General features: G+C 31.9%; 48 protein-coding genes and 1 pseudogene (2 of these 49 running past the window's edge). 22 read left to right on the forward strand and 27 right to left on the reverse strand.

Annotated features, from left to right (window positions below):
* The 3 genes in view from Q0945_RS09995 to mutY are tightly spaced (at most 25 nt apart) and all read right to left on the reverse strand, a layout consistent with a single transcriptional unit that may run on beyond the window.
* Nucleotides 1–777 carry the 5' portion of a gliding motility-associated protein GldE gene (locus Q0945_RS09995; protein ID WP_299434112.1) on the reverse strand. 552 nt of this gene lie to the left of the window's left edge, so the window shows 777 of its 1,329 coding nt (coding positions 1–777); it begins with the start codon at nt 775–777; the stop codon falls past the left edge of the window.
* Nucleotides 778–794: 17 nt separating this feature from the next.
* On the reverse strand, nt 795–1,253 hold the full coding sequence (gene ssb, locus Q0945_RS10000) for a single-stranded DNA-binding protein (RefSeq protein ID WP_299434113.1): 459 nt from the start codon (nt 1,251–1,253) through the stop codon (nt 795–797).
* A 25-nt stretch (nt 1,254–1,278) separates the two neighbouring features.
* Nucleotides 1,279–2,310: an A/G-specific adenine glycosylase gene (mutY, locus tag Q0945_RS10005; RefSeq protein WP_299434115.1), complete on the reverse strand. Its 1,032-nt coding sequence runs from the start codon at nt 2,308–2,310 to the stop codon at nt 1,279–1,281.
* A 126-nt stretch (nt 2,311–2,436) separates the two neighbouring features.
* Here mutY and Q0945_RS10010 point away from each other — a divergent pair, with 126 nt between their 5' ends.
* The 8 genes from Q0945_RS10010 to Q0945_RS10045 all read left to right on the forward strand — a co-directional run bounded on the left by Q0945_RS10010 (nt 2,437) and on the right by Q0945_RS10045 (nt 8,190).
* The gene (locus tag Q0945_RS10010) at nt 2,437–2,727 is read left to right on the forward strand and encodes an HU family DNA-binding protein (RefSeq protein ID WP_013306152.1); all 291 of its coding nucleotides are present in this window, start codon (nt 2,437–2,439) and stop codon (nt 2,725–2,727) included.
* A 253-nt stretch (nt 2,728–2,980) separates the two neighbouring features.
* Nucleotides 2,981–4,528 (forward strand): Rne/Rng family ribonuclease, encoded by a 1,548-nt coding sequence (locus Q0945_RS10015; protein WP_299434117.1) that lies wholly within the window; start codon nt 2,981–2,983, stop codon nt 4,526–4,528.
* A gap of 275 nt (nt 4,529–4,803) precedes the next feature.
* The gene (gene tssD / locus Q0945_RS10020) at nt 4,804–5,202 is read left to right on the forward strand and encodes a type VI secretion system tube protein TssD (RefSeq protein ID WP_299434119.1); all 399 of its coding nucleotides are present in this window, start codon (nt 4,804–4,806) and stop codon (nt 5,200–5,202) included.
* Nucleotides 5,203–5,215: 13 nt separating this feature from the next.
* Entirely contained in the window at nt 5,216–6,259 is a 1,044-nt protein-coding gene (locus Q0945_RS10025; RefSeq protein WP_299434121.1) for a hypothetical protein, read from the forward strand.
* Complete coding sequence (locus tag Q0945_RS10030; RefSeq protein WP_299434123.1) at nt 6,246–6,614, forward strand: DUF3592 domain-containing protein; 369 nt, start codon at nt 6,246–6,248, stop codon at nt 6,612–6,614. Before Q0945_RS10025 ends, Q0945_RS10030 begins: the two co-directional genes overlap by 14 nt.
* A 41-nt stretch (nt 6,615–6,655) precedes the next feature.
* Nucleotides 6,656–7,048, forward strand: coding sequence for a hypothetical protein (locus Q0945_RS10035; RefSeq protein WP_299434125.1), 393 nt, complete (start codon nt 6,656–6,658; stop codon nt 7,046–7,048).
* 293 nt (nt 7,049–7,341) lie between these two features.
* A complete protein-coding gene (locus Q0945_RS10040; protein ID WP_299434127.1) occupies nt 7,342–7,638 on the forward strand; it encodes a hypothetical protein in 297 nt (98 codons plus the stop codon).
* Nucleotides 7,639–7,719: 81 nt separating this feature from the next.
* Nucleotides 7,720–8,190 carry a regulatory protein RecX gene (locus Q0945_RS10045; protein WP_299434129.1) on the forward strand — a complete coding sequence of 157 codons (471 nt, stop codon included), beginning with the start codon at nt 7,720–7,722 and terminating at the stop codon, nt 8,188–8,190.
* Between the two features lie 95 nt (nt 8,191–8,285).
* On the opposite strand, the gene bioB is transcribed toward Q0945_RS10045, so the two are convergent.
* From bioB to bioA, 4 genes and pseudogenes are all read right to left on the reverse strand, one after another.
* Complete coding sequence (gene bioB / locus Q0945_RS10050; RefSeq protein WP_299434131.1) at nt 8,286–9,368, reverse strand: biotin synthase BioB; 1,083 nt, start codon at nt 9,366–9,368, stop codon at nt 8,286–8,288.
* 132 nt (nt 9,369–9,500) lie between these two features.
* Nucleotides 9,501–9,725: pseudogene (locus tag Q0945_RS10055) on the reverse strand (flotillin family protein); the annotation flags it as partial.
* Nucleotides 9,726–9,782: 57 nt separating this feature from the next.
* Nucleotides 9,783–10,934 carry a beta-ketoacyl synthase N-terminal-like domain-containing protein gene (locus Q0945_RS10060; RefSeq protein WP_299434133.1) on the reverse strand — a complete coding sequence of 384 codons (1,152 nt, stop codon included), beginning with the start codon at nt 10,932–10,934 and terminating at the stop codon, nt 9,783–9,785.
* 12 nt (nt 10,935–10,946) lie between these two features.
* The gene (bioA, locus tag Q0945_RS10065) at nt 10,947–12,221 is read right to left on the reverse strand and encodes an adenosylmethionine--8-amino-7-oxononanoate transaminase (protein ID WP_299434135.1); all 1,275 of its coding nucleotides are present in this window, start codon (nt 12,219–12,221) and stop codon (nt 10,947–10,949) included.
* Nucleotides 12,222–12,267: 46 nt separating this feature from the next.
* Between bioA and Q0945_RS10070 the strand changes: the two genes are divergently transcribed.
* The gene (locus tag Q0945_RS10070; protein ID WP_299434137.1) at nt 12,268–13,752 is read left to right on the forward strand and encodes a glycosyltransferase family 39 protein; all 1,485 of its coding nucleotides are present in this window, start codon (nt 12,268–12,270) and stop codon (nt 13,750–13,752) included.
* Here Q0945_RS10070 and bioD read toward each other — a convergent pair.
* From bioD to Q0945_RS10095, 5 genes are all read right to left on the reverse strand, one after another.
* On the reverse strand, nt 13,738–14,358 hold the full coding sequence (gene bioD, locus Q0945_RS10075) for a dethiobiotin synthase (protein ID WP_299434139.1): 621 nt from the start codon (nt 14,356–14,358) through the stop codon (nt 13,738–13,740). The two genes, Q0945_RS10070 and bioD, sit on opposite strands and share 15 nt — an antisense overlap.
* Nucleotide 14,359: 1 nt before the next feature.
* Entirely contained in the window at nt 14,360–14,743 is a 384-nt protein-coding gene (locus tag Q0945_RS10080) for a DUF2007 domain-containing protein (protein WP_299434141.1), read from the reverse strand.
* Nucleotide 14,744: 1 nt separating this feature from the next.
* The gene (locus Q0945_RS10085) at nt 14,745–15,902 is read right to left on the reverse strand and encodes a pyridoxal phosphate-dependent aminotransferase family protein (RefSeq protein WP_299434143.1); all 1,158 of its coding nucleotides are present in this window, start codon (nt 15,900–15,902) and stop codon (nt 14,745–14,747) included.
* 63 nt (nt 15,903–15,965) lie between these two features.
* Entirely contained in the window at nt 15,966–16,535 is a 570-nt protein-coding gene (locus Q0945_RS10090) for a hypothetical protein (RefSeq protein WP_299434145.1), read from the reverse strand.
* Between the two features lie 14 nt (nt 16,536–16,549).
* On the reverse strand, nt 16,550–17,146 hold the full coding sequence (locus Q0945_RS10095; RefSeq protein WP_299434147.1) for a hypothetical protein: 597 nt from the start codon (nt 17,144–17,146) through the stop codon (nt 16,550–16,552).
* 117 nt (nt 17,147–17,263) lie between these two features.
* Here Q0945_RS10095 and Q0945_RS10100 point away from each other — a divergent pair, with 117 nt between their 5' ends.
* Entirely contained in the window at nt 17,264–17,806 is a 543-nt protein-coding gene (locus Q0945_RS10100; protein ID WP_299434149.1) for a GNAT family N-acetyltransferase, read from the forward strand.
* A 67-nt stretch (nt 17,807–17,873) separates the two neighbouring features.
* On the opposite strand, the gene Q0945_RS10105 is transcribed toward Q0945_RS10100, so the two are convergent.
* The 7 genes from Q0945_RS10105 to Q0945_RS10135 form a co-directional block, all read right to left on the reverse strand.
* Nucleotides 17,874–18,167 (reverse strand): F0F1 ATP synthase subunit epsilon, encoded by a 294-nt coding sequence (locus Q0945_RS10105; RefSeq protein ID WP_299434151.1) that lies wholly within the window; start codon nt 18,165–18,167, stop codon nt 17,874–17,876.
* 72 nt (nt 18,168–18,239) lie between these two features.
* Nucleotides 18,240–19,748, reverse strand: coding sequence for a F0F1 ATP synthase subunit beta (gene atpD, locus Q0945_RS10110; RefSeq protein ID WP_299434153.1), 1,509 nt, complete (start codon nt 19,746–19,748; stop codon nt 18,240–18,242).
* A 156-nt stretch (nt 19,749–19,904) separates the two neighbouring features.
* Nucleotides 19,905–21,551, reverse strand: a complete 1,647-nt coding sequence (locus tag Q0945_RS10115; RefSeq protein ID WP_299434155.1) for a G-D-S-L family lipolytic protein — start codon at nt 21,549–21,551, stop codon at nt 19,905–19,907.
* A gap of 19 nt (nt 21,552–21,570) precedes the next feature.
* Complete coding sequence (locus Q0945_RS10120) at nt 21,571–24,330, reverse strand: TonB-dependent receptor (protein WP_299434157.1); 2,760 nt, start codon at nt 24,328–24,330, stop codon at nt 21,571–21,573.
* A 200-nt stretch (nt 24,331–24,530) separates the two neighbouring features.
* Nucleotides 24,531–26,375: a glutamine--fructose-6-phosphate transaminase (isomerizing) gene (glmS, locus tag Q0945_RS10125; RefSeq protein WP_299434159.1), complete on the reverse strand. Its 1,845-nt coding sequence runs from the start codon at nt 26,373–26,375 to the stop codon at nt 24,531–24,533.
* 173 nt (nt 26,376–26,548) lie between these two features.
* On the reverse strand, nt 26,549–28,390 hold the full coding sequence (locus tag Q0945_RS10130; RefSeq protein ID WP_299434161.1) for a DUF4270 domain-containing protein: 1,842 nt from the start codon (nt 28,388–28,390) through the stop codon (nt 26,549–26,551).
* Between the two features lie 5 nt (nt 28,391–28,395).
* A complete protein-coding gene (locus Q0945_RS10135; RefSeq protein WP_299434163.1) occupies nt 28,396–29,205 on the reverse strand; it encodes a glycogen/starch synthase in 810 nt (269 codons plus the stop codon).
* Between the two features lie 106 nt (nt 29,206–29,311).
* Here Q0945_RS10135 and panC point away from each other — a divergent pair, with 106 nt between their 5' ends.
* The 5 genes from panC (at nt 29,312) to radA (ending at nt 34,145) form a co-directional block, all read left to right on the forward strand.
* Complete coding sequence (gene panC / locus Q0945_RS10140; protein WP_299434165.1) at nt 29,312–30,157, forward strand: pantoate--beta-alanine ligase; 846 nt, start codon at nt 29,312–29,314, stop codon at nt 30,155–30,157.
* Nucleotides 30,158–30,170: 13 nt separating this feature from the next.
* Nucleotides 30,171–30,521 (forward strand): aspartate 1-decarboxylase, encoded by a 351-nt coding sequence (panD, locus tag Q0945_RS10145; protein WP_121064764.1) that lies wholly within the window; start codon nt 30,171–30,173, stop codon nt 30,519–30,521.
* A gap of 3 nt (nt 30,522–30,524) precedes the next feature.
* Nucleotides 30,525–31,487 carry a lysylphosphatidylglycerol synthase transmembrane domain-containing protein gene (locus tag Q0945_RS10150; RefSeq protein ID WP_299434168.1) on the forward strand — a complete coding sequence of 321 codons (963 nt, stop codon included), beginning with the start codon at nt 30,525–30,527 and terminating at the stop codon, nt 31,485–31,487.
* Between the two features lie 31 nt (nt 31,488–31,518).
* Nucleotides 31,519–32,661 (forward strand): alpha/beta hydrolase-fold protein, encoded by a 1,143-nt coding sequence (locus Q0945_RS10155; protein WP_299434170.1) that lies wholly within the window; start codon nt 31,519–31,521, stop codon nt 32,659–32,661.
* Between the two features lie 122 nt (nt 32,662–32,783).
* Nucleotides 32,784–34,145, forward strand: coding sequence for a DNA repair protein RadA (radA, locus tag Q0945_RS10160; RefSeq protein WP_299434172.1), 1,362 nt, complete (start codon nt 32,784–32,786; stop codon nt 34,143–34,145).
* A gap of 107 nt (nt 34,146–34,252) precedes the next feature.
* Here radA and Q0945_RS10165 read toward each other — a convergent pair whose 3' ends face one another.
* The gene (locus Q0945_RS10165) at nt 34,253–35,296 is read right to left on the reverse strand and encodes an aldo/keto reductase (RefSeq protein ID WP_299434174.1); all 1,044 of its coding nucleotides are present in this window, start codon (nt 35,294–35,296) and stop codon (nt 34,253–34,255) included.
* Nucleotides 35,297–35,533: 237 nt separating this feature from the next.
* Here Q0945_RS10165 and Q0945_RS10170 point away from each other — a divergent pair, with 237 nt between their 5' ends.
* Nucleotides 35,534–43,984: a T9SS type B sorting domain-containing protein gene (locus tag Q0945_RS10170; RefSeq protein WP_299434176.1), complete on the forward strand. Its 8,451-nt coding sequence runs from the start codon at nt 35,534–35,536 to the stop codon at nt 43,982–43,984.
* Between the two features lie 58 nt (nt 43,985–44,042).
* Here the strand turns inward: Q0945_RS10170 and Q0945_RS10175 are convergent, their stop codons facing one another.
* Nucleotides 44,043–44,807: an exodeoxyribonuclease III gene (locus Q0945_RS10175; RefSeq protein ID WP_299434178.1), complete on the reverse strand. Its 765-nt coding sequence runs from the start codon at nt 44,805–44,807 to the stop codon at nt 44,043–44,045.
* 103 nt (nt 44,808–44,910) lie between these two features.
* Between Q0945_RS10175 and Q0945_RS10180 the strand changes: the two genes are divergently transcribed.
* The gene (locus Q0945_RS10180; protein WP_299434180.1) at nt 44,911–45,438 is read left to right on the forward strand and encodes a hypothetical protein; all 528 of its coding nucleotides are present in this window, start codon (nt 44,911–44,913) and stop codon (nt 45,436–45,438) included.
* 3 nt (nt 45,439–45,441) lie between these two features.
* Nucleotides 45,442–46,314, forward strand: a complete 873-nt coding sequence (locus tag Q0945_RS10185) for an RluA family pseudouridine synthase (protein ID WP_299434182.1) — start codon at nt 45,442–45,444, stop codon at nt 46,312–46,314.
* 115 nt (nt 46,315–46,429) lie between these two features.
* Here Q0945_RS10185 and Q0945_RS10190 read toward each other — a convergent pair whose 3' ends face one another.
* Nucleotides 46,430–47,974: a glycine--tRNA ligase gene (locus Q0945_RS10190; protein WP_299434184.1), complete on the reverse strand. Its 1,545-nt coding sequence runs from the start codon at nt 47,972–47,974 to the stop codon at nt 46,430–46,432.
* Nucleotides 47,975–48,008: 34 nt separating this feature from the next.
* Nucleotides 48,009–48,905: a hypothetical protein gene (locus tag Q0945_RS10195; protein WP_299434186.1), complete on the reverse strand. Its 897-nt coding sequence runs from the start codon at nt 48,903–48,905 to the stop codon at nt 48,009–48,011.
* 147 nt (nt 48,906–49,052) lie between these two features.
* On the opposite strand from Q0945_RS10195, the gene Q0945_RS10200 reads away from it, so the two are divergent.
* Together Q0945_RS10200 and Q0945_RS10205 are read left to right on the forward strand one after the other, a co-directional pair.
* Nucleotides 49,053–49,652, forward strand: a complete 600-nt coding sequence (locus Q0945_RS10200; protein WP_299434188.1) for a phosphoribosyltransferase family protein — start codon at nt 49,053–49,055, stop codon at nt 49,650–49,652.
* A gap of 29 nt (nt 49,653–49,681) precedes the next feature.
* The gene (locus tag Q0945_RS10205) at nt 49,682–51,319 is read left to right on the forward strand and encodes an Ig-like domain-containing protein (RefSeq protein ID WP_366136200.1); all 1,638 of its coding nucleotides are present in this window, start codon (nt 49,682–49,684) and stop codon (nt 51,317–51,319) included.
* On the opposite strand, the gene Q0945_RS10210 is transcribed toward Q0945_RS10205, so the two are convergent.
* From Q0945_RS10210 to katG, 3 genes are all read right to left on the reverse strand, one after another.
* Nucleotides 51,306–52,082 (reverse strand): nitrilase family protein, encoded by a 777-nt coding sequence (locus tag Q0945_RS10210; RefSeq protein ID WP_299434190.1) that lies wholly within the window; start codon nt 52,080–52,082, stop codon nt 51,306–51,308. The genes Q0945_RS10205 and Q0945_RS10210 overlap by 14 nt on opposite strands.
* 11 nt (nt 52,083–52,093) lie before the next feature.
* A complete protein-coding gene (locus tag Q0945_RS10215) occupies nt 52,094–52,564 on the reverse strand; it encodes an ankyrin repeat domain-containing protein (RefSeq protein WP_299434192.1) in 471 nt (156 codons plus the stop codon).
* A gap of 92 nt (nt 52,565–52,656) precedes the next feature.
* Nucleotides 52,657–54,858: a catalase/peroxidase HPI gene (katG, locus tag Q0945_RS10220; protein ID WP_299434194.1), complete on the reverse strand. Its 2,202-nt coding sequence runs from the start codon at nt 54,856–54,858 to the stop codon at nt 52,657–52,659.
* Between the two features lie 162 nt (nt 54,859–55,020).
* Between katG and Q0945_RS10225 the strand changes: the two genes are divergently transcribed.
* Nucleotides 55,021–56,853, forward strand: a complete 1,833-nt coding sequence (locus Q0945_RS10225) for a PAS domain-containing protein (RefSeq protein ID WP_299434196.1) — start codon at nt 55,021–55,023, stop codon at nt 56,851–56,853.
* 7 nt (nt 56,854–56,860) lie between these two features.
* Nucleotides 56,861–57,253, forward strand: a complete 393-nt coding sequence (locus tag Q0945_RS10230) for a response regulator (protein WP_299434198.1) — start codon at nt 56,861–56,863, stop codon at nt 57,251–57,253.
* 3 nt (nt 57,254–57,256) lie between these two features.
* Here the strand turns inward: Q0945_RS10230 and Q0945_RS10235 are convergent, their stop codons facing one another.
* On the reverse strand, nt 57,257–57,671 hold the final stretch of the coding sequence (locus tag Q0945_RS10235; RefSeq protein WP_299434200.1) for a DUF5689 domain-containing protein. It continues 917 nt past the right edge of the window; 415 of the gene's 1,332 nt are visible here — the last part of the coding sequence; its start codon lies off the right edge, out of view — the gene reads right to left on this strand; its stop codon occupies nt 57,257–57,259.

Genomic DNA, 57,671 nt, shown 5'->3' on the forward strand with positions numbered 1-57,671 from the left:
AACTGGAATTCTAGAATACCCATGTGTTTTAATTTCTTCTAAAACCTCTAGAAATTTCATTCTCTCATCTAAAGCAAAAATATCTATCCTTGGGCACATAACTTGTTTAGTATCTGTATTACCAAAAGATACTATCCCTTCTAAAATTTTTTGCTCTTCTTTTGTTGTATCTCCGTCTGATGTAAGCTCTAATGCTTGAGATAGATGATCTACACTTAAACTAGATTTTTCTTTGCCAAGTTTATTGTATAAAAATATAGTGCCATAACGCATTGGTAAACTTAAAGGAGAAAATAACACATCTAAAACCTTTAAAGGATAAACCATGAATTCTGAGAAACTTATTTTATTCCTATTAGCATACACCTTTGGCAAAATTTCTCCGAACATTAGAATTAAAAAAGTAGCTACTACTACTTCTAATAAAAAACGAACAGAAACAATTCCAAAAATTACCGTTGTAATATTTGCAAATAAATTATCCCCAAGAACATTAAATAATAAAACTATTCCGATATTAATAGCATTATTGGCTATTAGTATGGTAGCCAATAATTTTTTTGGCTTACTAAGTAGTTTTACAACCAAATTACCTTTGTTTGTTTTTTCTTCTTCAATGTCTTTTACATCTGTCTGGGAAAGTCCAAAAAAAGCTACTTCTGCTCCAGAAATAAGGGCGGAACAAACTAACAAAAGTATAAGAATAGTTACTTTAATAATAAAAGCACTATCCATTATAACAAAACTTAGTACTAAACTAAGGGGGTCAGGATCCAATAGTTACTATTTAGAGTTTAAAATGGTAAATCATCGTCTTCTTGGGGAGCAGAAGACTGTGCTGGTTGTTGCGGCGTTGGCTTAGAGGGTTGCGTAGCTTGTTGCTGTGGTTGGCTCTTAGCATTTGCCATACTTTCTTTCTTGGTAGACAAAAAAGTAAAATCTTGTACATGAACTTCCGTAGTATATCTAGTATTACCATCTTCTCCTTGCCATTGGCGATTTTTTAAACGGCCTTCTACATATACCTTATCCCCTTTACTTAAATACTTTTCGCATATTTCTGCAGCTTTATTACGAACAACAACATTGTGCCAATCTGTATTTGTAACTTTTTCTCCAGTTTGCTTATTGGTATAGGTTTCATTTGTTGCTATAGGAAAACGTCCTATACTATTTCCACCTTCAAAATAGTGCATTTTTACCTCATCTCCTAAATGCCCAATTAGCATTACTTTATTTAATGTTCCGCTCATAATTTTTATCTAATAATCAAAAGTACTAAAATTTATAGGTTTTAATAAAATCTGCTATTAAAACTGGTACAGGATATTTTTCTAATTCTTCTATTTTAACCATATTATCTACCTCCTGCTTTGTTTCTAGAATCCAAAATTTTGTATACAAATGTTGGTGAGATAGTTTATGCACTATTGCAACATCTTTATAAACAAGTAAAGATGCATTTATATTTAATAAGGCAGTTGCTTCCTTTTCTACTTCATTTAAACTAGCTTCTTTTTCCAGCTCTATTAATGGAAACTGCCATAAGCCCTGCCAAATACCTTTTCCTGTTCTTTGATTAAGTACTGTAAAACTATCTTTAATTATAGGAATAATATAATTAAAGTATCGTTTTTTTATTTTGGTCTTTTTTATTTTAATAGGTAAACCACTTACCAAGTTTTTTTCCAAAGCAATACAGCTATCTTTTAAAGGACAAGAAATACAATCTGGATTTTTAGGAGTACATTGTATAGCTCCAAATTCCATAATTCCTTGATTATAGTCTCTGGTATTTTCTTTATCTAACAATTCTACTGCTAACTTTTTAAAATATTTAATACCCTCTGTACTATTAATAGGAATATCTATACCAAAATATCTGGAAAGAACTCTATACACATTACCATCTACAACTGCTTCTTGCGCATTAAAACTAATGGATGCAATTGCACTTGCGGTATAATCTCCTATTCCTTTTAATTTAATTAATTCTTTATAGCTCTCTGGAAATTTTCCATTCAAATTAGAAACAATGAATTTAGCTGCCTCATGTAAATTTCTTGCCCTAGAATAATAGCCTAAACCTTGCCAAAGTTTTAAAACTTTCTCTTGTGGCGCACTTGCTAAATCCTGTATTGTAGGAAAAGTATCTGTAAATTTTAGATAATATGGTGTTCCTTGTGCTACTTTTGTTTGTTGTAAGATAACTTCAGACAACCAAATATTATATGGATTTCTTGTAGTACGCCATGGTAAAGTCCTTTTATTTTGGGCATACCAGTGTAAAATTTTATGCGAAAACAACATGTTCAATTAGAGTTAAATATAAAAGTAGTAGTTTAAATACTTAAAATTAGTTCTTTAGGATGAAAGATTCAATTTAATTTATATATTTGCATCCCGAAAAAACATACAGAAAATCTAAAATTCAAGATGACGAAAGCGGAAATTGTATCGAAAATCTCAGATAAACTGGGAATTGAAAAAGGAGATGTACAAGCAACTGTTGAATCTTTTATGGAAGAAGTAAAAACTTCTTTAGAAAGTGGAGATAATGTTTACTTAAGAGGTTTTGGAAGTTTTATTATTAAAACTAGAGCTGAAAAAACTGGAAGAAATATATCTAAAAACACAACAATAAAAATACCTGCTCATAATATCCCTGCATTTAAACCTGCAAAGGTTTTTGTAGAAGGAGTTAAGAGTAATGTACAAGTTAAATAGAAAAATAACCTAAAAGTAGAATTTTATGCCGAGCGGTAAGAAAAGAAAAAGACATAAGGTAGCTACCCACAAGCGCAAAAAGCGTAGGAGAGCTAACAGACACAAGAAAAAGTAGTTTTAAAACTACTTTTTCTTTTTAAATACGTTCATTGACATAGAAGTCAGACGATTTCGGCGGGTTATATATAACCTGTTTTTGGTATTATATAAACTATTAATCTGTATATTACAGATTAACCTTAAATAAATTCAGGTGAATAGAGAATTAATCGTAAGATCAAGTTCTGATTCCGTTGACTTTGCTTTACTTAAGGATGGAAAACTTACAGAATTACACAAAGAAGAAGACAATAATGATTTTTCTGTTGGCGATATTTTTATTGCCAAAATTAGAAAACCAGTTACTGGTCTTAATGCTGCATTTGTAAATGTAGGGTATGAAAAAGATGCTTTTTTGCATTATCATGACCTTGGACCGCAGTTAGCTTCAATGCTTAAATTCACAAAACAAGTAAGCACAGGGAAACTTCAAGATTATTCCCTTAAAAATTTTCCAACCGAAAAAGATATTGACAAAAATGGTGTTATAACAGATGTTATTAAAGCCAACCAATCAATATTAGTACAAATTGTAAAGGAACCAATATCCACTAAAGGGCCAAGAATAAGTTCAGAACTATCAATTGCTGGGCGTTATTTAGTAATGGTACCTTTCTCTGATCGTGTATCTGTATCACAGAAAATTGCGAGTTCAGAGGAAAAAGACAGACTTAAAAGGCTAGTACGCAGTATTAAGCCTAAAGGATTTGGAGTAATTATCCGTACAGTTGCCCAAGGCAAAAAAGTAGCAGAATTAGACAAAGATTTAGAAAACTTGCTGAACAAATGGTCGGCAATGTGTAAAAAATTATATAAAGCACCAACACCATCCAAAGTATTAGTAGAACTTACTAGAGCATCTTCTATACTTAGAGACATATTTAACGATTCCTTTACAGGTATTCATGTTGATGATGAGGCGCTTTATGAACAAATTAAAGATTACGTTCAAGAAATTGCACCTGCTAAAGAATCTATTGTAAAACAACACGCATCTAGTGTGCCTATTTTTGAAAAATTTGGTATTGAAAGGCAAATAAAAACGTCTTTTGGCCGAACTGCTTCTATGAGTAAAGGAGCATATTTAATTATAGAACATACAGAGGCACTACACGTCGTAGATGTTAACAGTGGCAATAGATCTAATAAAGCTAAAAATCAAGAAGACACAGCTTTAGAAGTAAATCTTTTAGCAGCTTCAGAAATTGCAAGACAGTTACGCTTGCGAGATATGGGAGGTATTATTGTGGTAGATTTTATTGATATGGTTAAAGCACCACATCGAAAAAAACTTTTTGACCATCTTAGAGACGAAATGAAAGATGATCGTGCAAAACATAAAATTTTGCCGCCAAGTAAATTTGGACTTATTCAAATTACTAGACAAAGAGTACGCCCAGAAATGAACATTAAAACAACAGAGGAAGACCCTAACCGATCTGGAAAGGAAGTAGAAGCTCCAATTGTTTTAATAGACAAAATTAATTTTGCTTTAGAGAAACTCTTAAAAGGTCCTGCAAAAAATAACAGTATAACACTAAATATACATCCTTTTATAGCAGCATACCTTACACAAGGTTTCCCATCTATACGTTCCAAGTGGTTTTTAGAACACAAAAGATGGATTAAAATACAACCTCGAGATGCGTATACGTATTTAGAGTACCGTTTTAAAAATAAAGACGGTAAAACCATATATTAAGCCATAATGGCTATTTATAATTTAAGCGACCTTCAGCAATGTGGGTCGCTTTTTTTTGTTTATATAAGTTTCTTCATAAATTAAGAATACATTAAAAACAATTAAAATATTCCTCTACGAATTACAAGCATTGTAAAACCTTCTTTTCGATAAAATGCACTAATTTTCTTAACTTCTCTCCATTTTTCCTACAATAAATATCCTATATTGTATATATAAAATAAAAATATCTTCCCTCATTGTAATATACAAACAACTTTTAACAAAATACATCTATGTCTTTTGAAGCAAAATTAAAATTAGACAACAAAATAATTACAATACTAGATTATTCTTTAATTGTAGATCAACAAACGGATCCTACTGGTAGACCATCTGCAAGTGTTGTTGCAGGACAAATTTCTTTAAGTTTAGAAATGAGCAATTTTACCAAAGAACTTTCTCGTTGGGCACTATCTGATACCAGTACAAAAGATGGTAAAATTGTTTTTTATAATAATAATCTTAGTGGTATTATGCGTACCATAGATTTTAAAAGTGCATTCTGTGTACGCTATACAGAAAATTTTCATCATATGAGTGCATCTCCCTACCTTATAGATATTATCATTAGTGCTAAAGATATTAGTATTGATGATGAACCTCATAAAAACAACTGGCCAATGGCTAATTAATACCCTTTTATTTATGATGAGAGATCTATTAGAGTTACGGCAATTAAATAATTACTTAAATCGTAAGTTAGAAAGCATAGTTAAACAATGCCTCAATCTAGTGGAGACTAATGATAACCCTGCTCTATTTAAGAAAAATATAATACCTTTAATTACCAGTGCTAGCAAAAGCACTACTACACATATTCTACTTTTATACAAAAGAAAAAATTGGACTAGCACTATAATTTTACCCTATGTTCAACAATACTTTATTAGTAACTGGAAAAAAGTATATGATAAATTAATATATACCTATAGTTCATACTCTTCAGGTGGCTGTATAGACGAAAAAGGAAATGCTATTACTTGCCCTATTGGTTTTGAGTATCTAGAAAATAGTAATAAAACTACTATGTTTTTCAATGATGGAACACATTGCCCCATAGAAGAATTAGATAGTGTAATTATGACGCAAAACGGCCCATATACTTATAGAGATTGGCAAGATGACATGCATACCTATAGAGAGCAAAAGTGGGATATTAAGGTTGCACAACACAAAGCGGAGTATTATGCAGGCTTACACTCTATGAGTTACAAAGTAATTATAGGTACTTTAGCAGTACCTGTTGTAATAATTGGTAGTGCTGAACTTGGTGTTTATTATGGAGCTAGAGGCGTTTTTTCATCTATCAGAAGCATGTTCTCTTTATCAACTAAAGGTGCCAAAGCAAATATAGCACGAGAATTTGGCACAGAATTTTTATCTAACGGAGGAGATATTACCAGAATAAATGGCATCTCTTTATTGGCTTCTTCTTTTTCTTCAAACATAGGAGCAGAGTTAATTGGATCTAAATATAGTTTTACAATTCATGAAGGATTTGAAAGTAACAACTTTAAAAAAACTGTTGTAAATTTTGGAGTAGGAAAAATTAACAATAAAATACAATCTAAATATCTTTCATCAATAAATACATTTCCATTTAATAATGGATTTTCAAAAGCATATTTAGGATCAATATCTGTTGGTACTCAATCGGGATTAAAAAAATTAGCTAATGAAAAAAAATAAAGATACAGACAAATTATGGGCTATATCCGTAGGTATTATCTTAATAATTTTAGCTTTATATACAATTTATAAAGACTATAGTGTTTCTGAAAATAAAAAAACAGTTATTGGCGAAATAATTAATTTTCAACACAGAAATTTAAGTTACTACTATATAGAATATAAATATACCGTTGACAAAAAAATATACACTGGTTCTTGCGGTGTTTCAGGAGATTTTATTTGTAACAATGGCAAAGAAGGATGCGTTGGAGAAAAATTTACTGTTTATTATTCTTCTACAAACCCTTCTTACAGTAAAATAGATCTTGGTCAGTACGAAGAATTTAAAACGACTGTAGAGTTTTTTGATTAAAAAATTAAGTTTCAAAAAAAAATCTATTCACAAACAATAGTATGGAGAAAAAAAATAGAAAGCCATATTTAATATTACTTGCCATTATTATATTTCTTTTATTAATCTACTTCATAGATGAAAAAGAAAAAAAAGAGCTAGAAGTCAATAAAATCTATACCATAGGAATTTTAACAGAATCATACGCTATAGTTGGAGATTTTAATTTTCGATATACATACAAGTATAATAACAAAACTTATAATGGATTAAATAACAGTAATAAAAAATGGAAAAATGAAATTGGAAAAAAATTTCTCTTAAAACTGTCTTATAAAAACCCATCTAGCTCAATACTTATGCTAAACTTCCCTATTTGTGACACTACAGTAGTTGCGCCTAAATTAGGCTGGAAAAAGATTCCTAACCATTTAATTTGTTTGGATAATGATTAATCTTCTTAATTATGTTAAATGAGCTATATAGTATTGAAAATTTTTCTTTATTAATGACTGTACTACCTGTTGCTTTGTGATTCATAGTCTTTAAGTAAGCACAGTAACTTAGAATCTAATGTAACTCAAAATATGGCTAAGTTTATGATTCATAAAAATTATAGCATTACTGCAAAAGGAATAAGTCGTGGTTTACAAAAAAAAATATGGACAATAATAAGAAATCAATTCCTGTTCTTATAATTGGGCTTTTATTATTCATTGGGATATATTTTTATATGCACAATAGAAAAATGAAGTCAGTAGAAAAACCTACTCTTTACTCAATTGGTATTGTAAAAGAATCATATGCTATTATTGGATATTTTGCATATGATTATATATACACTTACAAAAACAAATTATATAAAAAAACAGGTTCTTCTAACAAAAAACAAGATGTAGGTAAGAGATTTATTGTAAAATTTTCAAAAGAAAATCCAGTAAATTCTGAGTTAATTTTAACCCTCCCTATTTGCGACACTACTCTAACTGCACCAGAATTAGGTTGGAAAAAGATTCCTAAATATTTAATTTGTTTGGACTACTAATGAGTATATAGTATAGAAATAAGTATAAATTATAATATGCGACTCTAAAACAGAGTCGCTTTTTTTGTTTTATTTTGTGCCATGAACAACAAAAAATTCTATTCTGTAACCGAAGCTACTAAAAAAATGGAAAGCTATTGTGCTTATCAAGACCGTTGCCATAAAGAAGTAGAAACTAAATTAAGGGATATGGGAATGATTCCAGATGCTATTAATCAAATTACTACCCATCTTATCCAAGAAAATTATTTAAATGAAGAACGTTTTTCTAAAAGTTTTGCTCGTGGAAAATTTCGCATTAAAAAATGGGGCAAAAATAGAATTGTAAATGAGCTTAAACAACGACAGATAACAAAATACAATATAACTATTGCCCTTAAAGAAATTGAACAGCAGGACTATATAGAAACCTTAGATATTTTAGCCAAGAAAAGACTCTCTCAAATTAGAGAAACTAACATTCAACAAAGGAAAAAGAAGCTTGCAGACTACTTACTTTACCGCGGTTGGGAAAGTCATTTAGTTTACGAAAAACTTAAAGAACTTATTTAAAAGAAATGCGAACCTAAATAGAAATATGCTTTCAACAATACATTTTTGTATTTAGAGTAGAGGAAGCCTTGAATAATTAAACTCTCAATGAGAGATTAAGCTTTTGCCTTAGCAGCTTCGTTACGCTCTATTTTATGATCTGGCCTTGTCCATTTTGGTTTTTCTCCTAAAGAATCTAGTTTAGAGTCTTTTGCTTCTACCGTTTTTGGTTGTGCAGATTTTTTAAATGGTTGCTGCGGATTTAATCCTAAGGTTTTAAACATTTCCATATCCTCATTTACATCTGGATTAGGAGTAGTTAATAACTTATCTCCTGCAAAAATAGAATTTGCTCCTGCAAAGAAGCACATTGCTTGCCCTTCTCTACTCATTTGTGTTCTTCCTGCAGAAAGCCTAACTTGAGTTTCTGGTAATACAATTCTTGTAGTAGCTACCATACGTATCATTTCCCAAATTTCAATAGGTTTAATATCTTCCATTGGTGTGCCTTCTACGGCTACTAAAGCATTAATAGGAGTAGATTCTGGTTGCGGATTTAAAGAAGAAAGTGCTACTAACATTCCTGCTCTATCTTCTAACTTTTCGCCCATGCCTATAATACCACCACTACAAACGGTTACATTGGTTTTACGAACGTTCTCGATAGTATCTATTCTATCTTCAAAAGCACGTGTAGAAATTACATCTTTATAATAGTCTTCTGAAGTATCTAAGTTATGGTTGTAAGCGTATAAACCAGCTTCAGATAATCGTTTTGCTTGGTTTTCTGTTACCATACCTAAGGTACAGCAAACTTCCATATCTAATTTATTTATGGTACGAACCATTTCTAACACTTGATCAAATTCTGGCCCGTCTTTAACATTACGCCAAGCGGCACCCATACAAACTCTTGAGCTTCCAGACGATTTTGCTCGTAACGCTTGCGCCTTAACTTGCGAAACAGACATTAAGTCGTTCCCATCAATATCGGTATGGTATCTAGCAGCTTGCGGACAATACCCACAATCTTCTGAACAACCTCCTGTTTTTATAGAAAGTAATGTTGAAACTTGAATTTCATTAGGGTTATGTTGCTTACGGTGTATTGTAGCAGCATCATACAACAGTTCCATTAAAGGTCTGTTATAAATTTCTAAAATCTCTTCCTTAGTCCAATCATGTCTTACTTTACTCATACCTATAGACGTTTTATGTATAGCTAACAAAAATAATCTATTTAAGGCTCATATCCCAAGAAAGGAAATTCAAAAAAAAGGCTTGTTATAACTTTAGACATAACAGGCCTTTCTTATTAAAAAGAAAAAAAATTACTTCTCTTTACTACCTCCTTTAATTTCTTCCGTATTATCTTTAAAATCTACAACATCTTTCCCTTTTAAATATTCTGGCAATTGCATACCTGCCATATTAAACATTTCTTGTAAAGGTGGTACAGATTTATACATCCCTGAAATAAAGTTCGCCGTAGACCCTTTACCATCTGCAGATTTTGCTCCAGAATCCCAAACCGTAACTTTATCTATTTTAATATTTAGGTTAAAAATCCAAGATAGACTATTTTTTGAAAAAAAGTATAAGAAAAATCTCTCTTATTTAGAAAGTAAAACAGAAACCGCATTACCACCAAAACCAACAGCGTTTACCATTATTTTTTTAATTTTTGATGGGGTGTAACTTTCTACAAACGGGACATCTATAAACTCTTGATTTAGTAACATTAGGACTGCAAATTCTAGACTTAGAGCTCCTGATGCTCCAAAAGTATGCCCTACTTTCCACTTATTAGTAGTCAACGAAGGGGTTTTGTTACAAAAAACTTTTTCTATGGCTTTAAATTCGGATATATCTCCTTTTATGGTTCCTGGAGCATGCATTACAATTACATCTACATCCGCTGGGTTTGTACTTCCTAATGCCATTTTCATAGAACGTTGAAAACATTCTGCATCAGAGGATATAGAAATATTATGTTTTAAAATTTCTGTAGCATAACCAACCCCTAATATAGTTGCTAATGAATTTTCTTTTATTCCCTCTTCCAAACAAGCAATAGAAGCACCTTCACCCAAAATCATAGTATTTCTAGACTTTTCTATATCTAGAGCTAAACACGGATATTCCTCTTTACTATTAGAGTATATTTTTAAGGCCTTCATTTGCGCAATAGTAAAAGGGGTTAGTGGCGCCTCACTACCACCAACCATAAATTTATTTACCATACCACTTTGTATCCAAGCCACTCCATTAAGAAGCGCATGTAACGCCGTGGAACAAGTTATAGAATGCGATATTTCTGGCCCTTGGGTTTGTAAATCATGTGCTAACCATGAAGAAATATTACCTAATGTTGTCGTTGGAGAACTTAAAGTTGATGTTTTGCTTTCTTGTAAAAACTCTTGGTGGTATTTCTCAAATAAAGCAGTTGCTCCTCTGGAAGAACCCATATTTATCCCAAAACCATCTTCTGCATTCCATTGTGCCATTTTCATGGCTTTTCTAGATGCTAACAAAGCAAAAAGTACGGTGTTATCTAAACTTTTATATTTAGAATCGGACTGCTTTAATATTTCTATTTTAGCAATACTTTTTTTAGATAAACTTGCTACCCATTCTTCACTACTTTCAAAACTCTTTTTTTGAAAAAAATGTTGCTGCTTTTTATAATTTGCCCAGACTTCTTCTAAAGAATCTCCTAGTGGAGAAATAGAGCCAATTGCGGTTATGGAAATAGGTTTTATCAAAACTAATACGTATCAAACAATTTCTAAAGCACTTTTAATAGTACTATATATTTTCTGCATTTGTGCCTCAGAAACTACATAAGGTGCTAATATATAAATAGTATTCCCCAGAGGTCGTAAAAACACCCCATTATCCATAAAATGTTTAAATAATTTATCTCTTAGATTACCGTAACGCTCCATTTTAATAGCTAAGTCTAATGCAAAAATAATTCCGCATTGTCTGGTATTAGCAACTTTTGGATGGTTTTTTATTTCCTCATTAAACTTTTGATGCGATGCAATTATGCGATTTATGTTTTTTTGCATTTTATCGGATTGCAACAATTCTATACCTGCTAAAGCAGCAGTACAAGCTATTGGGTTTGCTGTATAGGTATGCCCATGAAATAATCCTTTTGCAATATCATCACTATAAAAAGCATCATATACCTTTTGCGTACAACTAGTAATTGCCATAGGAACCAAACCAGCGGTAAGCGCTTTAGACATGCATATAACATCTGGTTTTACAGACATATAATCCGAGGCAAAGTTCTTGCCTGTTTTACCAAAACCTGTCATTACCTCATCTGCAATGGTAATTACATTATGCTGTTTTAAGACGGTTAATATTTTATTTAATCCGTCTGCATCATGCATTTTCATTGCTGCAGCTCCTTGTACTAATGGCTCATAAATAAAACCTGCTATATCTGCTTTTTTTAATCTAGTTTGTAAATTTAAAATAATGGTATCTATATTTTCTACTGTAGGTGTAGGAATACGTTCTACCTCAATAAAAAAATCTTCGAATGGACCATTATAAACAGAAAGGCTAGAAACCGACATGGAGCCAAAAGTATCCCCATGAAATCCGTCTTCAAAAGCTAACATAACTTGGCGTTTATTCCCTTGATTAAAATGGTATTGCAAAGCCATTTTAATACCTATTTCTGTAGAAGTAGAACCGTTATCAGATAAAAATAATTTTTTCTGATTTTCTGGCAATATCTTTATTAATGTTTCTGATAAAAGTACCGCTGGTTCATGGGTAAAACCACTAAAAACCACCTGATCTAAAGTTTGCATTTGCTTGTATGCCTTTTCTACAATGTAATCATTACAGTGCCCATACATACAGGTGTACCACGAAGCTATACCGTCTATATACTCTTTTCCTTCCTCATCATACAATAAAGCTTCTTTTGCTTTTGTTATTGCTAACATGCTGGAATGCAATTTGTGTTGTGTTAACGGATGCCACAAATGCTTTTTATCTCTTTCTGATAGATTTTTCGCCTTCATTATTTTATCTATCTTGCAAAGATGAGAAATAATCATATACATGTTAATGACTAAAGCACTAATATCTAAACTAACTCTTAATTATTCACAATTAAAAAGTAGAAGTGTATTTTTATTACTCTGTATTATATCATTTATTCTACGTTTTCCTTTTTTCTTTAGAGATTATATAGACCGAGATGAAAGTACCTTTATTCTTTTAGGACAATCTTGGGTAGAAGGGCATTTACCTTATACACAATTATGGGACTTAAAGCCTCCTATTACTTTTCTGTTTTTTGCAACTATAATTTCTATTTTTGGCAAAAGTTTCATTGCTCTTAGAGCCATAGGAGTTTTAATTGTAGCTAGCACAGCTTTTTTTACGTATAAAACTGCTCTATCAATAACCACTAAAAAAGTAGCTTTTTGGTCTTCTTTCTTATGTGTTAGCTTATTAAGTATGTTAGGAAGTCTACAAGGTGTAATGTCTGAGCATATTTGTATGTTCTTTTTTATGCCAGGATTATATGTAATTGTTGCTAAGAATAAGTGGCAGTGGCATTTTTTGGCAGGTATTTTATTTGGCCTGTCTGTTATGACCAAATTAAATATGGCTTACCCTATTTTAATTATAGGATTATATAATATATACAGAGCTATAAAAAATAATGCCTTTAAAAAAGGCTTCGTAAATTCTATGGCTTTTGGCATAGGAATAATTATTCTTTTTTTACTTACTATACTACCATATTACCTAAAAGGAATTACCGAAACTTGGTGGAAATCTGTAATACTTGCTCCATTAGAATATACAAATGCCAGAAGATATTCTTTCTTAAAAATGGCTCCTATTTTTTTATGCATAGGCGGTTTTATTTTCGTGCTTTGGAAAAAGAAAATGATAGATTTTAAAAAGCAACAATTACAATTATTACTATTTATAATTATTGGTGTTTTACTTTCCTTTATACAAGGAGGTAGAATAAATGGGCACTACTTAATACAACTACACCCTGTTTTAGTAATTTTTGTAGCTATAGCAGTTTCTAAAATTACATTCTTTAAAAAAGTAAACTACCAACCAATTGCTTTAATACTACTTTTATTTATGCCTACAGAAAGTTATATAGAAGCGGTTAATGTTATTAAAAATAAAATAGAACGAAATACTTTTTTAAATGGCGAAGGTATTTCTGTTCCAGAATATATTTTAAAAAATAATCTTTCTACTAAAAATATTCTTTTTTTAGAATATCATATTGGGTATTGGCAACTTGGAAAACTACCTCCTACAAAAGCTGCTACACACCCAAGTAATTTATGTAGAGATGAGCTTTTTAGATTTTTTAATAATCCTAGAAAAAACTCTATAGAAGAGCTAATATATATTATGGAAGTTCTACAACCAAAAACTGTAATAGCACGAAAGAATAAACGCATTTTTGACAAAAAAGAAATAGAAGAAAACGAATATATTGATGCTTATTTATCTACACATTACACACTTAAAGCAACTGTAGAAAAAGCCGAAATTTTAGAAAGAAAGTAATTGCTCTTTAAATAACGTAGCATATTTTTTTACCACTTCAGGAGTAAAAATTTCTTCCTCATTAATTCTTCCAATTACTGGTATTCCAGTTTTTTTAAAAATAATTTCTTCTGTAGTTTTATGTTCATTTCCACTAAAAACCAAAGCAATATTCTTAATACCTTTATTTTGCAAAGCCTGCAAGGTTAATAAGGTATGGTTTATACTTCCTAAATAATGCCTTGAAACTACAAGAACCTTATAGTCTGGTTTAATAATATCTAATATTGTGTTCGTATCATTTAAAGGAACTAATAGTCCTCCAGCACCTTCAATAACTAAGTGGTTATTTGTTTTTGGCTCTTTTATCTCTTTTAAATTAATAACAACACCATCTATTTCTGCCGCCGCATGCGGACTCATAGGAGTTTTAAGTGCGTAACTATTAGGAAAAATCTTAGTTTTAGAATTAGATACAAATTTTTTTATTTTATGACTATCAGAATCTTCTAATTCTCCTGCTTGTACAGGTTTCCAATAATCTGCCTCTAAGGCTTCTACAAAAATTGCAGAAGCTACTGTTTTACCTACTTCCGTAGAAATTCCTGTTACAAATATTTTTTGCATACTATTCTGGCTTTGTTATTATACCACAATTAAGGCATTTGTATTTTCTTTTTTCAAAAAAGGGAAACAATTTATAAAGTATAGAATCTCTTTTATAAAAAACCTCAGACTTTTTTGCCTTGCAGTTTGGACATTCTATGAGGTTTCCATTTGCATCTATAGCATATGCTCTTATATCATTATATACTTTTAAGGCTCGTTCTTTATCTTTTGTATATACTTGTAGCTTTACACCTCCTATGGCGTTACTTATTAAAGGGTCTGAATTTAAGGTATTTTCATCTCTTAAAAACACTGGAATACCTTCGGATTCTAATTTTCCTTTAATTATTTGCACATCTGCGACAAACTCAAAAGAGCCAAGCATATAAAACTTATCTTCCATACTACTTAATAAAGCTTGCTAAAATTTGAAGGACTAGCCCAATTTCTTCTTTAGAGTTATGAGAATGTATACAAAAACGAAGTCTTTCTTGGCCTTCTTTTACTGTTGGCGCTAATATAGCTTTTACATTAAACCCTTTTTCTTGTAATTTTTCTGCCACTTTTTTAACCTTTCCGTTTCCTGGAATAAGACAACATTGTATTGCCGAATTACTAGGTATAAATAAATCCTGAAGTTTTAAATCTTTAACCTTCTTCTTAAAAAATTCTATTTTTTCCTTTAAATCTTTTCTAGCCTTTTCACCTTCTTCATCCGCTACAAATTTAACAGCAGCTGTAATTGTCGCTACAGTATGAGGAGGTAATGCAGTAGTATAAATAAAACTCCTAGAAAAATTTACCAGATATTCTTTTAACTGTTCGCTTCCTAAAACGGCAGCACCATGACTACCAAAGGCTTTTCCAAAAGTTACTATCCTAGCAAAAACATCTTTATATGCTTTATTCTGCTGTACTAACCCTTCTCCTTGAGCTCCAAAAATACCAACAGCATGAGCTTCATCTATTATTAGATGAAAACCATTTTTTTTTGAAAATTTAATTAGTGTATCTATATCCGGAGAGTCTCCATCCATAGAAAAAATAGATTCGGTTACAATATAAATTTCTCCATTAAAGTCTTTTTGAGTAGCCTGATTAATCTTCTCCTCTAAATCTACTATGCTATTATGATTAAACTTATAACTTTTGGCATTACTTAATAAAATACCATCCCGAATACTAGCATGTATTAGAGCATCAAACAAAACAATATCTCCTCTTTGTGGAATAGCACTAAAAAACCCCAAATTAGCGTCGTAACCAGAATTAAAAACCAAGGCACTATCCGATTTAAAGAACGAAGCTAAATCTTGCTCTAAAGTAGAATATAAATCATGATTTCCTGAAATTAGTCTGGAGCCAGTAGCACCATTATGAGAAACTCCCTTATTCAATAAAAGTTGAAACGTATTTGCGTATAAAGTTTCGTTAGTTGCAAAACTCAAATAATCATTAGAAGAAAAATCTACCAAATTACTAGAAACAGGCAAACTCCGAAGGGCTGCTTCTTGCTTCCTTTTTTTTAGTTTTTTATTTAAAATAGAGGGGAAATTGCACATACCCCAAATTTAATATCTTTTACCTTTACAAAACACATTTTAAAACATTGAAATTGTATTTTTTTATTTAGATACTGTAAAGTTTAATACTAGTGGTTGGTCTTCTGAAATAATATGTTCTATCCCTACAGAAGGTCTATAAGAGTTATAGTCGCTATACAAAGTTAAATAACTAAAATCTAATTGATATTTACCTTCTTCCACTAAAATAATTCCTATTCTAGATTCATAAATATTTGTATCAGAATTTAATATTGTAAATACTTGACTAGTGTAATTAATACCTCCTTTTTCTGACAATAAGTACTTTTCATCAATACTAACCCCTTGATAACTATCTGAAAATGATGAGTATTTTAACATTCCAAATCCGTAAGTAAATTTATTTACTCCTGAGGTTTCATATACATCCAAATCTGTAGATTGGGCTTCTTCTGGTAAATATCTACTAAAATTTAGTTCAAAAAAAAGCGTATCCCCTACTATATAATTTTCTTTGTTTTCTATTTTTAAAGCATTTTTTACCTCTAATTCTATAGTGCTCCAGTTTATATAATCATCATCTAGAGGAGAACATTGTGTCCAAAATAAACTACCTAGACCAATCCCTAATAATGCAATATATTTTTTCATAGTTTATTATTCTTTTAAAAACGATATCCGGCTTTAATTCCTGTTCTTACCAAGCCAATATCATAAATCCATATCTCTTTTAAATTTGTACGTACTCCAAATTGCGCTTCTAAAACTAATCTATTTTTAAGTAGTAAAAACCTATAACCAACTCCTGTTCCTAATCCTATATTTTCAATTTTTTGAGAACCATACTCATAAGTGTAAACACCGTAACCTAAATTATTTACTGATCTAGAAATACGTCTTCCTGTATTCACTTCTGCTTCATTATAAGAACCTAAAACCTCTACAAAAAAACTCCTTTTTTGTGTACTATGAATATATAATCTTACAAAAGGATTTATTTCTAAATTTACATTATAAACACTATATCCATCGTGTTTTTCTAAATTTAAATCATTATGACTATTACTATAATTGGTAACTCCTACCCCTCCAGTAAAATATTTACTAATAGTTCTTTCATAACTAATATTCAAACTACCCAAAGTAACATAACTAATATTAGAAGAAAATTGATTATAATATTGTAAAGCTATTTCTTCTTGTACGTAATTACTAAGAGTAATACATAAAACAAAAAATATAGTTAAAAATGGTTTGGTCATTGTTAGTGTTTTAAACATAGACAACAAAAACTAATTTAGTTGCTTTTATCAAAGTTATTGTAATGTTAAGGAATATTATATTTGTATTATATAATCTATTTTTAAAATATTTTATCAATGATGAGCAAGAATATATTATACTGTAAAACAAAAACTAAAAATGAAATACAACAAATACTAGTTCTTCAAAAACAAAACTTGCCTAATAATTTATCTACAGAAGAAAAAATAAAAGAAGGTTTTGTATCCGTATCTCATACCTTAGATCTTCTAGAAGAAATGAATGCTATTTGCGCGCATACAATTGCAAAACATAATGGAAAAATAATTGGCTATGCACTCTCCATGAATCCTATATTTGCTGATAAAATAGAATTATTAAAACCTATGTTTAGCCAAATTAATGAGCTACTTCCTGAACAAAAAAATTATATAGTAATGGGGCAAATATGCATTGCCAAAAATTACAGAAAAAAAGGAGTTTTTAGAAATTTATACAAAGAAATGGAGCGCACATTAATACCAAAATATAATTGTATTATTACCGAAGTTGACTTTAAAAATAAAAGGTCATTAAATGCGCATACCGCAATTGGCTTTAAAATTTTAGGTAACTATATTTCAGCAAACCAAGAATGGGTATTATTAATACTTGGTTAAAAATAAATTTAAAACAAAAGAGCCATACAGTTATGTATGGCTCTTTTGTTTATATTATAATTAAAAATTAATCTGCTAACACGATAATTTTATTATTATTCATTTCTATAGTTCCAGAACTAATCTTAATAGTTAAAATTTTGTCATCATCTATATGAGGAACTATTTCTCCATGAAGATCATCAAGAACTAAATGAGATTGAGAATGAGTATGAATTTTAATAGTCCCAGACTTTAAAATAGATACTATAGATGCGTGATTTTCTAAAATCTGAAACTCACCATTTACTCCTGGTAAAACTACAGAGTCCACATCACTACTAAACAATATAGCTTCTGGTGATACAATTTCTAAATACATATTTTTTAGTTATGAGTTATGAGTTACGAGTTATGAGCAAATCTTTACTCTATAACTCATAACTCTGAACCTTTATGCTTCTGCAAGCATTTTTTCTCCTGCTTCAATAGCTTCCTCGATAGTACCTTTAAGATTAAAAGCAGATTCTGGAAGATGATCTAACTCTCCATCCATAATCATATTAAACCCTTTAATAGTCTCTTTAATGTCTACTAAAACACCTGGTATACCAGTAAATTGTTCTGCTACATGGAAAGGTTGAGATAAGAAACGTTGTACACGCCTTGCTCTACCTACTGCAGATTTATCTTCTTCAGATAATTCTTCCATACCTAATATGGCAATAATATCTTGTAATTCTTTATAACGTTGTAATAACTCTTTTACACGTTGCGCACAACCATAGTGGTCTTTTCCTAAAATTTCTGGAGATAAAATTCTTGATGTAGAATCTAATGGATCTACCGCTGGGTAGATACCTAACTCCGCAATTTTACGTGATAATACTGTAGTTGCATCTAAGTGAGCAAATGTTGTTGCTGGTGCTGGATCCGTTAAATCATCTGCAGGTACATAAACCGCTTGTACAGATGTAATAGAACCTCTTTTTGTTGATGTAATACGCTCTTGCATAGCACCCATTTCTGTTGCTAATGTTGGTTGGTAACCTACTGCAGAAGGCATACGACCTAATAGTGCTGATACCTCAGATCCTGCTTGCGTAAAACGGAAAATATTATCTACAAAGAAAAGTACATCTTTACCTTGCCCTTCTCCTGCTCCATCACGGAAATATTCTGCAATTGTTAAACCAGATAATGCAACACGTGCACGTGCTCCAGGTGGCTCATTCATCTGTCCAAAAACAAAAGTTGCTTTAGAATCTTTCATTGCAGATTTATCTACTTTAGATAAATCCCATCCACCATCTTCCATAGAATGCAAAAAGTCGTCTCCGTACTTAATAATACCAGACTCTAACATCTCACGTAATAAATCGTTTCCTTCACGAGTACGTTCTCCTACTCCTGCAAAAACAGATAAACCACCATGTCCTTTTGCAATATTGTTAATTAATTCTTGAATTAATACGGTTTTACCTACTCCGGCTCCACCAAATAAACCAATTTTACCACCTTTCGCATAAGGCTCAATAAGGTCTATTACTTTAATACCTGTAAATAATACTTCGGTAGAAGTAGATAAATCTTCAAATTTTGGTGCCTCACGGTGAATTGGAAGACCATCTTTACCAGCTTTTGGCAAATCTCCTAAACCATCAATAGCATCTCCAATTACGTTAAATAGACGTCCGTAAACATCATCACCAATTGGCATTTGAATTGCACTACCTGTTGCTAAGACTTCTGTTCCTCTACTTAAACCATCTGTAGAATCCATAGAAATTGTACGAACAGTATTTTCTCCTACATGAGATTGTACTTCTAATACAAGTTTAGAACTATCTTTATTAACAATTTCTAATGAATCGTAAATTTTTGGAAGGTCTGCTCCGGATTGAAATTCTACATCCACTACTGGCCCAATAATTTGGGAAACTTTACCTGTAACTTTAGACATTACTTACGTGTTTAAGTATTTAGTATTAATTAAGCCAAATTTGGCTTCTATTTTCAGGCTGCAAAGATACGGTTTAAACCTTAAATTAAAAACAGTTTAAACAAAAAAAAGGAGCAATAACAATATTGCTCCTTTTTGCATACTATTTATTTTATGTTATTGTAATGCAGGGGAATAATTTGTTGGGTAATCTTCAGGATTATTTACGTTTCCTGACAAAACAAAGTTTGACCCAAAAGTAGCATCAATTTGTTCTAAAAATTTATTTGCCATTACTGCATAACCTCTACTTGTTAAGTGTATACCATCTAAGCTTACTAAACCACCAGTGACTAAATCCGTAGTAAATGTAAATTCTCCAGCTTCCAAACCTGTTGTAGAAGCTACTGATAAAATACTATTTAAATCTACCAAAGCAATATCTGAATTTGCACTTGCCACAGCTGCTATAGTTTGGTTATAAGCATCTGTTGCTTGTTTAATTTCTAGCTGCTCACTAGGTAATAACACCCATTTATCTTCTAAAGGAAGAGATACTCCTTCTACAGAAAATTGACCAGCAAGTTGCAAAGTTAATCCTTGGTTCATTAATGACGCTACTGATTTTGTATTAATTTCCCCTATAGTAGAACTACTTGGCAATACAAACAAATCATCTTCTGTGGCTTGTCTTGCTTGTCCATAGGCGTTTCCTAATAAATTTGCTACAAGAGGTGCTGCTTGCGCTGGCAAACCAAATTGTTGTATAAAAATTGGAAAGGTATCACTTGCCTCTAAAGCTCCTGCTATTTGTGCAGATAAATCATCTAATGTCTCGTCTTTAATTACTACAGCACTTGCTGCTGTTTCCGAAAACTCTATAACACGATTTGGTTGCTCCAAAGCAATAAATATTTGATTAATTGCTCCATAAATAGTATTTAATATTGGAATTTGAGACCCAAAATCTTCATTTGTTGGATCTAAAGGATTGTGCGGTACAGTTGTAAAATGTGGTAAATCTGTAATATAAGGCACATTAGTAACTACTCCTTTTGCTCCATTAGATGTAAGTGTTGTAACTAAAGTATTAAAAGCAAAATCAAAAGTATTTATATCTGTTATCGCATTTGTACCGTCTCCACCAGTTGTTGCATACCCTAGAACATCATTTCCTCCAATTTCTGATAAGGTAAAAAATGTAGGGTTTTGTGCCATAGCCAACTCTAACAAAGAAGCATTTGGATTATCTGCTGCTAAACGTATTGCATAAGGGTTTGCCGCTGCAGGAAAATTAGCAATACTACCATACCCATTTCCTAATAAATGAAAACTTTTAGCGCCTGGTACTCCTAGGTTCTTAAATGTTCCTGTTGGGTTATTAAGCAAAAAGTCTGTTGTTGGTGTTATATCGCCAATTACATCTTTTAAAGCAGCTGGTCCTTTACCATCAAAAACTAATCTTGGCTTAAATAAAGTATCTGTCTGTGCATTTATTACCAAATTTCCACCCAACACAAGTCCTCCAATATTATCATTCATTAAAGGCTGTGTAAAATCTCCTCCTCCTAGCATTTGGAATTTCTTTGACAATAAATTTGGGAAAGAATTTTCTTGAGCCGCTTTAAATAGAGCGTTATCTGTAAAACCTGCTGTAAAAGAAGCTCCAAGCGCTACATAATTAGAAAAATCTACAGAACCTGCGGTTAAATCTGGCAACTCTGCAACTATTTCCTCTTCTACAAGGTCAACATCTTCAATATCATTACATGCCACAAAAGCACTAATGACAAGTAATGGTAGTATGTATTTTATATTTTTCATTGTAATTTTTTTAAGTTTTTTAGTTATTTATAGTCCATGATAAATAGTACATAGAACCAATAAACCCTGTTCCAAAAGCTGTAAAATATTCATCGCCTAACAAGTTGGTTGCCCCTACTTTAAAAGAAGACTTTATACTAGGGACTGTATAGTTTATTTGCGCATCTACGGTATGAAACTCAGGTACTACACCATTACCAAAAGGCGCTTCCCAGTAATAATCATCACTAAACCTATAAGAAACATTGAATCCTAAATTTTCAAACAATTCAGTATTACCAAATGATGCTTTAAACTTATGCTCTGGTGTATTAAAGTTTGTCGCAAAATCTGGATACGTTTCTCTATCAAAATCTAGCTTAGCATAGGTGTAACTTCCACTTAAATCAAAATTTCCAAAAACTTTAGTAGAAAGACCCAATGAAGCTCCATAGGAAGCTATATCTGCTTCTGAATTTGTATATGCACTCCAAGCTTGGTAATCATCATTAGCTATTGCAGCAATAGATAATGGCTCCCCTACATTTCCGTAATAAGGAGAAACCACTACTTCTTGCGATATAAAGTCCTTATACTTATTATAGTACACACTAAAGTCTACTATTAATTTATCTATTTTACCTCTATACCCTAACTCTATAGACTGCACCTGCTCTGGTTTAACTATATCTGGGTTAGAAATTTCTAAAACTGCTGGATTTCCAGTTCTACCTAATTCCTCAACAGAACTAGCAGTATAGGAGTTATTATATGCAGCTGCTCCTGTTTGCGTAACAGCGGCTGGTTGACCAAAATCATCTTGAGCTGTTTGACTTACATTAAACTCTCTGGAATACCTATCTAAATTATTTGGAGCGGAACCAATTAAAATTGCACGCCCTGCGTCTAATCCTATAAATAAATCTTGCGTAGTAGGGTTTCTAAAACCTGTTTGTGCAGAAACTCTAATATTATGGTCACGATTAAGTGTTAAACCAGCAGATAATCTTGGAGAAAAGAATCCATCAAAAAATTCTGATTTATCATAACGTACAGAACCTGTAATTTTTACACTTTTCTCATTATCTATTTCAAATTTCTTTTGAATTTGTGTGTATACTCCAAACTCTGAATAATCTATAGAACCATCTAAATCGGTATAAATAGTTCCTGAAGAATTTAAACTATATTGTCTATAAGACCCACCTATTTGTATATCTGCAAAATCTGTTAAATGACTAAAATTATAGTTACCATCTGCATGATAATACTTAGAAGCATCTTGAAATTTAGATCCTTGAGTTAAATCTGGGTTTTGTATACTCCTATCAAAAGCCGCTTTAAATTCAGGTGAACCTGGTAAATAACGGCCAGTATCTGCTGTTGCCCTTGCGGCATCGTGCTTTTGTTGGGTTGTTAAACCTGATGGATTCCCACTTAACTCAATACCAGCATACGTTGCTATATAATCGCCAAACCAATCTTCATCACTTTTCCAAGCTCTATTAATATTTATTCCTGTAAAGACCATATCATAAGAGTCTCCCGCTTTATCATTTACTACATATCCTCTTATAAAAAAGTTATCATTCCTAACCTCTAGCTTATGTTGCTGCTGAAAAAAGCCATTAATATTATATCTATTTGTTCCTTGGTATATAGTAGAACCAGTACCTACTTTACCTACATAGGATATTTCTAAACTATTATCTGTTATAGGTCTATAATATAATCCCCAATCTGCTTTAATACTTTCCGCATTATAATTTGTTAAAGCAGCCTCATTATACCCTGTTCTACTAACTACTACATCAGGTATTACTCCTAATCCTGAGGCAGCTCTAATATTTGTAGAAACCTCATCCCCATAAACATTTATACCATCATAATTTGTATCGGCTCTTGTTCCTCCAGGAGTTGTTTTGTCTACCTCACTAGTTGCTGCCCAATCTGTTCCCTTTAAATATCCAAAGTTAACTTTAGCTGCAAATTTATCATTGAATTTATATGCTGCACGAATTCCAAAATCTGTATAGGCATTATCCCCAGCAGCTTCTTGCGAAGTAATACCTCTTTTTATAGAAACACTAATACCTTCATAATCAAAAGGACTTTTACTTGTCATAAAAAGAATACCATTAAAAGCATTTGCTCCATATAATGCAGAAGATGCTCCTGGTAACAATTCTACACTTTTCACATCTGGTTCTATCATACCTACTAAATTTCCAATAGGAAAATTTAAAGCTGGTGTAGAATTATCCATCCCATCTACCAATTGCATAAAACGATTATTTTTAAAAGTTGCAAAGCCTCTAGTATTTACAGACTTAAATGTTAAGCTATTTGTATTAACATCTACACCTTTCAGGTTTTCTAATCCACCGTAGAAATCTGCTGCTGCAGTAGTTTCTATTTCCTTTAAACCAAAACGTTCTACAGTAACTGGAGATTCAAAAATACGTTCAGGAGTTCTAGATGCAGACAAAACCACTTCATCTAAAAAAGTTTGCGCTTCATTTATTACAACAGAAATAGTTTGATTATTTGTTGCAATACTTGAAGTAGCTTCTTTATAACCTAAACTTGTTATTCTTAATTTGAAAGGGGGCTTCTCAGAAGTCTCTAGTATAAAATTACCATCAAAATCCGTAACGGTTCCTATTGCCTTTCCTTCAATAACAATGTTTGCACCTGGTACAGGATTAGCATCTTGATCAGTCACAGAACCTTTAACTATGGTCTGCGCGTAAGTACCCAATCCTATAAAAAGGAAGGATAAAAAGAGTATTTTTCTCATTCTGTTCTTAATTTTTTTAAGTTATCTAGTCAATTACAATATACCTATTTTTTTAAATTAACAATGACAAAATACAAAAAATTATGCATGCATAGTAAATTATTCTGAAATAAACATATATAAAATTTCATTTTTCGTAAAGCAAAAAGGGATTACAACAATTGTTGCAATCCCTTTTTATATAATTTAAATATGAAATTTTACTCTACTGTAACAGATTTTGCTAAGTTTCTTGGCTGATCCACATTACAATTTCTCATTACTGCTATATGATATGATAATAGTTGCAAAGGAATAGTAGTTAGCAATGGTGTTAAACTCTCTAAAGTTTCTGGAATTTCAATTACATGATCCGCAAGCTCTTTTACTTGAACATCACCTTCTGTAACTATAGCAATTATTTTTCCTTTTCTAGATTTTATTTCCTGTATATTACTTACTACTTTTTCATAATGCCCCTTTTTAGTTGCAATTACAAAAACGGGCATTTGCTCATCTATTAAAGCAATAGGTCCGTGTTTCATTTCTGCAGCAGGATACCCTTCTGCGTGTATGTAACTAATTTCTTTTAGTTTTAACGCTCCTTCTAATGCTACCGGGAAATTATAACCTCTTCCTAAATATAAGCAGTTTGTAGAATCTTTATAAACCTCCGCAACGGTTTCTACTAAACCATTAGATTTTAAAGCCTTTTCTACTTTCGCAGGTATTGTTTCTAATTCTGTTAAATATTCATGGAACTTAGAACCAGAAAACTCTCCTTTTTCTTTTGCTAGTTTTAAGGCAATTAAAGTTAAGACTGTTATTTGGGTTGTAAAGGCTTTAGTTGATGCAACTCCAATTTCTGGACCAGCATGGGTATATGCCCCTGCATCTGACTCTCTAGCTATAGAAGAACCTACTACATTACAAACACCAAAAACAAATGCTCCTTTTTCCTTAGCTAATTTAATTGCAGCTAACGTATCTGCAGTTTCTCCAGACTGGGAAATTGCAATTAGAACATCTTTATCTGTAATTACAGGATTCCTGTATCTAAACTCTGAAGCGTATTCTACTTCTACTGGGATTCTTGCTAAATCTTCAAAAATATATTCTGCTACAAGACCTGCATGCCATGAGGTACCACAAGCAACAATAATAATCCTATTAGCATTTACAAACTTTTCAATATTCTGGTCAATACCAGCCATACGTATTATACCTTGATCTGCTAATAAACGACCACGGTAGGTATCCATGATAGCTCTTGGCTGCTCGTAAATTTCTTTTAACATAAAGTGATCATAACCACCTTTTTCAATCTCTTCTAAATTCATTTGCAGTTCCAATATATTTGGATACGCAACTGCATCGTTCTTTATTTTACGAAGCTTAATTTCTTTACCTAGTCTTACAATTGCCATTTCTTCATCTTCTAAATAAACAGCGTTATTTGTAAATTCTATAAATGGAGAAGCGTCTGATGCTATAAAAAATTCATCTTCCCCAACACCAATAGCTAAAGGGCTTCCTAATTTAGCTACAACAATTTCGTCTGGTTTTTTCTTATCAAAAACAGCAATAGCATATGCACCTACCACTTGGTTTAGTGCAATTTGTACTGCCTTTCCTAATTTAACTCCTTCTGTCTTTTGAACCTCTTCAATTAAGTTTATTAAAACCTCTGTATCTGTGTCAGATTTAAAAGTATAACCTCTATTTTGTAAAGCCTGTTTAATAGATTCGTAATTCTCAATAATTCCATTATGAATTATCACTAAATCACCAGAATTAGAGTAATGTGGATGAGAATTAACATCATTAGGAACACCATGTGTTGCCCAACGTGTATGACCAATACCTAAAGTACCAGCCATAGATATTTCTTTTGATTTCTTTTTAAGGTCTTCTACTTTCCCCTTTGTCTTAGAAAGATTTATAGTATTACCATCAAAGAGAGCTATACCAGCACTATCGTAACCTCTATACTCTAATCTTTGTAATCCTTTAATAACAATTGGGAAGGCATCTCTATGGCCTATATACCCTACAATTCCACACATATTTGTTTATTAGTTAAGGTTGTACTTTATTTGTTCGGTACAAATCTATATTAAGTATTAATAAAAAAATAGAAAAATTAGACATATAACTTATAATTCCTTTAAGATGCTATAAATACGTTGTACAACAACTATAACGTCTTATAATTAAATGTAATATATCGAATACTTATTTAATTTGTCTTTGTGTAAAAAATTTCTAGTTGTAATTTCTTATCAATATTCTCAGAAGATACATTACCACCATACAATACCGTTCCTAAAGGCGAAATCGTAGGAGCTAATGGTAACTCTACTGACTCTCCGTTTACTTGAGCATTTAATGCTCTAGATATTCCAATATTTGGAGTTATCATTAATCCTAATGTTGGATTTTCATCTTCATCAACAATACTATTAATATAATCCGTAATACGAACAGTGTATTTATCCCCAGAATCTGATTCTTCTAAAAAGCCGTCATAATTTAAATATAATCCAAAAGCAGTATTATCAAGAGAATTTTCTGTTGCCGGATTATAAATTCCAGTATTATCTTCTGTATTAAATAGATATAATCTTGGAGGCTTAATATTTCTGCTATTACCAGAAGCCGTTTGGTCTACATAAAAAACTAAATTAGCTTCATTAATAATCCAATTATTTTCTTTTATTTCCCTAATTAACTCTGTTGTATTTTCTTCATTAAACAGCTTAATTTTAGCATATGCTCCTGCCCCACCTTTTAGGTATATTTTTTCAGCATCTTGCTCTGGAGCATTTAAAGCATCTAAAACCTCTGCAGGATAATTTTCATTTATAAATGTATTTACTGCATTACCAGAAAAATCTGTTCCAACAAATGAAAAAATAAAATCCTTTTCTTTTTCCTCAATTTTATCATCAGAAGTATCCGTAGTACTATTTGTATTTACAGAGTTATACGTATAAGTCATTGTAATATTTCCCTGCGATAAATTTAAAAGTGGCATAATGTCATTTCCGTTTGACGTTAATGATATGTGTAACCCTCTAATATATTCCTTGAAGTTTGCCTGACTTATAAGCTCTGTACTACCTTCTTTATCTAAAATATTATTCTGAAAAAATGTATTATCTAAAGGGATGCGTATCCCTGGAGCTAATTTTGCATTTTGTTTAGATTCATCTACATCTGTAGTACTAGTATTATCATCTTGCGGGATTAATATTTGAAAGTCACTAACAGTCTCTTCTTCATTTGCCAATTCTTCACCTGTAAATGCCGGAGAAAACTCTTGGGTAGAATAATATTCTTCTGCTTCTGTAAAGTTAGTATCCGCATCAAAATCTCTTAAAAAGAATGTAGACCTTTTTACGATTACATTAAAAGAAGCTTCTCTATCCCCATAAATACTATCTAGCTCTACCCTAACAGCAAAATTATTTGCTATTATTTCTTCTTTATCACCAACATCATTAAACCCATCTAAATTGGCATCTACACTACTTGGATCTAAAGGATCTGTTCCTGCTGTTCTTTCTTCATTATTGGTTCTACCATCATTATCATTATCGTTATCAGCATCTATAACTTTATCATAAGCATCAATAACTCCATCCCCATCGGTATCTTCAGAAGAAGTCTTTGTTAGATAAGGAATATATAAATAAACTTCTTTTATAGTTTCATTCTCCTCAATAACGGTAACACTAGTATCTGTAGCTGCACCATCTTCTTTTTCTTGAGTATTAATACCAAATGTTGGATTTTCTGTAGATAATTGTATTTGAGAAGTTATCTGAGCTTCAGTTTTACCATAGATAGGATCATTAAAAACTCCTAACTGATAAACAGATAACTTATTAGTTTGCACTGCATTAATATTGTTATTGTATGCAAATACATCATAAACTTCTTTATCTGTCGTAAATGGGGTTTCGCCAACAACATCCCCACCTATAGTTGTTAAATCTTCTTCACAAGAAGATAATACTATTAAAATAAACATAGTCCCCACTAGTGCAGGAAACTGTAATCTATTCAGTAATTTCATTTAGATTATTTTAAAACTTCTGTGTTATAAAAATTAGCATACGCTTCTTCAAACTCTTGAAGAGGAACAAAAGGCAACACTGGTTTTTCTAGGTTGGATATGTGACTTTGTAAATCTTCTGGAATTTCTTCCGCTGCTAAAATAACAGCATCTGAATAATCTACTGCAACTTTTAACAAATTATTATAGTCTGGCTCCTTCAACGGAGTAATGCTTTCTTCTGAAATACCATCAAACGCAATTTTAGAAACCATTTCAGAATCTAACTCTCCCTCAAAACCTTTTCCGTAAACGGATGTAACTATTTTACTATCTGCAAATAAAGGTTCATCTGCGTAATACTTTTTTAAATACAATGGTAATAAAGATGCCATCCAGCCATGTACATGGATAATATCTGGTGTCCAATTTAATTTTTTAACCGTTTCTACTACTCCTTTTGCAAAGAAAATTGCACGCTGGTCATTATCTGAAAAAAGATTACCTTCTTTATCTGTAAAGGTGGCTTTTCTTTTAAAATATTCTTCGTTATCTATAAAATAAACTTGAATACGTTCTTTTGGGATAGATGCTACTTTTATAATTAAAGGCATATCCATATCATTAATCACTAAATTCATCCCAGAAAGACGAATTACTTCATGTAGCTGGTGTCTTCTTTCGTTAATATTTCCATACCTAGGCATAAAAATTCTAATTTGCCCTCCATTACTATTTACCATTTTTGGAGTTTCATAGGACATTAACGAAACTTCATTTTGAGGAAGATAAGGGACTAACTCGGAAGATACAAACAATACCTTTTTACCATTCATATAAGAAAATATTTTAATTTTTTTTTGCGAACGCAAATGCAAAATTACAAAAATTATAGAGATTACAGGTATTTATAGTAAGTTTGCTAGCTTTTAAATAAATTATATGTTGGTAATTACAACTAATTTACAATTAAATACCTTTCTAAATTCTCTTAATAAAAAAGAGAGTTTAGGATTAGTTCCTACAATGGGTGCTTTACATAAAGGACACTTATCTTTAGTAGAAAAAGCTTTAAGAGAAAACCAGTCTGTTATAGTTACTATTTTTGTAAATCCAACACAGTTTAATAATAAAGAAGATTTAGAAAAATACCCCAATACTCTGGAAAAAGATATTGCACAATTAAACTCATTATCTAACCAAATAACAGTTTTTGCACCATCTGCAGAAGAAATTTACAAGAATAACATTGTTACTAAAAAATATGATTTTCAGGGCTTAGACAGGGTAATGGAGGGCGAATTTAGAGATAATCATTTTAATGGTGTTGGGACAATTGTAGAACTGCTTTTAAATTTAATTAAACCAGATAATGCTTATTTTGGAGAAAAAGATTTTCAGCAATTACAAATAATTAAAAAATTAACTCAGATACAAGATATTCCTGTATCTATTATTGGCTGCCCTATTGTAAGAGAACCTCATGGTTTGGCAATGAGCTCTAGAAATGAAAGACTCTCTTTAAAAACAAGAAATGAAGCTTCTTTTATATATGAAACCTTAAAAACTGCCAAAGAAAAATTTGGCACGAAAAGTGCACTTAATGTTAAAGATTGGGTAACAAAGACTTTTCTTAAAAAGAATACATTTGATCTAGAATATATAGAAATTTCGGATATAGATACTTTAAAACCAATTAAGAGAAAACAAAAAGGCAAAAAATATCGTGCATTTATTGCTGTTTATGTAGAGAATGTAAGGCTTATAGACAATATTGCACTTAATTAACTAATTTTGTAGTATGCAAATAGAAGTAGTAAAATCCAAAATACACCGAGTTAAAGTAACTGGTGCAGATTTAAATTATATAGGAAGTATAACCATAGATGAAGATTTAATGGATGCAGCCAATATTGTTAGAGGTGAAAAAGTGCAAATTGTAAATAACAATAATGGCGAACGTTTAGAAACTTATGCAATTCCTGGACCTCGTAATAGTGGAGAAATTACTCTAAATGGTGCTGCATCCAGAAAAGTTGCTGTTGATGATATTTTAATATTAATAACTTACGCTAGAATGGATATTGAGGAAGCAAAAACCTTTAATCCTTCTCTTGTTTTTCCTAATGAAGAAAACAATTTGTTAAAGTAAATTTTGAATATAAACATTAAAAAAACATTAAAAACCATACTCCCAATTAGCTTGGGAGTTTTTTTAGTTTGGTATTCATATAACTCAACGTCTATAGAAGACAGAAAACAAATACTATATTACATAAAAGAGGCTAATTTATTTTGGGTTAGCGTATCTATACTTTTTGGAATTCTTAGCCATTTTTCTAGAGCAATACGTTGGAACTATCTTATTGAACCTTTAGGCTATAAACCTAAAATTAGCAACAACCTCCTTATAGTTCTTATGGCTTATTTTGCTAATCTAGGAGTTCCAAGAACTGGGGAATTTTTAAGAGCAACAGCGCTTACCACGTATGAAGATGTCCCTTTTGAAAAAGGTTTTGGAACTATTGTTACAGAAAGAGTAATAGATGTTCTAATGTTATTACTTTTTGTTACCACAACCCTATTTTTACAAACCGATGTTATCTTAGGGTTTATTCAAGAAAAAGGGTTTAATATTAATTCTATTTTTCTTCTAATTGGTCTTGGTACTGTAGGGTTACTATTCTTCATATTCTTTATTAAAAAATCTACAAACGCATTTGCTGTAAAAATAAAAAACTTTATTTCTGGACTTTTAGACGGTGTCTTAAGCATCTTTAAAATGAAAAATAAATGGGCTTTTGTACTACACACTCTATTTATTTGGTTTTGTTACGTAGCTATGCTATGGGTAATAAAATACGCAGTCCCAGGAACAGAAAGCCTAACTATAAGCCAGCTAATGGTGGCATTTGTTGCAGGAACATTTGCTATGGCTGCAACCAATGGTGGTATTGGAATCTATCCTATTGCAATTAGTCAAGCCTTAGCTTTATATGGTATTAACGAAGTTTCTGGGAATGCTTTTGGGTGGGTTATGTGGATTTCACAAACTGCTATGATTGTAGTTTTTGGGGCAATATCTTTTCTTGTATTACCGTTATTAAATCGAAAATAAGTACTTTTTTTTAAGTATTAAAACCAAACTAATGAAACAAATTTTTGCAATTTTTGCACTATTCCTGTGTTTTGGAGCTAATTCTCAAGTAAAACAAGAAATTTTTGAATCTTTTAAACTTCAAGAAAGACGTGATGTTCAATACTATTTTCCAGAAGATTATGATGCAAAAAAAAAATATCCTCTTATCGTAGTTTTAGATGCCGAATATTTATTTGACCAAGTAGTTGCTAATTCTAAATTCTACAGCAATTTTCATGGGATGCCACAAAGCATTATAGTAGGTATTAACCAGAGTGAAAACAGCATAAGATTTGATGATTGTTCTTTTGATGAAGAAAATGGTTTACCTACAGAAAGGGGTAAAAAATTCTTTGAATTCATAGGAATGGAACTTATACCTTATCTAGAAACTAGCTATAGTATTGCTCCATTTAAAATGATTGTTGGCTATGATATAACTGCAAATTTTGGAAATTTCTATCTTTTTAAAGAAAAATCCTTATTTAATGCATATATCACAATCTCACCAACATTAGCTCCAGAAATGGAGTCTAGAATACCAACAAGGTTAAGTGCCATAAATCAACAAATATTTTATCAAATTATAGTAGAAGATGAAAAAAGCAAAAACACTTCTAAAATTTTAGCATTAGACAAAGCACTAAAAGCAATAGATAAAGAATCTTTACATTATTATTTTGATTCTTATAAAACTGCCGATCATATTTCTATTGCTTCTTATGGATTAGGAAAAGCCTTTGACAACATTTTTGGAATGTTTAAGCCTATTAGTCCAAAAGAGTATAAAACGCAAATACTAACATCCGAAGAACCTGTTTTTGATTATCTAGAAAACAAGTACAAAGGCATTGAAGATTTATTTGGGCTTAAAAAAAGCGTTAACCTTAATGACATTATGGCTATTTATGCTGCATCTCGTAAAAAAGAAGAATTTGAATCCTTAAAACCATTGTCAGATTTATGTAAAAAAGAATTTCCAAGTACTATGCTAGGTTTTTATTTTGAGGCTGAATATTACGAACAAATGGGAGAGCCAAAGAAAGCACTACGTACTTTTGAAAAAGCTTTTGGTATGGAAGAAATAGATTTTTTAACTAAAGAAATGGCTTTAGAAAAAATTGATGCTTTAAAAGCAGACTTCGGATACTAGAAAACAAAAATAATTTATAAAAAAGCTACTTAATTCTAATGGTTTTAAGTAGCTTTTCTAGTTTTATAATTTTATATCTTTTAAACTTTACCCTACCTTTAGACCAAACACGAATTTAGGTAATGGCTAAAACAAAAACTGCATATTTTTGTCAAAATTGTGGTGCTCAATACGCAAAATGGGTAGGACAATGTACTTCTTGTAAAGAATGGAATACTGTTGTTGAAGAAGTAATACAAAAACAAGATAAAAAAGATTGGAAAACCCCTAGCAACACTTTAAAAAAAGTTGCCACACCATTACGTGTAAATGAAATTAGCACAGAAAAAGAACTAAGACTAAACACTTATGATTTAGAGTTTAATCGTGTTCTTGGAGGTGGCTTAGTCCCTGGAGCTCTAATTTTACTTGGAGGAGAACCTGGTGTAGGTAAAAGTACATTACTTTTACAAATAGCTCTAAAACTCCCTTATAAAACACTATACGTTTCTGGAGAAGAAAGTCAAAAGCAAATAAAAATGCGGGCAGATCGCATTCACCCAAATAGTGAAACCTGCTTTATACTAACAGAAACAAAGACGCAAAATATATTTAAGCAAATAGAAGCAACTACACCAAATATTGTAGTTATAGATTCTATACAAACATTACATTCAGATTATATTGAGTCTGCCGCAGGTAGTATTTCACAAATAAGGGAATGTACAGCTGAATTAATAAAATTTGCTAAAGAAACAAACACTCCTGTAATTCTTATTGGCCATATTACCAAAGATGGTTCTATTGCAGGGCCTAAAATTTTAGAACACATGGTAGATACAGTTTTACAATTTGAGGGAGACCGTAATTATGTATATCGAATTTTAAGGTCTTTAAAAAACCGTTTTGGTTCTACTGCAGAATTAGGAATTTATGAAATGCAAGGCAGCGGCTTACGAGAAGTAAACAACCCTTCTGAAATACTTATATCTAAAACCGATGAAGAACTAAGCGGTACCGCAATAGCTTCTACTGTAGAAGGCATGCGCCCTTTAATGATAGAAATACAAGCATTAGTAAGTACTGCTGTTTACGGCACACCACAACGCTCCGCAACAGGTTACAATGCTAAAAGACTAAACATGTTATTAGCTGTTCTAGAAAAAAGAGCTGGCTTTAAATTAGGGGCTAAAGATGTTTTTCTTAATGTAACCGGAGGAATTTCGGTAGATGATCCTGCTATAGATTTAGCTGTTATTGCAGCTATATTATCTAGTAATGAAGATATTTCTCTAGAAAAGGGAATTTGTTTTGCTGCCGAAGTTGGCTTAGCAGGAGAAATAAGACCTGTTCAAAGAATAGACCAACGTATTTTAGAGGCTGAAAAATTAGGGTTTACTACTATTTATGTATCCAAAAACAATAAAATAACTATCAAAAAAACTGGAATTACTATTGTCTTAGTTACTAAAATAGAAGATGTAGTAAGTAGCCTATTTAATTAGTTCTTACTTCTAAATATTCTTGAGATTGTTAACAATATTATTATTACAGCAAGAATAACTATTACTTGCCAAATACCAATTTTTAATAGAATCATCTAATTAGTTTTTTATGGTGCAGGGTTAGGAATTTTATTATGTATTGCGTTAATACCGTCTAGCAACTCATCACTTAAATCTATATCTATACTATTAATATTTTCTCTTAGCTGTTCTAAATTAGTTGCTCCAATTATATTACTAGTTAAAAAAGGTCTAGAATTTACAAATGCCAATGCCATTTGCGCAAAAGAAAGATTGTGTTCTTGCGCTAAATTATAATACATTTCGGTTGCTCTTGTAGCAATCTCTCCAACATATCTATTCATAAAGTTTGGAAACAATTCCATTCTTGAACCTTCTGGTATTTTTCCTACTAAATATTTACCAGTTAAAGCTCCAAAAGCTAAAGGAGAATAAGCTAAAAGCCCTATTTTTTCTCGTAAAGAAATTTCAGAATTACCAATCTCAAACTGTCTATTTAGCAAACTATAAGGGTTTTGAATTGTTATAGCTCTAGGCAAACTTGCATGTACCTTACTTTCCTCTAAAAAACGCATAGTTCCCCAAGGCGTTTCATTAGAAATACCTATTTGTCTTATTTTACCTTCTTGTACTAAATCTCTAAGAGTCTCTAACACTTGGTGAATATTATCTTGCCAATAATCCGTAACATCCGGCACAAATTCTCTCTGGCCAAAATAATTTGTAGATCGCTCTGGCCAGTGTAATTGATACAAATCTAAATAATCTGTTTGTAAACGAGTTAAACTCCCTTCAACAGCTTCAATTATAGCGTCTTTAGAAAAACCTGTAGAACGTATAAATTTTGTATAATCGCCATTTCCAGCAATTTTACTTCCAAGAATAATCTTGTCTCTATTTCCAGTTTCTTTAAACCAATTTCCTATAATTTTTTCGGTATGAGCATATCGATCTATATGAGCAGGAACAGGGTAAAGCTCTGCTGTATCAAAAAAATTAACCCCTTGTTCTAATGCATAATTCATTTGATCAAAACCTTCTTTTTCTGAGTTTTGATTACCCCAAGTCATGGTTCCTAAACAAATTTTACTTACTTCTATTTCTGTATGTGGAAGTTTGGTGTATTTCATTTACATAAAAATATTAAAGTGCCAAATTTAAGAATTAAAAACTAGGAGCCGAGCATTAAAAATTAAATCTATTTGCCAGTCTTTGGCAGGATAATGGCTAATTGCCCTTATCGATAAATAACACAACACATTATATATACTAAAATCGTATTCAAAACGTTATTTAATAGCTTATTTCACTAAATAGCCCCTAAAAACTAGATGAAATTGCTAACCAAACAGCTAAGAAACCTACTTATGAACATCTTTAAGAATGTCTTAGACCGTAAAAAGACATTAACACTACTAATGCTAATCTTAGTAGGATCTTCTTTATTTGGATATGTTTTACCAGCAGTCTTTAATCCAAAAAATGACAACTTATCCACTAATGAGGATATTGAAATTTATGCAGGAACCCACCCTCTTACCGGAGTTTCTGATAATGTAGTTTTCTGTTCTGATGATAATAGTGAATTACATGAACTTTATCTTTGCGGGGCAGATGCAGAAAAAACTTTGACATTAAACATTCCAAATTTAAGTCAAGTAATATGGTCTAAACTACAAAGTACTAGTTGTGCTATTTCAAAAACAGATTGTCCGAATACATCTACAAGTTGTACTTGGAATCAAGTATCTACAAACACACAATATAGTGTTTCTGAAAGTGGAGAATATAGAATTTTTGTAAGATATACGGATAATACTTCCGAGCGTTTTTATTTTAATGTATATGCTAATGGTTTGGCTCCAAGTGCTATTGTTTCTAATATAGATTGTGCTAATCCGGGGAAAATAACTATAACTAACGTACCAAGCAGCTATGAATATAGCATTAACAACGGTGCTACATGGCAAGATTCTAACATTTTTACAATTACTAGTGTAAGTACTTATGATGTTAAAATTAGAAATAAAAATAATACAGATGGTTGCCTTTTTAGCTTAGACAACATTGCTGTAGATAACAATAGTTTTAACGCAACACCAACAATTTTACCAATAACTTGTAATACAACTAAAGGCGGAATTAAAATAGATTTAACAGATGCTTCATCTAGTTATATATATGAAATTAGTCAAGGAGGTAGCCCTATAGGCTCTTCAGGACCAACATCTAGCAATACACATACTTTTACCGATTTAAATTCTGGAGACTATGATATAAATGTAACCTTATCTAGTGTATCTAGCTGTTCTTGGACCGCATCTATTACTGTTCCCGTTTTTGAAACAATACAGCCTAATGCCATTGCTACTAAAAATATAGATTGTACAGATGGTATTATAACCGTAGCACCAACAGGTGGTACAGCGCCTTACGAGTATAGCCTAGATGGCGGCACAACATATAACGCGTTTACTTCTGGAAACCAAACTACTATCCCTATTTCTACCGCTGGGTCTTATACCGTAAGTGTTAAAGATAATAGTGGTTGCGAAGTTGATTCCTCTCCGGTAGATATTATAATAGAACCTGAAATAACGTATGCTATAACCCCAAAAGCAATTACTTGTAATGGTACAGATGATGGTAGTATCACTGTCGATATTACAAATAGTCAAGGATACTCAACCTCTTATAGTATAGATGGTAGCACTTTTCAAACTTCTAATGTGTTTAGTAATTTAGCAAGTGGTTCTTATACCGTAACCATAAAAAAAGAAAAAGCAGGTGGTTCTTGTGATGTTACTACAAGTTCCGTAACCGTAAATCCAAGCACAGCTTTCACAGCTTCAGCTGCTGTAACACAACAAATAAATTGTTCAAGTGGTTCTGCTACAATAGAAGCCTCAGTTACTGCAGGAGGAACTGCTCCTTTTGAATATAGTACAAATGGTGTAGATTTTCAACCCAATTCTACCATAACAGGATTAGGTGCGGGAACTTATACCATTACGGTTAAAGATGCCAATGGATGTACCACCACAGTAAACCAAACGGTAAATGGAGGTTCCAATCCTACAAATATTATTTTTTCTACTAGTAACGTAGATTGCTCTACTGGAGAAACAGATGTACAACTTTCTATTGAAAATGGTACCGGGTCGGGTTATACCTACCAAATTACTGCTCCTTTAACAATCAGTAATCCATCAGATACTTTCGCTGCTTTAGCACCGGGAACCTATACCTTTGAGGTAGATGATAATGGTTGTAAAATAGTTAGAAACTATACTGTTCCAGAACCTATTAAATTTACCGCAAATACCTTCGTGAAAAAGCATGTTACATGTTTTGCTGTAGGAACAGCAGACGGAGAAATTGAAGTAGATATTACTAATTTTAATACTTCTTTTGATGTACTTGTTGAAAATAGTTCTGGAATAGATACAGGTTTAGGAATATCTGGAGCAACAACATCTCCTATTATAATTTCTGGCTTAGTTGCAGATACTTATACCATAAAAATTAAAGACGCTTCTGGTCCGTGCGAATTTGAACAAACACAAACTGTAGAAGCTCCCACTTCGGCTTTATCACTAGATTCTTTTAATGCATCGCATATGAATTGTGGCTCTCCAGGTTCTGTAACTATAGAAGCTTCTGGTGGTTGGGGTAATTACAACTATGCCGTTTTACAACCAGATAATACTACAACAACTGCGCAAAGCAATAAAACCATAACTGGTTTAACACAAATTGGAACACATACTATAATATTAAAAGATATTAATGGTTGTGTAATAGATACCCAAACTTTTGACTTACAAGATAACGGTGGTCCAATTTCTGTAGTAGACCAAAATGCATCTAATTACTGTTACAGTAGCACTACTAAAGGAGAACTTAAAATAGATGTTTCTGGAGGGGAAGCTCCATACTTTTACACCGTAAACAACGGAACTCCAACACCAATTACTGGAGGCACTTTCACTCTAAGTAACATAACGCCTGATGATAATATTATAAAAGTAATTGGCGCTAACGGTTGCGAAACTATAGTAGCAGACACAAAAATTAGTGGACAATTATTTGCTCTTGCGCAAATAACAAAACCATTAGGTTGTGGCGCTACACCAGATGCTATAATAAGCGTAACCCCTGAAGAAGGATATCCGCCATATACATACACTCTAAATGGAGACCCAACACCTGTTACTATGCCGTATAATGCTGCAACAGAGGGTTTATATACGTTTACTGTAACCGATAGTAAGGATTGTAGTTTTATAGTTGACCCAGTGGATGTAAAGCTTGCACCTGCATTAGATTCTGAAACTGAAATTTCTCCTACTTCTTGTGGTAAAGATGGTACAGGATCTGTTAAACTAATAGCAAAAGGAGGAACACCTCCTTATAAGTATGCCTTTAGTGACACACCATTCTCTGCAACTAACCAACCCGTTTATAACGACCAAAGTATCTTTGCTAATTTAGATGCTACCCAATATTACTTTGCTATAAAAGATGAGTTAGGCTGTGAAAAAGATGATATTGTAGCTCTTGTTGATTCAGAAGACCCTATTGATTTTAAAATAGAACAGGAGCATATTAAATGTGACGACTCTCCGGGAGGAGGTAACATATGGGGAAACATTAAAGTTTATGATATAACTAATACAACAGGTCTAGTAACAATTTCTTTAGTTAGAGTACATGATAAAGATAAGTATATAGCTGGTGATGAAACTCGTACTTGGGTATATAGACGTTATGAAAATATAGACTTAGCAACAAATTCAAATTATAATAATGCATCTAAACCTGCTTGGTATGGAAATACAACAGGTTTTGATATAAGGTTATATTGGGCGAATCATTTTGTAGTTCGTGTAGAAGATGAAAGAGGGTGTGTAAAAGAATCTAATGTCTATACTGTTGAAGCACCCCCAATACCGTCTGGTGTAACATCTCCTGTTAGTTTACAAACTTGCGAAAATGGTGCTACCTATGATTTTTCTATTAATAATACGGATAGTAATGGCGATGGAACCCCTGATTTAGTAGGTCCATTTGAAGCACGTCTGTGGCCTTACGATTTAGTAGATGATGATGGTGATGGAGTTGAAGATGATGAAAATAGTGGTTGGCGAGCTTTTGATGATATAGAAAACCCATTATTTGATGGAGTTTCTGGCCCTCCTTATGAACGCGATTATCGTTTTACTTCAAGTGCAACTTACGGTAAACTTTTATTTGGAGTAGCTTATTCAATTATAATCAGAGATAAAAATACAGGTTGTGTTAGGTGGCGAGGATTAAGACCTGTTGTACAACCTCCAGTTGATAATATAAAAATAGATGCTGTCCCTCAAAGTACTACCTGTTATGGTAATCAAGATGGAGAAGTTCAATTTACAATTACAGATTACGCTCCAGGAATTATTAAAACTAAAATTTATCATGCTAGTCGCCCTGCAGATTCTAGATGGCATTATCCTGTAGCCGATCAAGTAGGTACTGGTGCTCCATTAACAATTTCAGTATCTGGAATGCGTGTTGGATGGTATGTTGTAGAAGTGGAAGATAGTTCTGGCTGTACCGCAGGAGAACGTTTCCTAATATATAGACCTAAAAGTAAATTACAAATAAAAGAAGAACAGGTGGTACAACCTACCTGTAATACTGGTGGCCAAGTAGCCGTATCTGCTATTGGTGGTTGGGATAATGAAAGGTACTATAATATTCGAAATAAATTATACCAAAATTGGCACCCATATGAATATGCATTAGTTTTAGATAGCGAAACCCCAACAGATGCAGATTTTGGTTCAGATCCTTTATGGATTAATATTGTTCCTACAGCTTACGACGGTGTAAACAATGTATACCGTGCATACGTACGTGATGGTGGTGGTTGTATAAAAGCGTTAGCAGACCCTATTACGTTTACACAAGACCCAGAACCTGTTATAGATACTATAGATGTTACTGATCGATGCGCACCATTAAGTGGAAGCGAAACATATAATGTTGTTGCAACATTAACACAACCTGGTACTAACCCAACAAATACAAACCCAGTTTATATTTGGGATGGCGAAGTTACTACTACAGCCACAAAAACTTTAGGACCTGGAAACCATACCTTAGTGGTTCGTGATGAAAATGGTTGTTCTGATACGCAAAACATTCATATTTATCCACAACTAGTGGCTAAATCTAAAATTACTAAAACAGTAGATTGTGAAGTATCTTTGGATAATGGAGAGATGTTAGCTTCTGCTTATGGTGGCTCAGGAAACTTTGAGTTTACCATATTTCCTATTCCTGCATCTTATGCCCCTGGTGAAGAAACAAATACTACTGGTGTATTTACAAGATTAGAGCCAAATGTAAATTATGTTTATAGAGTAAATGATTTAGACAATACTTGTGGCACTCAAGATTCTCCTCCATTAGAATTAATAATGCCCGTAGACCCACAATTTGAGCCAGATACAACCGTACCTGTTACTTGTTTTGGAGATACCGATGGAAAAATTATTATAAAACAAATAGACGGTGTAGATAACTTAGATGTAACTTATGAGTATAGTTTAAATGGAGGTACGTACCAAACCTCTAATCTATTTGATGGATTAGCGGCTGGCACCTATAATGTAGATATTCGTTCCTCAAAAAATTGTGTTCAAAATTTACTAGGAATAGTTGTAGGTGGTCCATCTGCCCCAGTTTCTTTAACTACTCCAACAGTATCTGCTTTTGCATGTACTGCAAATAATAAATTAGGAATGGCAACCATAGACGCAACTGTTTCTGGTGGTACAGCACCGTATAAGTACAGCTATAATGGTAACAGTTATAGCTCTGTTACTGGTACAGCCATTTCTTTTGAGGTTCCTTACAAAACCACATCTCAAAACATTGTTTTAGATGTTATAGATGCTAATGGATGTCCAATCCAAGAAAATATAACAGTTGATGCAGCAACTAAAATTTCTGCTACTATAACAACAAGAACTCCAATGAATTGTGCTACTGATGGAGTATATGAAATTAACAATCTTACAAGTTTTACGAATTATAGTATTGTAGAACAGCCAAGTGCTTCGGCTTATGTAACTATTGTTGGAACAACTGTTACCATTGAAAGAGGACAACCAAATACATATTCATTCTTAGTTACAGATAATGATACTGGTTGTACTACGAAAGTACATATTGAAATAGCTCCTTTTAATACTATAGAGTTAAGTGCTTCTAAGGTAAATGACATTACTTGCCATGGAGAATCTAACGGAGAACTTTCTTTTGAAGCTTCTGGTTTTGGTAGTGGCGGATTTAGTTATGAAATTTATAATGTAAATAATACGACCACCCCTATACATTCTGTAGCTAGTAGCACACTTACTACACCTATTTCTTATAGCTTATTACCAGCAGGCACATTTGTGGTTGTAGCTACAGATAACGACACTGGTTGTCATGTAAAATCAGAATTTATTTCTATACAAAGCCCTTCGGAGCCTTTAGATTTTACCTATGCCATAACACATGATTTAACTTGTTCTCCAGGTATGGATGCGCAAATTACAACAACACCAGTAGGTGGATGGGGTACTTACGAATTTGAATTAGTAAATGCGGATTCTGGTACAACACTACAATCTTTTGATGCTAATAATGTATTTAGTGGATTAACATCTGGTATAAATTATGAATTGACCATAAGAGATGCAAACGGGTGTACTAAACTAACAACAGGAATTACTATTCCTGAGATAGATTCTATAACAGTAACCCCAGGTAATATATCAGCTACTAACCCATCTTGCACAGAGGCAAATGATGGAGAAATTACTGTAGTTGCTACTAGAGAGTTTGGTAATGGACACACTAATTTCCAATACATTTTAACGAATATAACAACAGGAGTTAGTGGCTTACCACAATCTAGTAATATTTTTTCTAATTTATTTGAAGGAGATTATTCTATCACTGTAATAGATGGTTCTGGTTGTGATACTACAACGGCTACTATTTCTTTAATTGATCCAACAGAAATAGAAATTGACGGTATAATAAGCCAAGAACCTAACTGTGATCCTAATTCAGGAGAAATTACAATATCCGCTAGCGGTGGTATTTTGGGTACAACGTATGAATATAGAATTATAGAACCCGCTGCAGATGCAACTGCTTGGAGTACACAACAGGTATATAGTTCTTTAGCTCCAGGAACTTACGAGTTTTTAGCTCGCGATAGTGACCCTGCAAAACATTGTGTTTCCCCCATTTCTGTAATACGAACCATAAATGTCGTAGAACCTTTAGATATAACAGTAAATGATGATAATACAATCATTAATTGTAATGGCGAAATGGATGCCGTTTTAATTGCAGAAGCAACTGGAGGTTTAGGTGGCTACCAATACCAACTAGAAGTTAACGGAACTTTACAAGGAGCTCCTCAGGACTCTGGTACTTTTGAAGGATTAGGGCAAGGAAATTATAGGATTTTAGCAACTGGAGGGACTAATTGTGAAAAATACTCGGAAGAAATTATTATAAATGAACCTCCTTTACTCTCTGCTAGTTTACAAGGAAGCACAAATGTTATGTGCTTTGGCGAAGATAATGGAACTATAGAAATTTCTGCAAGTGGCGGTAATGAACCATACCAATATATTATTTCTTCTAATCCAAAAAAGGCAGTTAACAATAATACTTTTGATAGGTTACCAGGTGGCACTTACAGTGTACTAGTTCAGGATGCTAATGGTTGCCAAGTTACAGTAGAGAATATTAATATTGTAGCCCCAACTGCTGCCTTATTAGCAAATGTAACCAGAATAGAAGATGAAGTTTGCTCTAGTGATGATAATGGACTTATTGAAGTAGAAATAACTGGTGGTACTACCCCATACCAATACAACCTTACTAGTCCTACAGATAGTTTTACTGCAATAAGTGGCTCTACATTAACATTAGATAATCTAGATGGAGGATTCTATGAAATATATATTAAAGATGCTAACAACTGTCCTTTTGTACTAGTAAAAGAAGTAAAAGTTGGCTCTGACCTTTCTGCAACTGTAGAAATAACAAATGAATGTAGTAATGGGCATCCTATTTATGGTGCATCTGTACTATTTAATGATGAAAATCTAGATACCGCAGAAATTGTGTTCGATTTAGATGATGCCAACCCAAATAATCCAGATGTTGCAAATGCGCAAGCAGAAACTATCTTTACAGACATCTCTTCTGGTGACCATACTATAAGTATTGTTCATTTAGGTACAGGGTGTATTGAAGTTAAAAACTTTTCTGTGGAAGCGCAACAACAATTAGTTTTAACTAGCAAACCTGCTGGTATTAACGAAATAATTGTAGAAGCAACTGGCGGAGATGGTATTTACACGTATTATTTTGATGATGAAATTAGTCCTGACGGTAAAAAGTATATTAACCATACTGATGTTTACACTGCTAAAGTAATAGACAGTAAAGGTTGTGAAGCTAGTATAGAAATTCCTTTAGAATTTATAGACATTGAAATTCCAAATTTCTTTACTCCTGATGGAGATGGGTTTAACGATACTTGGGTAATTAAAAATGTAGAAGGTTTCCCTAATCTTTGGGGTGCAATTTATGATAGATACGGTAGACAAGTTAAATACTTTGTAAAACAAGGTAATTGGGATGGATCCTACGAAAACGTAGATTTACCTTCGGGAGATTATTGGTACGTAATTAAACTAAATGGTGAAAATGATGATCGAGAGTTTGTGGGTCATGTTACAATTTACAGATAAACAATAAACTAAAAGGGTCGCAAATTGCGACCCTTTTTAATAGGTATTAAATAGTTTCCTATTTACTAATTTCTACTAAAATAGGGCAGTGATCACTATGCTTAGCTTCTGATAAAATTAAAGCTCTTTTTAATCTTTCCTCTAAAGAGGAACTTACCATAGCATAATCTAAACGCCATCCTTTATTATTGTTTCTTGCATTTGCGCGGTAGCTCCACCACGAATAATTATGAGGTTCTTTATTAAAATGCCTAAAGCTATCTATAAAACCACTCTTTATAAAATTCCCTATCCATTCCCTCTCTACAGGTAAAAAACCAGAAACATTTTTGTTCCTAACTGGATCATGAATATCTATAGCTTCATGACAAATATTATAATCTCCTAATACAATTAAATTTGGATGGTCTTTTTTTAATTCATTGGCATACTCTTGAAAATCTGCCATATATTTTAACTTAAACTCTAACCTATCCAAATTAGTACCAGAAGGCAAATACATACTCATTATAGAAATATCTCCGTAGTCTACTCGTAAATTTCTCCCTTCAAAATCCATATAATCTATACCAGTGCCATACTCAATATGGTCTGGTTCTTTTTTTGCTAAAATAGCAACGCCACTATACCCTTTTTTCTCTGCGCTAAACCAATAATTATAAGAATATCCTGCTTCCGCAAAAACGTCTAAATCTAATTGTTCTTTATTCGCTTTTATTTCTTGCAAACATATTACATCGGGGTCTACAGCCTGTAGCCAATCTATAAAACCTTTTTTTAATGCTGCTCTTATGCCGTTTACGTTATAGGATACTATCTTCATTTTTATATTTTATGCCTATAAAAGTAACAAAATAGGAAAGACCTAAAGTCTATTTATAAAATTTTAATACCCTATTTTTGCTTTTTATTTTAAACACTACCCAATGAAAAAAATAATTGCTATAGCAATCTTTATTCTATCTTCTAATTATATAGTAGCGCAAGCTTATTCTAATTCTGATAATATTCATGAAATAAAATTCAACATTGGTCAATTCTTAATTACTTCCAGTGCCGAAATTTCATATGAATATTATATAAATGAAGACACTAGTATAGGAGCTACTATGTATTTTGATGGCGATAGTGATGATTATAATGGAAACTTTGGTTTAGGAGCAAATGTTAGAGCTTATTTTGGCTATAATCCTAAAAGCGGTGTATTTGCAGAAGCTTTTGGTTTATACTATACCGGTGAAGATGAGATAGAAGATACTGCAAGTGTACTTGGTGTTAGAAACAAAGATTATAGTACTGCAGCGCTAGGTCTAGGAGGTGGTTATAAATGGGCTACCAGAAGCGATAAATTTACCGTTGAACTTAGCGGTGGCTTAGGAAGAAATATAAATCCGGAAGACTTTCAGAATACATTTATGTTTCGCGCGGGCTTATCTATTGGTTTTAGATTTTAACAAATGCAATCTTTACCTATTCTAGAATCGCATACGGCTAACATTTTAGACAAGCCTTTACGATTACAGGAATACGGTGTTGGTATTTTTAAAACCATCGTAACAAAATCTGCCTTAAAAAAAGCCATTAAAAAAAATTGCGTTCTTGTAAACGGAAAAATAGCAACGACTGCAACCTTTATTTATGGCACAGAAATAATAACTTTATTAGAAGACAAAAACAACAAAAAACATAAGGAAATTGTTCTTTCTTTAGAGGTGGTTTATGAGGATAATTATTTAGCTATAATTAATAAGCCTCCTGGTATTCTTGTTAGCGGTAATTCTTTTAAAACTATTGTAAATGCTTTAGAGCAAAACATAACTAAAAGTAATTTACCTGATGCAGTTGCTCCAAAACCTGTTCATAGATTAGATTACCCTACTACGGGTTTACTCATAATAGGCAAAACAAGCACTAGTATTATTGCTTTAAATAAGTTGTTTGAAAATAATGAAATAACCAAAACCTATATAGCAGTTACTATTGGAAAAATGCAAGATTTTGGCACAATTTTAGAACTCATTGACGGCAAAAAAGCTATATCAAAATACCAAGTAATTAAAAGGGTTAGCTCTAATAGATTTGCTTCTTTAAACTGGGTAAAATTAACTCCTGAAACTGGAAGAAAACACCAACTTAGAAAACATTTACTTACCATTGGAAATCCTATTTTAGGGGATCAAACCTATTTCTTAAAAGACCTAAAATTAAAAGGAAAAGGACTTTACTTACACGCTTACTCTTTAGTATTTACACACCCCTTTACTAATGAAAAATTAACTTTTTTAAAAGAACCTTCAAAAAAATTTGCTTCCATCTTTGAAAAAAATTAATCTTTAAAATAATTTGATGTTTTTTTTGCTATAGCATCTAAAAATTTTCTTAAACAAAAAACTCCATCAGCCTTAAAAAAGCTAATGGAGTTTTTTATATAATATAGGTTTAATACTATTTCATTTTTAAAAGCCAAGTTCGCATATCTACCGCTTTAGATATTATTGCTTTTAAATCTGCAATAGCAACTCTTTCTTGTGCCATAGAATCTCTATGACGAATAGTTACGGTATTATCTTCTTTAGTTTGGTGATCTACTGTAATACAAAATGGTGTTCCATTAGCATCTTGTCTTCTATACCTACGACCAACAGCATCTTTCTCATCATACGTTACATTAAAATCCCATTTTAAATCTTCTATTATACCATGTGCTATATCTGGCAAACCATCTTTTTTAACCAATGGTAATATTGCTGCCTTAGTTGGTGCTAAAACTGCTGGAAGTTTTAAAACGGTTCTTGTAGTATTATTTTCTAACTCTTCTTCTTGTAAAGAATTAGAAAAAACTGCTAAAAACATACGATCCAAACCTATAGATGTTTCTAATACATAAGGAACATAGTTCTTATTTAATTCGGGATCAAAATATTGTAATTTTTTTCCTGAAAATTCTTCATGACTTCCTAAATCAAAATCTGTTCTAGAATGTATCCCTTCTAATTCTTTAAAACCAAACGGAAATCTAAATTCTATATCTGCTGCTGCATCTGCATAGTGAGCAAGCTTTTCATGATCATGAAAACGATAATTATCTTCTCCCATTCCTAAAGATAAGTGCCATTTCATTCTATTTTCTTTCCACTTTTCATACCATTCTTTTTGTGTTCCTGGCTGAATAAAGAATTGCATTTCCATTTGCTCAAACTCACGCATTCTAAAAATAAATTGTCTCGCAACAATTTCATTTCTAAAAGCTTTTCCTGTTTGTGCTATTCCAAAAGGTATTTTCATACGTCCAGTTTTTTGAACGTTTAAGAAATTTACAAATATACCTTGCGCAGTTTCTGGTCTTAAATATAAATCCATTGCAGTTTCCGCGTTGGCTCCTAATTTAGTTCCAAACATTAAATTAAACTGCTTAACATCTGTCCAGTTTTTAGAACCAGACATTGGGCAAGCAATGTCTAACTCTTCTATAAGTTTTTTAACATCTGGCAAATCCTCTTTTTCTAAAGATTGCCCTAGCCTTTTTAAAATACTTGTTACTTGTTCTTGATAATCAACAACTCTTGGGTTTGTAGCTAAAAATTGTGTTTTATTAAAATTATCTCCAAAGCGTTTTTGAGCTTTCTTAACCTCTTTTTCAATTTTATTTTCAATTTTGGCAACATAGTCTTCTACCAAAACATCTGCTCTATATCTTTTCTTAGAATCTTTGTTATCTATTAAAGGGTCATTAAAAGCATCTACATGGCCAGAAGCTTTCCAAGTAGTGGGGTGCATAAATATTGCAGCATCTAATCCTACAATATTATCATTTAACTGTACCATGGCTTTCCACCAGTACTCTCTAATATTCTTTTTAAGTTCTACACCGTTCTGCCCATAATCATATACAGCGCTTAAACCATCATATATTTCGCTAGATTGAAATACATACCCATACTCCTTTGCATGGGAAATTACTTTTTTAAAAATGTCTTCTTGTTTTGCCATTTGGCAAAAATAGAATATTAGACTAAAAAATATATTATTTTAATTGAAATTCTGATGAGGAAAGTAAACGTTCATCTTCAAATACATTAATTGTATACGTCCCTGGAGTTAAAGAACCTTCTGGAATGGTAATAAAATCACAAACATTTGTTTCTTCACCATTAAAAACAAGCTCTACTCGCTTACTATATACATTACCATTTACGTTTATAGTATTGGCATTGTCTTCTATAACTTGTTTATTAGGACTTAAAAATTGTAAATAAAGTATTTTTTCTTGATTGGCATCTTCTGGATTTGCCATAATGGTAACACAACCTCTAAGTTTTTCTATGATAGAAGCTTTGTTTGTCTTAATAGGTTTACCACTACGTAACCTAAAACCACTACCCTCAGAGTTTTGTAACCTTAAATAACTTTTAGTTTTAAGCTCGTCATTTAATTCTAATATTTTTTTGCGTTGTAAAGCTTCTGCTTCTGCTAAAGAGCTACTTTTTCCTCTTAAGATTTCTATTTGCCTTCTTGATTCTTCATACTTTTCTCCTAGTAACATATTATTATACTTAAGAAAATTATTTTTTAATTTAAGGCTATCATTCTTAGCTTCTAAACGTCTAAGTTCTGTTTTAAATTCTCTTAATTTTTCTATTGTAAAATTTAACCTACCAACAGAATCTATGAGCTGTTGCACTTTATATTTAGAATCTTGTAATTCTATATCATTAACTTCATTAAGAGCAGAAAGCCTATCTACATCTGCTTTCATTATAGTTAAATCTTTTATTAATAGGTCTTTTTCTTGCTCTAAATAACTAATTTCTGTTTTAGATTGGGCATAACTATAGTAAAAGGCAATAAGAATTGCTATTACAACTGCTGCCATAGCTGCAAGTAAAACTTTATAATTAATTTTATTATCTTGACTGTCCATCAGAACAAAGCGGTCTTTAAGTAGGTTAATAAAAATTAAGATTTGTTATATTCCAAGTTACCAAATATACTAAATGATATAAATACCCTCCTATTGCCCATAGTGTGTTTTGGTTGTAATGCACGATTAAATAGAGGAGAGAAGCATTTGTGTACCATTTGTCGAAACCAAATACCACTCACCGAGTTTACTTTTAACGAAGAAAATGCCATTGACCGTATTTTTTATGGCATAATTAATGTAAAAAAAGCTAGTTCTTTCCTACTTTTTACTGAAATAGGTATTGTTAAGAACCTAATTCATAATTTAAAATATAAAAACCAAAAACAAATAGGTTCTTTTATTGGTGATTGGTACGGTCAAATTCTAGTAGAAAACAACTACTTAAAAGATATAGATTATATTATTCCTGTTCCTTTACATCCTAAGAAAAAAAGAAAACGAGGTTATAACCAAGTTTCTTTATTTGGCGAAAATTTAGCAAAGCATTTAAACACTACTTTTCTTGAAGGTGTTCTTATAAAAACAGCAAATACCAAAACGCAAACAAAAAAAGGAAGAATTAACAGGTGGCAAAGCCCTAAAAAACTATATGAGTTAACAGATACGTCTATACTAGAAAATAAAAATGTATTATTAATTGATGATGTAATAACAACAGGGGCTACCATGGAAATTTGTGCAAAAGCTTTGCAAAAAACGCGAAATATTACAATATACGTCTGTAGTATGGCAGTAGTACTCTAATTTCTAAATTCATTAAATATGTTGTTTCTTTGTTACTAACAATTTTAGGAATGTTACAACGAATTTTAACCTGCTTTTTCTTTAGTATAATAATTGCTGCTTTTTATCAATGTGCAAGAAGGGGTAACCCTACAGGAGGGCCTAAAGATTTAGACCCGCCAGTACTTATAAAAGCGGAACCAGAAAATATGTCTGTCAATTTTAAGAATACTAAAATTCGTTTATATTTTGATGAGTATATAAAGCTTAAAGACGTACAAGAGCAATTAATTGTTTCGCCTCCTTTAAAATATACGCCGCTTTTATCTCCACAAGGTAGTGCAAGTAAGTATGTAGAAATTAAGATAAAAGATACTTTAAAAGAAAATACTACCTATACTTTTAATTTTGGTGAAAGTATTGTGGACAATAATGAAGGTAACCCAAATAGATTTTTAACTTATGTTTTTTCTACAGGTTCTTATATAGACTCTTTGGAAATAACAGGTGTTATTAAAGATGCATTTAATAAAGATTCTGAAGAGTTTGTTAGTGTTATGCTATACGAAATAGATAGTACTTATAACGATTCTACTATTTTTAAAAGACCTCCTAATTATATAACGAATACTTTAGATAGTACTATTATTTTTAATCTTAAAAATCTTAAAAAAGGAAAATATGCTCTATTTGCCTTAAAAGATGAGGCTAAGAACAATATGTTTGACCAAAACGCAGACAAAATAGGTTTTATTAAAGATACTGTTACTGTACCTACAGATTCTATTTTCTTATTAAACTTATTTAAGGAAGTTCCCAATTTTTCTATGTCTTTGCCATCTTTAACTGCAAAAAATAAAATAACCTTTGGTTATTATGGAGACGGTAATGATATAGAGATTAATGCTATCTCTAAAATACCAGATTCTGTAATTTCTACCTATAAAAAAGAGTACAAAAAAGACAGTATTAATTTTTGGTTTACTCCTTTTACAATGGATTCTCTTCTTTTCTTAGCAAAAAACAATACATTTAAAACTATAGACACTTTCAAAATAAAGAATAGAAAACTACAGCTAGACTCTCTTAAACTTAGTGCTAATTATTCTGGCAGTATAGATTTTAATCAAATTTTTGAAATAGCATCCAACACCCCAATAATTAAAACAGATACTTCTAAAATTAAAATAATAAATAAAGATTCTTTAGATATAACACATAATATTACTACAGACACTTTAAAGAATAGTGTTGTTTTTAGTTTTGATAAAGAACCTAATGAAAGTTACCAAATAGATTTATTACCTGGTGCAATTACAGATTTTTTTAACACCTCTAATGATACTTTGTCTTATAACTTACAAACTAAAAGTTATGCAGACTATGGTAATTTAAGGCTAACACTTGTAGGAAACAATCTAACTTTCCCCATTATTATTCAACTTACTGATGAGAAAGGTGAAGTACAAAGAGAAATTTATGCTACAGAAAATAAGGTGTTTGAATTTAACAACCTTAATCCAAGTAAATATTTAGCCCGTGTTCTTTTTGATACTAATGCAAATAAAAAATGGGACACTGGTAATTATTTAAAACAAATACAACCAGAAAGGGTTAGCTACTATCCTGTAGCTATTGAGGTTCGTGCGAATTGGGAATTGGATCAAACCTTTACTATACTAGATTAAACAAATCTTTGTCTTCTAAGAACTTAAGTTTATTTCTTGTAGTATTTATATGTTCTTTTGTAATTGTAGTATATATAACTTCTTCTTTATCTGTAAAGGATAGTAATTTTCCTAAGCTATCATAAGCAGAAGAATGTCCTGGATACTCAAAACCTAAAGCATCTATCCCAACACGGTTAACACCAATACAATATGCCATATTTTCTATAGCTCTTGCTCTTAACAAACTATCCCAAGCTAATACTCTTTTTTTAGGCCAATTGGCTACATAAATTAATACATCGTAATTACTTGTATTTCTAGACCAAACAGGAAATCGAAGATCATAACAAATTAACGGGCAAATTTTAAATCCCTTATAAGTAACAATTAGTTTTTTATCTCCTGCTGTATAGACTTTATCTTCTCCTGCCAAAGTAAACGTATGTTTTTTATTATAAAAGCTAATTTTACCACTAGGTTCTACAAAATATAACCTATTGTAATTTTTAGTTTCTTCTTTATAAACTATACTACCAACTATAGCTGCATTTTTTTCTTTAGAAATAGTTTTCATCCACTCTAAGGTTTCTAAAGCAGCATTGTAATCTATATTTTTAGGAGACATTGTAAAACCAGTAGTAAACATTTCTGGTAAAATAATTATATCTATAGAAGGCTTTATTTCCTTAATCTTTTCTGTTATTATTTTCCTATTTTCTTTAGGGTTTTCCCAGATTAAATGGGTTTGTACAAGTGCTATTTCTAAGCATTCCTTTTTCATTTACTATTTTTTTACTCTAGTAAAGTTAAAAAAGACTTTGGTAATTCTTGCATTTTTGCATGGTCTAATGCCGTGTTTCCTCTAGCGTCTTTAACGTCTTTTTTAGCACCATATTCTATAAGAAGTTTTGCAATTTCTTCTCTATTAAATGTTGCTGCATAAATTAGACTACTAGCACCCATAGAATTACGCTCATTTACATTTGCTCCTTTTTCTATTAACGTTTTAGCTATTGGTAAAAAACCTTTAAAACACACACCCATTAATGGGGTATTCCCTGAAGAATCTTTTTGATCTATTTTTGCTCCTTTCTCTAATAAAAGAGATACTATATTTTCCTGATTATAGTATGTTGCTAAGATTAAAGGAGTAGAACCTCTCTGGTCTTTTGCATTTATTAAATCGGGATTTTTTGTAAGTGCTTCTTCTACCAACAAGGAGTTTCCATTTCGGATTTCATTAAAAAAACTTTCATTATTCATACTAATAAATGTATAAAAAACTGCTATATCTTTCTTAAGAATATAGCAGTTATTAAATTATAATTTTCTTTTCTAATATAGAATTTCTTAATTTATTTTACATCGAAACGGTCTAAATTCATCACTTTAGTCCAAGCGGCAACAAAGTCTGTAACAAATTTTTCTTTTGCATCATCTGCTGCATATACCTCAGCAATAGCTCTTAGCTCTGTATTAGAACCAAAAATTAAATCTGCTCTAGTAGCTCTAAATTTTACTACTCCTGTCTTACGATTACTTCCTTCAAAATACCTATCATCTTCAGATGTAGCTTTCCAAGTGTATGTAAAATCTAGGACATTTTTAAAAAAATCATTTGTTAAGCTTCCAATAGTATCTGTAAACACACCATAATCTGAACCATCATAATTTGCTCCTAATACTCGTAAGCCTCCTACTAGAACTGTTAATTCTGGAACAGATAAGGTTAATAAATTAGCTTTATCAATTAATAAATCTTCCGCAGCAATTTGTAAATCTGATTTTATATAGTTTCTAAAACCATCTGCTAACGGCTCTAAATAACCAAACTGCTCAATGTCTGTTTGCTCTTGTAAGGCATCTCCTCTACCTTGTGTAAATTCTACTGTATGATTGTATCCTGCATTCTTCACAGCTTTTTCTAAGCCAACATTTCCTGCAAGTACAATTAAATCTGCTAAAGAAATATCTCCTTTAAAATTATTTTTAATTCCTTCTAAAACTGAAAGTACTTTATTTAATTCTGTTGGATTATTTACTTTCCAACTACGCTGTGGTTCTAAAGCAATTCGTGCTCCATTTGCTCCACCTCTATTATCTGACCCTCTGAATGTTGATGCTGAAGCCCAAGCAGTAATAATTAATTGCGATATTGTTAATCCAGAATCAATAATCATAACTTTTAAATTAGCAATATCTGCTTCATTTAATGTATAATCTACTGTTGGGATTGGGTCTTGCCATAATAACTCTTCATTGGGAACTTCAGGACCTAAATAACGTGATATTGGCCCTAAATCTCGGTGTGTTAATTTGTACCAAGCACGAGCAAAAGCATCTTCAAATGCTTTATGATCTGCATGAAAACGCTTAGAAATTTCTAAATATTTAGGATCCATTTTTAAAGCTATATCTGCAGTAGTCATCATTAACCCTTGGGTTGCATTAGCATCACCAGCTTTTGGTGCTCTTTTAGCATTAGATGCAGCTGTTGGAGCCCATTGGTGAGCCCCAGCAGGACTTTTAACTAATTCCCAATCGTAGTTTAATAATACATCAAAATAATCGGCGTCCCAACGTGTAGGATTTGGTGTCCAAGCACCCTCAATTCCGCTGGTAATAGTATCATCTAAAACACCTGTACCAAAAGAATTTTTCCAACCTGTACTCATTTGTTCAATTGGTGCCCCGTGAGGTTCTTTTCCAACATATTTATTAGGATCTGCAGCACCATGAGCTTTACCAAAAGTATGTCCGCCAGCAACAAGAGCAACAGTTTCTTCATCATTCATAGCCATTCTACCAAAAGTTTCTCTAACATCGTGGGCAGAACCTAAAGGATCTGGATTACCGTTTGGGCCTTCTGGATTAACATAAATCCACCCCATCATTACAGCGGCTAAAGGATCTTCCAAATCTCCATCTTCATATCGGTCCTCATTTGCTCCCCATTCTGTTTCACTTCCCCAGTAAATATCTTGTTCTGGTTCCCAAACATCTTCACGCCCTGCAGCAAAACCAAATGTTGGAAATCCCATAGACTCTAATGCACAATTTCCTGCCAAAATCATTAAATCTGCCCAAGAAATTTTATTTCCATATTTCTGTTTAATAGGCCATAATAATAGTCTTGCCTTATCCAAATTACCATTATCTGGCCAACTATTTATAGGTGCAAATCTTTGATTTCCTGCTCCAGCTCCTCCACGGCCATCTCCAACTCTATAAGTACCAGCACTATGCCATGCCATTCTAATCATTAATCCTCCATAATGACCATAATCAGCAGGCCACCAATCTTGAGAATCTGTCATTAAATTTGTAACATCTTTTTTAAGAGCATCAAAATCTATACTTTTAAATGCCTCTGCATAATTAAAATCTTCTCCCATTGGATTAGATTTTGCTGCATGTTGGCGTAATATATTAAGCTTTAATTCATTTGGCCACCAATCACGATTCTTTACTCCACCACCAGCTGTTTGCTTATTAGTTCCACTAAAAAAAGGGCACTTACTTATATCGCCATTATTTTGGTCATTCTTAGTATCCATAGCATGTTAAATTTTTAAATTATTACTGTTTTTATTTTTTTAAGATATTTAAAATTACAAAATAAAGCAACCCAACTATAGCTAATTAATATTAATATACTATTAATAAATAATTTTTATCTATAGTGGTAATTTCCTTACATATAATGGTTAAATTGCATAATGGCTGTTTCCATACTATCAAAAATTGCTTTAAATCCTAATTTAATTGGTGAAATTCCTAATACCGTTGCATTACTAAATTCTAAATTAGAATTTATAAACTGCTCTAAAGCTTGGAAATTTAATCATGAGATAAAAGACGATATTATTGGAAAAGATTTTTTTACTGTAATGTCTAATTTACCCAAAGCTTTTTCTCCCTATTTACAAAATTGTTTAAAAGGGAATGATTGTTACAACGATGGTAAAAAATTTAGTGCAAATAATAATGAATTTATTTGGTTAAAATGGAGCATTAACCCGTGGAAAGAGAATGATGGAAGTGTAAAAGGATTAATTATTGAACTTGATAATATTACTATAGATAAAAATAAAGAGGCTTTAATTAAAGAAGCTCAAATTGTTTCTAGAGTTGGTGGCTGGGAGGCATATTTACAAAACTTTAGAGTTACTTGGACTAAAATGGTTAACATTATTCATGAGCAACCTTTAGATTACGTTCCACAAAGTTTTGAAGAGTGTTTTAAGCATTTTAAAGAAGGGGAACATAGAGATACTGTTTTACGTTTAGCTAATATTGCGATAACTAAAGGGACTCCTTGGGACGCCGAAGTAATAATGATTACAGGGAAAGGGAAAGAAATCTGGGTAAGAACTAAAGGCAGACCAGAATTTATTAACGGTAAATGTGTAAGATTATATGGTATTTGTCAAGATATTAATAATCGCAAAATTGCCGAGTTTAAATATAGAGAAGAAGCTGAAAGAGCAAAAAAAGCTACAACTGCGTCTAATGTGGGTATATGGCAGTTTACAACAAAAGACAGGATTGCTATTTGGGATGACATGTGTTATAAACTACATCACAAAAATCCTAAGGATTATAATAGCACCTATGAAGCTTGGGAGGCCGCAATACACCCTGATGATTTTTTAAGAGTTTTAGAAGAAGCTTTTTGGATGAGCAAAGGAGAAGGAAGTGGTATAATTGAATACCGAGTTATCTTAAAAAATAAAAGTATAAGATATTTAAAAGCCGTAGTTACTTTTTTTGCCGAAACAGAAAAATATAACAACAAAGCTATTGGAGTAATCTCTGATATAACGAAGGAGAAAGAATCTGAACAAAAACTAAAAGAATATGCACAATTAACCGGAGATCAAAATAATAGTCTTACTAATTTTGCTCATATGGTTTCCCATGATTTACGATCCCATGCTACAAACTTATCTATGGTTACAGGGTTTTTAGTAGAAGAAAGAAAAGATGAGGAAAGGCATAAATTAATGGCTATGTTAAAAGAATCTACAGAGAGTCTTAATAGTACTGTATATAATTTAAATGAGGTAGTACAATCTAACGCCAACGTTACCAATAAACTTGAGCCTATAAACTTAAAGGAGGTTATAGAAAATGTGAAAAATAATATCTCGGCTACTTTTATAGAGAAAAATGCTTCCTGTACTTTAAAGCTCTCCTCTAATTCTATTGTTCTAGGGGTTCCTGCTTATTTAGACAGTATTTTACTAAATTTATTTACAAACAGTATAAAATACTCTGCTAATGACAGGCCTCCACTTATTGAAATTAAAACCACTAATTCTGGAAAAAATTTAACTTTAAGCTTTACAGATAATGGAAAAGGTATAGATTTAAATAAATTTGGGAATAAAATTTTTGGCATGAATAAAACCTTTCACCGAAACAAAGACGCCAGAGGTGTAGGTTTGTATATAACTAAAAACCAAATAGAAGCAATGGGCGGAAGTATTTCTGTAATAAGTGAAGTAAATGTAGGAACAACATTTATTATAAAATTTATAACACCTTAACATTTTAATGAAAAAAAATAACTCTGTTTGCATAATTGATGATGACTCTATCTTTGTTTATATAGTTAAGCGCCTTATGGATGAATGTAATTTTTTTGATTCTATACTTGTATTTGAAAATGGAAAACAAGGAATTGAAGGTGTTATGGAATTAAATACTAAAAACAAATTACCAAATATTATTTTTTTAGATTTAAGTATGCCAGTAATGAGTGGTTGGGAGTTTTTAGATGCTTTTGCGGAAGCTAAAATTTCTAATAAAGAGGATATAAAAATAATTGTTATGAGTTCTTCTATTAACCCCAATGAAATAGAAATGATAAAAGCCTACCCTATGGTTACAGATTATATAGTAAAACCAATTACGCCATCAGATTTAGAAAAAATAGCAAACTACTAATTTTTAATTATGCGCGCCTGGCGTATAACTTTCTGGAGCAATTTCTGGATTATTTAAAGTACCGCTCTCTCCTGAATCATTAGTAATAATCCATTCGCTAAAATCATAGACTGGGTTGCCATTTTGTACCTCTGATTTTCTTACTGCTCTACCATCTTCAAATTCATGATTAGTTCCAGAACCATCATTCCCAACCACTCCAAAAACATCTATTATTTTACCAAAAGGGTCTACCAAAACTAAATTATCATCTCCATTAGAATCTGCAGGACTATTATTGCCAACTTCTAAATCTGGTAAAAAACCATAAATAGAATTAAAATCGTCTAAAGAAGGAGCTATTACTATTGTTCCTTGTGGTTCTACTTCTAGGTCAGATAAATCTATTTCAGAACTTACTTCTGTATTACCATTAGTA

The sequence above is a fragment of the uncultured Maribacter sp. genome, assembly GCF_947500405.1.
Lineage (GTDB): Bacteria > Bacteroidota > Bacteroidia > Flavobacteriales > Flavobacteriaceae > Maribacter_B.

Excerpts from the sequence above, each read along its gene's own strand:
- mutY (WP_299434115.1), bottom strand. The coding sequence starts at position 2,310 with ATGTTGTTTTCGCATAAAATTTTACACTGGTATGCCCAAAATAAAAGG.
- Q0945_RS10070 (WP_299434137.1), top strand. The coding sequence starts at position 12,268 with ATGACTAAAGCACTAATATCTAAACTAACTCTTAATTATTCACAATTA.
- panD (WP_121064764.1), top strand. The coding sequence starts at position 30,171 with ATGCAAATAGAAGTAGTAAAATCCAAAATACACCGAGTTAAAGTAACT.
- katG (WP_299434194.1), bottom strand. The coding sequence starts at position 54,858 with ATGGATACTAAGAATGACCAAAATAATGGCGATATAAGTAAGTGCCCT.
- bioA (WP_299434135.1), bottom strand. The coding sequence starts at position 12,221 with ATGAAGGCGAAAAATCTATCAGAAAGAGATAAAAAGCATTTGTGGCAT.
- Q0945_RS10165 (WP_299434174.1), bottom strand. The coding sequence starts at position 35,296 with ATGAAATACACCAAACTTCCACATACAGAAATAGAAGTAAGTAAAATT.
- Q0945_RS10135 (WP_299434163.1), bottom strand. The coding sequence starts at position 29,205 with ATGAATGGTAAAAAGGTATTGTTTGTATCTTCCGAGTTAGTCCCTTAT.
- Q0945_RS10085 (WP_299434143.1), bottom strand. The coding sequence starts at position 15,902 with ATGTGCAATTTCCCCTCTATTTTAAATAAAAAACTAAAAAAAAGGAAG.
- Q0945_RS10230 (WP_299434198.1), top strand. The coding sequence starts at position 56,861 with ATGAAAAAAAATAACTCTGTTTGCATAATTGATGATGACTCTATCTTT.
- Q0945_RS10130 (WP_299434161.1), bottom strand. The coding sequence starts at position 28,390 with ATGAAATTACTGAATAGATTACAGTTTCCTGCACTAGTGGGGACTATG.
- Q0945_RS10025 (WP_299434121.1), top strand. The coding sequence starts at position 5,216 with ATGATGAGAGATCTATTAGAGTTACGGCAATTAAATAATTACTTAAAT.
- Q0945_RS10215 (WP_299434192.1), bottom strand. The coding sequence starts at position 52,564 with ATGAATAATGAAAGTTTTTTTAATGAAATCCGAAATGGAAACTCCTTG.
- tssD (WP_299434119.1), top strand. The coding sequence starts at position 4,804 with ATGTCTTTTGAAGCAAAATTAAAATTAGACAACAAAATAATTACAATA.
- glmS (WP_299434159.1), bottom strand. The coding sequence starts at position 26,375 with ATGTGTGGAATTGTAGGGTATATAGGCCATAGAGATGCCTTCCCAATT.
- radA (WP_299434172.1), top strand. The coding sequence starts at position 32,784 with ATGGCTAAAACAAAAACTGCATATTTTTGTCAAAATTGTGGTGCTCAA.
- atpD (WP_299434153.1), bottom strand. The coding sequence starts at position 19,748 with ATGTCTAAAGTTACAGGTAAAGTTTCCCAAATTATTGGGCCAGTAGTG.
- Q0945_RS10185 (WP_299434182.1), top strand. The coding sequence starts at position 45,442 with ATGCAATCTTTACCTATTCTAGAATCGCATACGGCTAACATTTTAGAC.
- panC (WP_299434165.1), top strand. The coding sequence starts at position 29,312 with ATGTTGGTAATTACAACTAATTTACAATTAAATACCTTTCTAAATTCT.
- Q0945_RS10225 (WP_299434196.1), top strand. The coding sequence starts at position 55,021 with ATGGCTGTTTCCATACTATCAAAAATTGCTTTAAATCCTAATTTAATT.
- Q0945_RS10175 (WP_299434178.1), bottom strand. The coding sequence starts at position 44,807 with ATGAAGATAGTATCCTATAACGTAAACGGCATAAGAGCAGCATTAAAA.
- Q0945_RS10100 (WP_299434149.1), top strand. The coding sequence starts at position 17,264 with ATGATGAGCAAGAATATATTATACTGTAAAACAAAAACTAAAAATGAA.
- Q0945_RS10155 (WP_299434170.1), top strand. The coding sequence starts at position 31,519 with ATGAAACAAATTTTTGCAATTTTTGCACTATTCCTGTGTTTTGGAGCT.
- Q0945_RS10030 (WP_299434123.1), top strand. The coding sequence starts at position 6,246 with ATGAAAAAAAATAAAGATACAGACAAATTATGGGCTATATCCGTAGGT.
- Q0945_RS10170 (WP_299434176.1), top strand. The coding sequence starts at position 35,534 with ATGAACATCTTTAAGAATGTCTTAGACCGTAAAAAGACATTAACACTA.
- Q0945_RS10195 (WP_299434186.1), bottom strand. The coding sequence starts at position 48,905 with ATGGACAGTCAAGATAATAAAATTAATTATAAAGTTTTACTTGCAGCT.
- Q0945_RS10095 (WP_299434147.1), bottom strand. The coding sequence starts at position 17,146 with ATGACCAAACCATTTTTAACTATATTTTTTGTTTTATGTATTACTCTT.
- Q0945_RS10010 (WP_013306152.1), top strand. The coding sequence starts at position 2,437 with ATGACGAAAGCGGAAATTGTATCGAAAATCTCAGATAAACTGGGAATT.
- Q0945_RS10090 (WP_299434145.1), bottom strand. The coding sequence starts at position 16,535 with ATGAAAAAATATATTGCATTATTAGGGATTGGTCTAGGTAGTTTATTT.
- bioD (WP_299434139.1), bottom strand. The coding sequence starts at position 14,358 with ATGCAAAAAATATTTGTAACAGGAATTTCTACGGAAGTAGGTAAAACA.
- Q0945_RS10120 (WP_299434157.1), bottom strand. The coding sequence starts at position 24,330 with ATGAGAAAAATACTCTTTTTATCCTTCCTTTTTATAGGATTGGGTACT.
- Q0945_RS10040 (WP_299434127.1), top strand. The coding sequence starts at position 7,342 with ATGAAGTCAGTAGAAAAACCTACTCTTTACTCAATTGGTATTGTAAAA.
- Q0945_RS10210 (WP_299434190.1), bottom strand. The coding sequence starts at position 52,082 with ATGAAAAAGGAATGCTTAGAAATAGCACTTGTACAAACCCATTTAATC.
- Q0945_RS10035 (WP_299434125.1), top strand. The coding sequence starts at position 6,656 with ATGGAGAAAAAAAATAGAAAGCCATATTTAATATTACTTGCCATTATT.
- bioB (WP_299434131.1), bottom strand. The coding sequence starts at position 9,368 with ATGAGTAAAGTAAGACATGATTGGACTAAGGAAGAGATTTTAGAAATT.
- Q0945_RS10115 (WP_299434155.1), bottom strand. The coding sequence starts at position 21,551 with ATGAAAAATATAAAATACATACTACCATTACTTGTCATTAGTGCTTTT.
- ssb (WP_299434113.1), bottom strand. The coding sequence starts at position 1,253 with ATGAGCGGAACATTAAATAAAGTAATGCTAATTGGGCATTTAGGAGAT.
- Q0945_RS10190 (WP_299434184.1), bottom strand. The coding sequence starts at position 47,974 with ATGGCAAAACAAGAAGACATTTTTAAAAAAGTAATTTCCCATGCAAAG.
- Q0945_RS10045 (WP_299434129.1), top strand. The coding sequence starts at position 7,720 with ATGAACAACAAAAAATTCTATTCTGTAACCGAAGCTACTAAAAAAATG.
- Q0945_RS10080 (WP_299434141.1), bottom strand. The coding sequence starts at position 14,743 with ATGGAAGATAAGTTTTATATGCTTGGCTCTTTTGAGTTTGTCGCAGAT.
- Q0945_RS10105 (WP_299434151.1), bottom strand. The coding sequence starts at position 18,167 with ATGTATTTAGAAATTGTATCACCAGAAGCTATATTGTTTAGTAGTGAT.
- Q0945_RS10180 (WP_299434180.1), top strand. The coding sequence starts at position 44,911 with ATGAAAAAAATAATTGCTATAGCAATCTTTATTCTATCTTCTAATTAT.